The sequence below is a fragment of the Luteibacter sp. Sphag1AF genome, assembly GCF_014192715.1.
Classification (GTDB): Bacteria; Pseudomonadota; Gammaproteobacteria; order Xanthomonadales; family Rhodanobacteraceae; genus Luteibacter.
In genome coordinates this window covers 115,344-171,990 of the sequence record NZ_JACHYH010000007.1, presented here as the reverse complement: position 1 = coordinate 171,990, position 56,647 = coordinate 115,344, and the positions used below count along the sequence as shown (strand labels likewise).

51 protein-coding genes and 1 pseudogene (2 of these 52 only partly in view) are annotated in these 56,647 nt (G+C 63.8%); 22 read left to right on the top strand and 30 right to left on the bottom strand.

Annotation, left to right across the window (positions count from 1 at the left end; all coding sequences use genetic code 11):
• The 5 genes from pgm to pgaA all read right to left on the bottom strand — a co-directional run.
• Positions 1–1,014 carry the 5' portion of a phosphoglucomutase (alpha-D-glucose-1,6-bisphosphate-dependent) gene (gene pgm / locus FHW69_RS16140; protein WP_183424123.1) on the bottom strand. Its footprint begins 639 nt before the window's first position, so the window shows 1,014 of its 1,653 coding nt (coding positions 1–1,014); its start codon is at positions 1,012–1,014; the stop codon falls past the left edge of the window.
• Between the two features lie 92 nt (positions 1,015–1,106).
• A complete protein-coding gene (gene pgaD, locus FHW69_RS16135) occupies positions 1,107–1,556 on the bottom strand; it encodes a poly-beta-1,6-N-acetyl-D-glucosamine biosynthesis protein PgaD (RefSeq protein ID WP_183424122.1) in 450 nt (149 codons plus the stop codon).
• Entirely contained in the window at positions 1,553–2,803 is a 1,251-nt protein-coding gene (pgaC, locus tag FHW69_RS16130) for a poly-beta-1,6-N-acetyl-D-glucosamine synthase (protein ID WP_183424121.1), read from the bottom strand. The genes pgaD and pgaC overlap by 4 nt, the downstream gene beginning before the upstream one ends.
• A 2-nt stretch (positions 2,804–2,805) precedes the next feature.
• Positions 2,806–4,695 (bottom strand): poly-beta-1,6-N-acetyl-D-glucosamine N-deacetylase PgaB, encoded by a 1,890-nt coding sequence (gene pgaB / locus FHW69_RS16125; protein ID WP_255494852.1) that lies wholly within the window; start codon positions 4,693–4,695, stop codon positions 2,806–2,808.
• 5 nt (positions 4,696–4,700) lie between these two features.
• Positions 4,701–6,764, bottom strand: a complete 2,064-nt coding sequence (gene pgaA, locus FHW69_RS16120) for a poly-beta-1,6 N-acetyl-D-glucosamine export porin PgaA (RefSeq protein ID WP_183424120.1) — start codon at positions 6,762–6,764, stop codon at positions 4,701–4,703.
• Between the two features lie 292 nt (positions 6,765–7,056).
• Here pgaA and FHW69_RS16115 point away from each other — a divergent pair, with 292 nt between their 5' ends.
• Positions 7,057–7,884 carry an NAD-dependent protein deacetylase gene (locus tag FHW69_RS16115; RefSeq protein ID WP_255494861.1) on the top strand — a complete coding sequence of 276 codons (828 nt, stop codon included), beginning with the start codon at positions 7,057–7,059 and terminating at the stop codon, positions 7,882–7,884.
• On the opposite strand, the gene tadA is transcribed toward FHW69_RS16115, so the two are convergent.
• Complete coding sequence (gene tadA, locus FHW69_RS16110) at positions 7,885–8,382, bottom strand: tRNA adenosine(34) deaminase TadA (protein WP_183424119.1); 498 nt, start codon at positions 8,380–8,382, stop codon at positions 7,885–7,887. It abuts the gene before it with no gap.
• A 113-nt stretch (positions 8,383–8,495) separates the two neighbouring features.
• On the opposite strand from tadA, the gene FHW69_RS16105 reads away from it, so the two are divergent.
• The 4 genes from FHW69_RS16105 (at position 8,496) to FHW69_RS16090 (ending at position 12,610) form a co-directional block, all read left to right on the top strand.
• Positions 8,496–9,542 carry a L,D-transpeptidase gene (locus FHW69_RS16105; protein ID WP_183424118.1) on the top strand — a complete coding sequence of 349 codons (1,047 nt, stop codon included), beginning with the start codon at positions 8,496–8,498 and terminating at the stop codon, positions 9,540–9,542.
• A gap of 164 nt (positions 9,543–9,706) precedes the next feature.
• Complete coding sequence (locus tag FHW69_RS16100; protein WP_183424117.1) at positions 9,707–10,456, top strand: hypothetical protein; 750 nt, start codon at positions 9,707–9,709, stop codon at positions 10,454–10,456.
• A 72-nt stretch (positions 10,457–10,528) separates the two neighbouring features.
• The gene (locus tag FHW69_RS16095) at positions 10,529–11,239 is read left to right on the top strand and encodes a hypothetical protein (protein ID WP_183424116.1); all 711 of its coding nucleotides are present in this window, start codon (positions 10,529–10,531) and stop codon (positions 11,237–11,239) included.
• A 90-nt stretch (positions 11,240–11,329) separates the two neighbouring features.
• A complete protein-coding gene (locus FHW69_RS16090; RefSeq protein WP_183424115.1) occupies positions 11,330–12,610 on the top strand; it encodes a twin-arginine translocation signal domain-containing protein in 1,281 nt (426 codons plus the stop codon).
• On the opposite strand, the gene FHW69_RS16085 is transcribed toward FHW69_RS16090, so the two are convergent.
• Both FHW69_RS16085 and FHW69_RS16080 read right to left on the bottom strand, forming a co-directional pair.
• Positions 12,607–13,566 carry an arsenic resistance protein gene (locus FHW69_RS16085; protein WP_183424114.1) on the bottom strand — a complete coding sequence of 320 codons (960 nt, stop codon included), beginning with the start codon at positions 13,564–13,566 and terminating at the stop codon, positions 12,607–12,609. The two genes, FHW69_RS16090 and FHW69_RS16085, sit on opposite strands and share 4 nt — an antisense overlap.
• Before the next feature lie 101 nt (positions 13,567–13,667).
• The gene (locus tag FHW69_RS16080) at positions 13,668–15,086 is read right to left on the bottom strand and encodes an aldehyde dehydrogenase family protein (RefSeq protein ID WP_183424113.1); all 1,419 of its coding nucleotides are present in this window, start codon (positions 15,084–15,086) and stop codon (positions 13,668–13,670) included.
• Between the two features lie 105 nt (positions 15,087–15,191).
• Between FHW69_RS16080 and FHW69_RS16075 the strand changes: the two genes are divergently transcribed.
• A complete protein-coding gene (locus FHW69_RS16075) occupies positions 15,192–16,094 on the top strand; it encodes a LysR family transcriptional regulator (RefSeq protein WP_183424112.1) in 903 nt (300 codons plus the stop codon).
• Positions 16,095–16,247: 153 nt separating this feature from the next.
• Here FHW69_RS16075 and FHW69_RS16070 read toward each other — a convergent pair whose 3' ends face one another.
• The 4 genes from FHW69_RS16070 to folD all read right to left on the bottom strand — a co-directional run bounded on the left by FHW69_RS16070 (position 16,248) and on the right by folD (position 21,207).
• Positions 16,248–16,784, bottom strand: coding sequence for a GNAT family N-acetyltransferase (locus FHW69_RS16070; protein WP_183424111.1), 537 nt, complete (start codon positions 16,782–16,784; stop codon positions 16,248–16,250).
• Positions 16,785–17,068: 284 nt separating this feature from the next.
• On the bottom strand, positions 17,069–18,625 hold the full coding sequence (gene guaA / locus FHW69_RS16065; RefSeq protein ID WP_183424110.1) for a glutamine-hydrolyzing GMP synthase: 1,557 nt from the start codon (positions 18,623–18,625) through the stop codon (positions 17,069–17,071).
• A gap of 120 nt (positions 18,626–18,745) precedes the next feature.
• A complete protein-coding gene (gene guaB, locus FHW69_RS16060; protein ID WP_183424109.1) occupies positions 18,746–20,200 on the bottom strand; it encodes an IMP dehydrogenase in 1,455 nt (484 codons plus the stop codon).
• Positions 20,201–20,349: 149 nt separating this feature from the next.
• Positions 20,350–21,207, bottom strand: a complete 858-nt coding sequence (gene folD / locus FHW69_RS16055) for a bifunctional methylenetetrahydrofolate dehydrogenase/methenyltetrahydrofolate cyclohydrolase FolD (protein WP_183424108.1) — start codon at positions 21,205–21,207, stop codon at positions 20,350–20,352.
• A gap of 67 nt (positions 21,208–21,274) precedes the next feature.
• On the opposite strand from folD, the gene FHW69_RS16050 reads away from it, so the two are divergent.
• Positions 21,275–21,874 (top strand): GNAT family N-acetyltransferase, encoded by a 600-nt coding sequence (locus tag FHW69_RS16050; RefSeq protein ID WP_183424107.1) that lies wholly within the window; start codon positions 21,275–21,277, stop codon positions 21,872–21,874.
• Here the strand turns inward: FHW69_RS16050 and moeB are convergent.
• The 8 genes from moeB to ndk form a co-directional block, all read right to left on the bottom strand.
• Positions 21,871–23,040: a molybdopterin-synthase adenylyltransferase MoeB gene (gene moeB, locus FHW69_RS16045; RefSeq protein ID WP_183424106.1), complete on the bottom strand. Its 1,170-nt coding sequence runs from the start codon at positions 23,038–23,040 to the stop codon at positions 21,871–21,873. The genes FHW69_RS16050 and moeB overlap by 4 nt on opposite strands.
• Positions 23,041–23,067: 27 nt before the next feature.
• Complete coding sequence (gene der, locus FHW69_RS16040; protein ID WP_183424105.1) at positions 23,068–24,465, bottom strand: ribosome biogenesis GTPase Der; 1,398 nt, start codon at positions 24,463–24,465, stop codon at positions 23,068–23,070.
• 22 nt (positions 24,466–24,487) lie between these two features.
• Positions 24,488–25,693 carry an outer membrane protein assembly factor BamB gene (bamB, locus tag FHW69_RS16035; RefSeq protein WP_183424104.1) on the bottom strand — a complete coding sequence of 402 codons (1,206 nt, stop codon included), beginning with the start codon at positions 25,691–25,693 and terminating at the stop codon, positions 24,488–24,490.
• Positions 25,690–26,340, bottom strand: a complete 651-nt coding sequence (locus tag FHW69_RS16030) for a tetratricopeptide repeat protein (protein ID WP_183424103.1) — start codon at positions 26,338–26,340, stop codon at positions 25,690–25,692. Before FHW69_RS16030 ends, bamB begins: the two co-directional genes overlap by 4 nt.
• A 159-nt stretch (positions 26,341–26,499) precedes the next feature.
• A complete protein-coding gene (locus FHW69_RS16025) occupies positions 26,500–27,540 on the bottom strand; it encodes a helix-turn-helix domain-containing protein (RefSeq protein WP_255494850.1) in 1,041 nt (346 codons plus the stop codon).
• Positions 27,541–28,308, bottom strand: a complete 768-nt coding sequence (gene pilW, locus FHW69_RS16020; protein ID WP_183424102.1) for a type IV pilus biogenesis/stability protein PilW — start codon at positions 28,306–28,308, stop codon at positions 27,541–27,543.
• Positions 28,298–29,422, bottom strand: a complete 1,125-nt coding sequence (gene rlmN / locus FHW69_RS16015; RefSeq protein ID WP_343204039.1) for a 23S rRNA (adenine(2503)-C(2))-methyltransferase RlmN — start codon at positions 29,420–29,422, stop codon at positions 28,298–28,300. The genes pilW and rlmN overlap by 11 nt, the downstream gene beginning before the upstream one ends.
• 8 nt (positions 29,423–29,430) lie before the next feature.
• A complete protein-coding gene (gene ndk, locus FHW69_RS16010; RefSeq protein WP_183424101.1) occupies positions 29,431–29,856 on the bottom strand; it encodes a nucleoside-diphosphate kinase in 426 nt (141 codons plus the stop codon).
• Between the two features lie 231 nt (positions 29,857–30,087).
• Here ndk and FHW69_RS16005 point away from each other — a divergent pair, with 231 nt between their 5' ends.
• The 3 genes from FHW69_RS16005 to FHW69_RS15995 are packed head-to-tail and all read left to right on the top strand — an operon-like array spanning position 30,088 to position 34,425.
• Entirely contained in the window at positions 30,088–30,750 is a 663-nt protein-coding gene (locus FHW69_RS16005; protein ID WP_183424100.1) for a TetR/AcrR family transcriptional regulator, read from the top strand.
• A gap of 43 nt (positions 30,751–30,793) precedes the next feature.
• Positions 30,794–33,163: a 3-hydroxyacyl-CoA dehydrogenase/enoyl-CoA hydratase family protein gene (locus FHW69_RS16000; protein WP_183424099.1), complete on the top strand. Its 2,370-nt coding sequence runs from the start codon at positions 30,794–30,796 to the stop codon at positions 33,161–33,163.
• 53 nt (positions 33,164–33,216) lie between these two features.
• The gene (locus FHW69_RS15995; RefSeq protein ID WP_183424098.1) at positions 33,217–34,425 is read left to right on the top strand and encodes an acetyl-CoA C-acyltransferase; all 1,209 of its coding nucleotides are present in this window, start codon (positions 33,217–33,219) and stop codon (positions 34,423–34,425) included.
• Between the two features lie 75 nt (positions 34,426–34,500).
• Here FHW69_RS15995 and FHW69_RS15990 read toward each other — a convergent pair whose 3' ends face one another.
• Together FHW69_RS15990 and FHW69_RS15985 are read right to left on the bottom strand one after the other, a co-directional pair.
• Positions 34,501–34,836 (bottom strand): tRNA-binding protein, encoded by a 336-nt coding sequence (locus FHW69_RS15990; protein WP_183424097.1) that lies wholly within the window; start codon positions 34,834–34,836, stop codon positions 34,501–34,503.
• 2 nt (positions 34,837–34,838) lie between these two features.
• Positions 34,839–36,236, bottom strand: coding sequence for an FAD-binding oxidoreductase (locus FHW69_RS15985; protein WP_183424096.1), 1,398 nt, complete (start codon positions 36,234–36,236; stop codon positions 34,839–34,841).
• Between FHW69_RS15985 and FHW69_RS15980 the strand changes: the two genes are divergently transcribed.
• The gene (locus tag FHW69_RS15980) at positions 36,235–36,756 is read left to right on the top strand and encodes a 3-hydroxyanthranilate 3,4-dioxygenase (protein ID WP_183424095.1); all 522 of its coding nucleotides are present in this window, start codon (positions 36,235–36,237) and stop codon (positions 36,754–36,756) included. The genes FHW69_RS15985 and FHW69_RS15980 overlap by 2 nt on opposite strands.
• Here FHW69_RS15980 and FHW69_RS15975 read toward each other — a convergent pair.
• Positions 36,728–37,297, bottom strand: coding sequence for an NUDIX hydrolase (locus FHW69_RS15975; protein ID WP_255494849.1), 570 nt, complete (start codon positions 37,295–37,297; stop codon positions 36,728–36,730). The genes FHW69_RS15980 and FHW69_RS15975 overlap by 29 nt on opposite strands.
• 155 nt (positions 37,298–37,452) lie before the next feature.
• Between FHW69_RS15975 and FHW69_RS15970 the strand changes: the two genes are divergently transcribed.
• The 3 genes from FHW69_RS15970 (at position 37,453) to FHW69_RS15960 (ending at position 41,678) form a co-directional block, all read left to right on the top strand.
• A complete protein-coding gene (locus FHW69_RS15970; protein ID WP_183424094.1) occupies positions 37,453–38,421 on the top strand; it encodes a transporter in 969 nt (322 codons plus the stop codon).
• A gap of 217 nt (positions 38,422–38,638) precedes the next feature.
• Complete coding sequence (locus FHW69_RS15965) at positions 38,639–40,129, top strand: amino acid permease (protein WP_183424093.1); 1,491 nt, start codon at positions 38,639–38,641, stop codon at positions 40,127–40,129.
• A 100-nt stretch (positions 40,130–40,229) separates the two neighbouring features.
• Positions 40,230–41,678: an amino acid permease gene (locus tag FHW69_RS15960; RefSeq protein ID WP_183424092.1), complete on the top strand. Its 1,449-nt coding sequence runs from the start codon at positions 40,230–40,232 to the stop codon at positions 41,676–41,678.
• A 281-nt stretch (positions 41,679–41,959) separates the two neighbouring features.
• Here FHW69_RS15960 and FHW69_RS15955 read toward each other — a convergent pair whose 3' ends face one another.
• Positions 41,960–42,289, bottom strand: coding sequence for a high-potential iron-sulfur protein (locus FHW69_RS15955; RefSeq protein ID WP_183424091.1), 330 nt, complete (start codon positions 42,287–42,289; stop codon positions 41,960–41,962).
• A gap of 174 nt (positions 42,290–42,463) precedes the next feature.
• Between FHW69_RS15955 and FHW69_RS15950 the strand changes: the two genes are divergently transcribed.
• From FHW69_RS15950 to FHW69_RS15935, 4 genes are read left to right on the top strand one after another with little or no spacing between them, the layout of a single operon-like run.
• On the top strand, positions 42,464–43,108 hold the full coding sequence (locus FHW69_RS15950; protein WP_183424090.1) for a methylthioribulose 1-phosphate dehydratase: 645 nt from the start codon (positions 42,464–42,466) through the stop codon (positions 43,106–43,108).
• The gene (locus FHW69_RS15945) at positions 43,105–43,674 is read left to right on the top strand and encodes an acireductone dioxygenase (protein ID WP_183424089.1); all 570 of its coding nucleotides are present in this window, start codon (positions 43,105–43,107) and stop codon (positions 43,672–43,674) included. Before FHW69_RS15950 ends, FHW69_RS15945 begins: the two co-directional genes overlap by 4 nt.
• A gap of 51 nt (positions 43,675–43,725) precedes the next feature.
• Positions 43,726–44,412 carry an acireductone synthase gene (gene mtnC, locus FHW69_RS15940; protein ID WP_183424088.1) on the top strand — a complete coding sequence of 229 codons (687 nt, stop codon included), beginning with the start codon at positions 43,726–43,728 and terminating at the stop codon, positions 44,410–44,412.
• Positions 44,396–45,439, top strand: coding sequence for a C13 family peptidase (locus tag FHW69_RS15935; protein WP_183424087.1), 1,044 nt, complete (start codon positions 44,396–44,398; stop codon positions 45,437–45,439). The genes mtnC and FHW69_RS15935 overlap by 17 nt, the downstream gene beginning before the upstream one ends.
• Positions 45,440–45,512: 73 nt before the next feature.
• Here FHW69_RS15935 and FHW69_RS15930 read toward each other — a convergent pair whose 3' ends face one another.
• The 3 genes from FHW69_RS15930 to FHW69_RS15920 form a co-directional block, all read right to left on the bottom strand.
• Complete coding sequence (locus tag FHW69_RS15930; RefSeq protein ID WP_183424086.1) at positions 45,513–46,310, bottom strand: amidohydrolase; 798 nt, start codon at positions 46,308–46,310, stop codon at positions 45,513–45,515.
• Complete coding sequence (locus FHW69_RS15925) at positions 46,298–47,443, bottom strand: pyridoxal phosphate-dependent aminotransferase (RefSeq protein ID WP_183424085.1); 1,146 nt, start codon at positions 47,441–47,443, stop codon at positions 46,298–46,300. The genes FHW69_RS15930 and FHW69_RS15925 overlap by 13 nt, the downstream gene beginning before the upstream one ends.
• A gap of 72 nt (positions 47,444–47,515) precedes the next feature.
• Positions 47,516–48,469, bottom strand: coding sequence for a LysR substrate-binding domain-containing protein (locus tag FHW69_RS15920; RefSeq protein ID WP_183424084.1), 954 nt, complete (start codon positions 48,467–48,469; stop codon positions 47,516–47,518).
• Positions 48,470–48,591: 122 nt separating this feature from the next.
• Between FHW69_RS15920 and FHW69_RS15915 the strand changes: the two genes are divergently transcribed.
• Positions 48,592–49,176, top strand: a complete 585-nt coding sequence (locus FHW69_RS15915) for an FMN-dependent NADH-azoreductase (RefSeq protein WP_183424083.1) — start codon at positions 48,592–48,594, stop codon at positions 49,174–49,176.
• A gap of 32 nt (positions 49,177–49,208) precedes the next feature.
• Here the strand turns inward: FHW69_RS15915 and FHW69_RS15910 are convergent, their stop codons facing one another.
• The 3 genes and pseudogenes from FHW69_RS15910 to FHW69_RS15900 all read right to left on the bottom strand — a co-directional run.
• The gene (locus FHW69_RS15910) at positions 49,209–49,358 is read right to left on the bottom strand and encodes a hypothetical protein (protein ID WP_183424082.1); all 150 of its coding nucleotides are present in this window, start codon (positions 49,356–49,358) and stop codon (positions 49,209–49,211) included.
• 237 nt (positions 49,359–49,595) lie between these two features.
• Complete coding sequence (locus tag FHW69_RS15905; protein WP_343204038.1) at positions 49,596–50,438, bottom strand: ribonuclease H-like domain-containing protein; 843 nt, start codon at positions 50,436–50,438, stop codon at positions 49,596–49,598.
• An 11-nt stretch (positions 50,439–50,449) separates the two neighbouring features.
• Positions 50,450–52,852, bottom strand: a pseudogene (locus FHW69_RS15900) (DEAD/DEAH box helicase); the annotation flags it as partial.
• A 161-nt stretch (positions 52,853–53,013) separates the two neighbouring features.
• On the opposite strand from FHW69_RS15900, the gene FHW69_RS15895 reads away from it, so the two are divergent.
• From FHW69_RS15895 to FHW69_RS15885, 3 genes are all read left to right on the top strand, one after another.
• Complete coding sequence (locus tag FHW69_RS15895; RefSeq protein ID WP_183424080.1) at positions 53,014–54,795, top strand: diguanylate cyclase; 1,782 nt, start codon at positions 53,014–53,016, stop codon at positions 54,793–54,795.
• A 115-nt stretch (positions 54,796–54,910) separates the two neighbouring features.
• Complete coding sequence (gene tviB / locus FHW69_RS15890; RefSeq protein ID WP_183424079.1) at positions 54,911–56,188, top strand: Vi polysaccharide biosynthesis UDP-N-acetylglucosamine C-6 dehydrogenase TviB; 1,278 nt, start codon at positions 54,911–54,913, stop codon at positions 56,186–56,188.
• A gap of 11 nt (positions 56,189–56,199) precedes the next feature.
• On the top strand, positions 56,200–56,647 hold the beginning of the coding sequence (locus FHW69_RS15885) for an NAD-dependent epimerase (RefSeq protein WP_183424078.1). The gene runs 563 nt beyond the window's last position; only the first 448 of its 1,011 coding nucleotides appear in the window; the start codon lies at positions 56,200–56,202; the stop codon falls past the right edge of the window.

Here is a 56,647-nt window from a genome sequence, read left to right as displayed (position 1 = left end):
GCTGAACAGATAATCCGCCGCGGTCGCCAGGTAATGGTTGGCCTGCATCAGGCCGGCACTGGCGGTGACCACGCCGTGGCGGTCGTGATCGGTGTCACAGGCGAAGGCGACGTCGAAACGATCCTTCAGGCCGATCAGGCGCTGCATGGCGTAGGAAGACGAAGGGTCCATGCGGACCTTGCCGTCCCAGTCCAGCGACATGAACGAGAACGTCGGGTCTACCTGATCGCTGACGACCGAAAGATCCAGACGATAACGGTCGGCAATGGCCGCCCAGTAATGCACCCCTGCTCCGCCCAGCGGATCGACGCCCATGCGCACGCCGGCTCCACGGATCGCGTCCAGGTCGAGCGCGTGTGCCAGGTCGCTGACGTATTCGTCGAGGAAGTCGTGTTCCACCGTGCCCGAAGCCGCGCGGGCGGCCGCGAAGGTCACCCGCTTTACCCCGGCAAGCTTGCCCTCGATGAGGCTGTTGGCACGCTGGGCGATCCACGACGTGGCGTCGGTGTCGGCGGGGCCACCGTGAGGCGGGTTGTACTTGATGCCGCCACTGTCCGGCGGATTGTGCGACGGCGTGATGACGATGCCGTCTGCCAGGCCTTTGTCGCGACCGCGGTTGTATTTGAGGATGGCATGCGACACGGCGGGCGTCGGCGTGAACTCACCGCCCTTGGACACACGCGTGGGCACGCCGTTGGCTATCAGCACTTCCAGCGTGCTCTCGAACGCCGGCTCGGACAGCGCATGGGTGTCGATGCCGACGAACAACGGCCCATCCACGCCCGCGCTCGCGCGGTATTCGCACACGGCCTGCACGATGGCCCACACATGCGTTTCGTTGAACGAGCGTTCCAGCGAGGAACCGCGATGGCCGGAGGTGCCAAACACCACCCGCTGTTCTGGCACCGACGGATCGGGCGTCAGATCCCGATAGGCCGCAAGAAGTCGCGGAATGTCCACGAGCGGAGCCGAGGTGGCCGGTTTACCCGCGAGCGCACTGATACTGGAACTCAAGCTGATCTCCTGCTGGCCGCCGCTGCGGCGCGTTGAGGCATTGTAGGTTGCCGTCAACGCGCAGGTTGTCAAGCTGGCGTGGAAATGCCCGTTCAGCGCTCACGCGTACCGGCGACGTACAGCTTGCCGGAGTCTTCAAAACCAATGGTGCTGATGCGTGCGTCGCGCAGCGACAGCACGGCTTCTTCCGTGGTGCCCATGGCGTATGCCGATTCAGCGGGCGTGATGATGCGCGCGTTGCGACGGCGTACCTTGCTGCCGAAGCGGAAGCGGTTGTACACCGACCAGGCGATGAACACGATGGCGCAGCACGCCGCCAGCGTCACCAGCGTCATGAGGTCGGTTTCACCATTGCCGGTGGACTTGCGGAATATCTCCACGTAGGTGGTGTGGACTCCAAAGGCCCAGGCGAACAGCGTGATGAGCGGTAGCCACAGGAAGAACCAGAACGCCCAGGCGGCGAGCGTCACCAGACCGAAGAAGACGCGTTGCGCCGGCTTCTGGTGGTCCGGGCGCTGGATGATGATGGCTTCGGCTTTCAACGGATTCCCCTGTCCGGGCTGACCCAGATGGCGCGCGTGCCCTTGCGCTTGAACAGCGCCTTGGGGAACGCGACGATCGACGTGCCGGTGTTGAGCACCCAGTAAATCAACGGATACCAGATCATCCAGTAGTAGTTGCGGCCCACCCGGGTTTCATAACGGCGGTCCACAATCAGGCTGACGAAGAACTGGATGAGGCACGTGGCGCCCAGCACCACGCCGTGCCAGTGCGGCAGCAGCGTGTCGACGTGCAGCACCGGCGGGAGGGTGATGAACTTGCCCAGAATCCACAGCGTGACGATGGCGGCCATGTCATAGGCCCACAGCAGGCTCAACAGGTATTCCAGAGCCACCGGCCACATGCGGCGCTGCCGCCAGCGCATCAGCGCACGATCATAACGCAACAGCACTTCGGAGCCGCCCTGCGCCCAGCGCAGGCGCTGCTTCCACAGGCCACGCACGGTTTCGGGCATCAGAATCCAGCACAGCGCGTTCGGTTCGTAGCGGATGTCCCAGTGACGCATCTGGAGGCGCCAGCTGATGTCGATGTCTTCGGTGACCATGTCGGTGTTCCAGTAACCGACATCGTGCAGTGCGCTCTTGCGGAAGGCCGCAATCACGCCCGACACCGTGAAGATGCGCCCATACACGCGCTGAGCACGCTTGATGAGGCCGATGATCGAGGAGAACTCACCCACCTGGAGTTTGCCCAGCAACGTGGAGCGGTTGCGGATGCGCGGATTGCCCGTGACAGCCGCCACGCGAGAGCCATCGTTCATGTGGTACATGAGCCAGTGCGTGGCGTACTCATCCAGCAGCGCGTCACCATCCACGCAGACGAAATAATCGCCCTTGGCGGCCAGCGCCGCCATGCGCAGCCCCATCGCCTTGCCCTGATTGCTGGCCAGATGGATCACGCGCAGGTTGGACACTTCGCGGGTCAACTGATCGAGCTGCGCACCGGTGTCGTCGCTCGAACCATCGTTGACCGCGATGATCTCGAACGCCGGATAACGCTGACCGGCCAGGTGCGCGATGGTTTCACGTACCTGCTCGCCCTCGTTGTGGCAAGGCACGATCAGGGTAACGAACGGGTATTCCTCAAGCTCCGGCGGGGTAACGCGCAGCGGTTCGTTGCGCTCCCAGCGGAAGAAATAGATGAGGCCGCCACTCATCCAGATCAGCGACATCGCCAGCGGGTAGAAGAACGCAAACTCAAGCAGGCCGTGAATGATGTTCGTGTCCATGACTACCGCGCCGGAAGGGGATAGGGGTAATCAGACGCCGAGATCGCGGGCCGGATCACTTCGAGCTTCGGATGGTCACCGATGAAATCATCGGGGTAGTAGCCGATATGCCGCGCCCCTCCGGCCTGCAACAGGCGCAGCCGGTGTGCGATGTCTTCCGTGGGGATGGGTTTCTTGTGCACCCAGTCCTGCGTGGCCACTTCAAACAGCGTGCGGTCCAGCGAACCGGGCGTGGCGGTCACCGCCTTCAGCAGGCGGCGGAACCACGCATCCGTGGGCGACTCCTTGTCCAGCTGCGGCATCGCCATGATGGCGGTGATGTTGTATGCGGCATTGAAAGCCGGCAGGCTCTGCGCGAACCAGCTTTCCGCTGCCGGATCGACTACCGGGCGGGCGTAGATGTTGCGCGCGGTCAGCACCTGCGGACGCCAGCGCTTCACCCGCTCGGTCAGCTCGTTGGTGAAGTCGATCAGGCGCTGCGTGCGCTGGGCGGCCGTGTCCTGGGCCCAGGGCCCGAGGTTGTCGGTATCGCGCAGATAGGCATCGTCGGAGAACAGGATGCCCGCCGCGTCGGCATGACGTGCCAGATCTTCGTAGACGTCGCCAATCTTCGCGCGCACCGCCGGGTCCCACGGCGCCAGCCGATAGTGATCGGTGTCTTTCGGGCCGCCCGGCCCCAGCGCGGGCAGCTTGCTGCCATCGGGGAACCGGAACGCCATGACCGGAAGCCATGCGAAGACGCGCACGCCGGCACGGGTGCGCAACTGCCACTCCACGCGAGAGTACAGATCGGCGCGCATCGGCAGATGCCGGTTCGGGAAGTACACCGCGTCCGCCACGCCATCACCATCCGGGTCGGCATAGGCCTGCAACCAGACCTGCGACGGATGCAGGCGCTTGATGCGGTCAAGCAGTCTGGAAAGGTTTTTTTCCTGCTGCGCCGGGTCCGGATCGTAGACATAGTCCAGATCCACCTGCACCGCGCGGGTGGGATCAATGCGCGACTGGTGACGCATCAGCCAGGCCAGACGCACGGCACCCACGTTGCCGCTGACCAGCAGGCGCGGAATCGTGCGCGTGGGGTCCAGCGACGGGAGCGCATCGCCCAGGCTCATCGACACGGGCATGCCGACGTCGGCCGCAATCTTCGTGGCAACGCGGTTGTACGAACCGTACGGCCACACGATGGCGCGCGGGCGATGGCCCGTGTTGGCTTCGATCTCGTCGGCACTCTTCTTCAGGTCCGCACGGATGCGCGCGGTATAGGCCGCTTCGTCTTCGTAGGTTTTGCCATCGGGCGTGACCATCGCCGAGGTGGCGGCAGGCAGCTGGTTGCCCTGCGGGTTGGCGTTCACACCATGATGCAGGTCGTAGCTGTGCGAGGCGAACTCCACCAGACCGCTGCGCTGAATTTCCTTCACCTGGTCCCAGGTGAGGAAGCAATGGCGGTCACAGGTGGCGCCGTTGTACGGCATGCTCTTGCCCGCCGGCATGTCGATCCACGAGCCCACCAGCGCGGCCACGGCCGGATAGTTGTATGCGCGAAGCAGCGGGTAGACGCGGCTGTAGAAGCTTTCCAGGCCGTCGTCGAAGGTGAGCAGCACCGGACGATCCGGCAGCGCGGCACCGCCGTTGCTGGCATCCACCACCTGCTGGAGCGTGACCACGTTGTAGTGGTGCGCGCGCAGCCAGTCGAAGTGAGCGACCAGCTTGTCGGAGCTGGTGGCATCCGGGTCGTGGTCGCCGCCGTTGCCGCGCACGTCGTCGCGAACATCATGGTACGCCAGCACCACCAGCGTGTTTTTGGCGGCGCCTGCGGGAATGGCAGGCGCCTGGGCCATCGCCGGAACGGCGAAGAAGGCCAGAAGCAGAAAAGTGATCAGGTTGCGCATCGTGTTCACTCGCCCCAGTGCATCGTCAGGTCCAGCACGACGCGGGACTCGCGTTTGCCGTCATAAGGCTGGTTATGCCAGCCGATACCCCAGCCGAAGCTGAGGCCCGCGCGTGGCTCGAAGGTTTGTCCGTAGCGCGCGCTTGCCTGCCAGTCGGTGGCAAAGCCCCGTTCGGCGTACTGGCCCACGGCCACGTCGATGCGCTGGCGCCACTGGGTGTCGTAGAACTGGTGCAGCAGGTTTTCCAGGCGCGCCGTGGCGGCCCAGGAGTTGTCGCGTTTCGGATTGAAGTACGGACGATCCGGCAGCGTGTTGTGCGAGCCGCCCAGTTCCACGCCGCCATCCAGCGTGAGGTTGGGCGCGGTGTAGACGCGCTGCACGATGGAAGCCAGCCACGCGGTGCGCTTGTTGTCGTCGCTGAAGCGACCCTGTGAGGCGGTGACCTTCACCTGGGTCAGTTCGCTGGCTCGCCAGATGACGGAGGTATCCAGCGTCTTCGCCGTGATGCCGTAGTACTGCGCGCGCAGCGGCACATCCGCACCGGCACTGCTCCAGTCGGCAGCCACTGCCCAGTGGTCGGTGATGGCATAGGTAGCGCCAGCTTCGAACGCCGTGCGGCTGACGAAGCGATCCGTCGAGGGCAACGCCTGCACGTAGGCTTCGAGGCCGCGCGCATAACCGCGCACGCCGAGGCCGAAGCGTTCGCGCTCGACGTGGCCTTCGGGGAGGTCTGCCGACGCGTAGCGACCAATACCCAGGATGCGCCAGTGATCGGCAAGCAGCGGGCTCATGATCGTGGCCTGGGTTTCCGAATCGCGGTCACCGTAGTCCGGGCTGCTGCCCTTGCCGTTGGCCTGGGTGATGTCGAACTGCCAGCCGCGCTCGCGTTCCCAGGATTGCCGCTCCTGCTTCACGCGCGGACTGCGTGGCGCCAGCGATTCGGCATCCTGAAGCGCGGGCTCGACACCTGCGTAATCGTTGAGTGCGCGGTTGGCATCGACCACGCCCAGGTCGGCGCCGATGTCGTTGGTGTCCAGTGTGCCGGCGATGGTCAGCGTGTCGGACGCGCGACGCGGCCAGCCACGGGAAAGTTCCGACATGCCCAGCTCGCGACGGATGGCCGCGTTGGCCGGAGCCTCGTCGCTCATGGCCGTGAGGCGGCCGTGCGCTTCGGCCAGCAGACCCACGTATTCGCGCATCAACGCTGCATTCAGATCAGCGTCGACCTTGCGGGAGTTCTGCAAGGGCGTCGGGGTGGCAGGGCTGCGAATCCAGCGCGGCTCGCTGTCGGCCAGCTTGTCGATGGTCTGGAACGCATCGGTGGTGCGCTGCGACTCCAGATAGGCGTAAGACAGCTCGATGCGCGGATCGGCTTCTTCACTGTCGTACGGACCCGGGTCCTGGCGGATGCTCTCTTCAAAGAGTTTTGCCGCTTCTGCGGGCCGATGCTGTTGCAGCAGCGCGTCGGCGACCGAGCGCTGGGCATAGGCAGGAATAGTGACGTTCTGCGCGCGAAGCCGGTCATATTCGGCTACCGCTTCGGGCGCCCTGCCCGCCTTGTCCAGTGCCACCAGGCGATCAATGCGGGCACGATCAGCGATGTCTTTCATCTCCGGACGCGGATCGTTGATGAGCTGGTCGAGGCTGGCTACCGCCGCATCGGGCTCGGCATAAGGCACGCGAGGGTCAACTGGCTCGGCATCGCCCCAGCGGATTTCATGCGCCACGACATCGGCGCGCAAGCGCTGCAACGGCACAGGGGGAAGCATGGGGCGCTCAGCCCGGGCCAGTTCCTCCGCACGCACGGAACCACCCAGCTCACTCACCAGCGTAGCGCGCATCACCTGCGCCTCATGGTCTTCGGGCCAGCGGGCCAGCAGGTCTTCCACGTGGCGCAGGGCCTCGTAGCGATGGCCCGTGTCGCGCTCATCGGACACCCGTCGCATCAGCGAATCGCGGGATACCGGTTCGGCTGTGGTGGCGGCCGCGGCTGCGCCGGGCAACGCAAAAAGAGCGACAGAAATGGCGAGCGCCAATCCTGTGGCCTGTACCCCTGAACGTACGCTCACCCAAACCTCCTGCCGATTACGTCACTAAGTGACGCAGTCGTCACGTTCGGTAACCTAGCCAAACGATTGTGAAGTCCTGTCGAAGGCCACCGACCGTGGGCTTCGACGTCATCGCTTCCGTTGACGCGCGTCAATGTTGTGACGCGTCATCGGAACTTAGCTGTGGCGGGAGCAAGTTCCAAGCCATTCCGTCGGCAAGACCCCCATTTTGCCAGAGATGCATAGCCATGGCTTCCCCTCCGTGCGATATAGTCGTTACACCACGCATCCGGTGCGCACGTTGAGCGATCCCCTGCCCCCTGTTGACGACGCGTTGCATGAGGCATTGCCTCGCTTTGTGCAGGCCCATCAGCGCCTGTTCGTTATTACCGGCGCGGGCATCAGCACGGACTCAGGCATCCCGGATTACCGCGATAACGCCGGTGCCTGGAAACGCAGCCCTCCCATGACACTCCAGGCCTTCATGGGCAGCGCCCGTGCCCGCGCCCGTTATTGGGCACGAAGCATGATCGGCTGGCGCTCGTTCGGCAGGGCCGAGCCCAACATCGCCCATCACGCGCTTGCCGCCATGGAGCGCACGGGCCATATCGAGCTGCTGCTGACCCAGAATGTGGACGGTCTTCACGAAGCCGCAGGCAGTCACAACGTGGTGGATCTTCACGGACGCCTCGACCGCGTACGCTGCATGACCTGCGGCGACATCACCCCCCGCTCCCTCTTCCAGAAGAAGCTCGCCGAAGCCAACCCGCTCTGGCTGGACATGCAGGCGACCATCGCGCCCGATGGCGATGCGGACCTTGATAATGCCGATTTTGCATCATTCCTCGTGCCACCCTGTCCGATTTGCGGGGGCGTACTGAAGCCCGACGTCGTGTTCTTCGGAGAAAACGTGCCCCGCGCACGGGTGGACACGGCATGGGCGCACCTGGCCCGGGCCGATGCCATGCTGGTGATCGGCTCCTCCTTGATGGTCTATTCGGGCTACCGCTTCGTGCGGGAAGCTTCGCGGCGCGGGCTGCCCATCGCCTCGGTCAACCTTGGGGTCACCCGGGCGGACGATCTGCTGGATCTGCGCATTCCCCTGCCCATCGCCGACGCGCTGGCGCCTTTCCTGCCCTGATCAGCGCCGCGCGCGGAAGAACTCGCGCAGCATCGTGGATGCGCGCTCCGCGTCCAGACCACCCTCTGCGATGACGCGATGATTGTGCCGGTCGGAAATCAACGTGTCGAAGACGCTGCCGGCTGCGCCGGTCTTCGGATCGGTAGCGCCATACACGACCCGGCCGATGCGCGCGTGAACCATGGCCATCGAACACATCGCGCACGGCTCCAGCGTCACGTACAACGTGGCGCCGGGGAAACGATAGTTGGACAGCGCCTGGCCACCCGCGCGCAACGCCTGAATCTCGGCATGGGCCGTGGGATCGTTGAGGGTGATGTTGCGATTCCATCCCTCCCCCACGACGCGACCATCCACGACGAGCACGGCGCCCACGGGCACTTCGCCCTCCGCATCGCGCGCATGCGCGGCCAGTTCCAGCGCGCGCGCCATGAAGGCGTGGTCGGCATCGGAAAACGACGATTCGGCGGGTATGGGGGGCGGCAGTACGTCGGACATGCGTGCAAGTGTAATTCAGCGGCGCACGCACGAATGCCTTGATGTGACTCACGGCCTTGACCCGTCGCGACCCTTCGGAGAGGCTTGGACGATTGCCCCCCGGAGACGCCCCCATGCCACGAGTGCTGCTTTGTCTCGCACTTTCCCTCATAAGCACAGGGGTGATCGCTGCCGTACCGGTATGGGGCGCGCGACAATCCAGCCCCGCCGACACGTCGCCTGCAACACTGAAGCCCGGCGAATGGATCTGGGGCGCGGACGGCAAAGTGAAGGGTCCGATGGCCGTGATCGTCAGCCTCACGGAGCAGCGCGCATACGCCTATCAGAACGGCATTCTGGTGGGTGTGGCAACGGTCAGTACCGGACGGGAGGGCTACCGTACGCCAACGGGCGTGTTCACGATCCTGCAAAAAGACAAAGACCACCGCTCGAACAAATACAACAACGCGCCGATGCCGTACCAGCAACGCCTCACGTGGGACGGCGTGGCACTGCATGCGGGCGGCGTGCCGGGCTATCCCGAGTCGCACGGTTGCGTGCATCTGCCCACGGGATTTGCCCGGGCCCTGTTCGATGCCACGCCACGCGGCATGACGGTGGTGGTTTCCGAAGAAGGCGCGTCGCCGGCCAGCGTGGTGCATCCACGAGCCATCCTGCCCATTGATCCAACCTCCGGCGCGGTGACGGTGAACACGGAGTTGCCCGAAGGCCAGACCTTCACATGGCATCCGGAGACCTCTCCGGAGGGCCCGCTGTCCATGGTGCTGAGTGCCGCTGATGATCTTCTGGTGGTTTACCGCAACGGCGTTGAAATCGGCCGCACCCGCATTGTCGTTACCGACAAGGAAGCCAGCGGCACGCACGCGTACATCGTGGCGGAAGGCTTCCTGCCTGGCGACAACCCCCTGCTGCACGGCACCCGCATGCCGAACTGGATCACCATCGGCATACCGGGCCACGGCGAAGAGGCAGGCAAGGTGCTGGACGCACAGGCCATCGACCGCGTGGTGATTCCGCCCGATTTCCTTGCCGGCCTGCTGCCGCTACTGACGCCGGGCGTGGTGCTGGTGACGACCGATCAGAACATCCTTCCCGGCACCACCTCCGGCGGCCAATTGCAATTGCTGGACGCGAAACCGCCCACTGCACTGAGCCCGTAACCGACAGGCACCTACAACCAACGGCTGACTGGCGCGAGTGCTGTGTATGCGTAGCATCACGAAGGCACTTCAGCGCATCTGCGCAATCACCTGCATGCACGCGATCGCTTCGCGCGCGGGCGCCTGCCCGCTCATCTGCCCGTTGCCCTGTCCGGAGATATCTCATGAGCCACTCCAGGAATTCCTCCCGCCCGTTTACCATCGTTCAGGGGCACCGGCCCTCAGCCAGGACGCTTTCGCTTCTCGACATCGGCGAATCGCGCCTGGAGCACGATGACAATCTCTACGTGACACTCAAGAGCGGCCGCTTTACCGAAGCGCATCTGGACGACGGAACATGGAATGGCGCATTCACTGTCGAAACCGAGTGCACGCCCGGTCGCAAGGTTATCGCCGTCGCGCGGGATCTCATCGCGAAACACCCGGATTACACTGAAAACAACGGCCACTCCATCATTTTTGGATATGAAAAATTTGGTGTCGCGTTCCAGGGAGATGTGCTCAACGAAATCCTGTCCGACAATGCCTTGTTCACTTATTACTTCAACGGCGTATGGATGGAATATGTTGTTTCATTGAGCGACTTCTTCGAATACCGCACCCTGGGGCCCATCGCCCAGCTTGATGCGGCGAGCGTAGATCTGCGCTTCTGGCTTCTTCAGACCCAGTTTGGCCCCTCGCACGAAGAGTTCGTCAAGGCCGTTCGCAAGGTGGGATACATCCCGCTGAACGTGTTCGTGGGCATCATGGCGCCAGGCAAGGAAACGGTGATTCGCACTCCCGGCAGCGAGGCGTACGTCGACACGCCGCTTGGCCGCGTGCCCGGAGGCCTGCAATACATCGACTTCTCGCAATGGTCCGAAGGCAGCGTGACCTATTCGGAGGGTGACCTGAAGACGTTTCCGTCGGCATGACGGGAACGGCTGATGCGGCGGCGATCCGCTGCATCAGCCGTGTTGGTGTACCCGCCCCTCCGGAGATGCTTCATGGCCGCCGCCACTCACACTTCCCGCCCTACATCCGTCCCCTTCGCCGAAGGCAATGCACGGCTCGTGCACGATCCGCGCCTCGTGGCAAACCTCACGTCCGCCCGCCTTTTCGAGGCCGAAGCATTCGGATTGTGGTCCCTGAGTGTGACCCTCAAAATCGAATGCACCGCGGCCGACACCATGCTGACCATCGCGCGGGAGCTGTTGCAGGATCACCCCGAGTACACGGCCGGCGGCGCGCATTCGATCATCATCGGGTACGAGAGATCTGGCCTCACATTCTCCGGTGAGACACTGCTTGATCTGCTCCAGGGAGGCACGCGCTATCCCTACTGGGTCAATGACGCATGGCGCAACGGCCGCGAAGATCTGTCCGGGTACGTTTATCTCCAGACCGTGGGACCGGTGGTTGATACAGCACAAACGTTCATCGCGCCGGCCTTTCTGATTCAGCAGGCATTCGATGGCATCGAGCACGACGATTTCGTGGCGGCGGTGCACGCCCGGGGCTACATGGCGATCAACGTATTCGTGGGGTTGAGCGCGCCCGGCAAGGAGACACTCCTGCACACGCCCGGCAGCGAAAACTACGTGGAGTCCGACTTCGGCCAGGTGCCTGGCGGCATGGCGTACCTGGACCTGCGCCGCTGGACCGGCGGCACGCAGGACTTCACGGGTGCCGACGTGGACGTTTTTCCGGATCAATAAACATCTGCACCAGATCGTGAGCCGCCCCGCTCCCACAGAGCGAATGGCACACGGCTATCATGCGTCCAGCCCTTTCATGGACACATGCATATGCAGACACGCCGCCAGTTCCTCGCCCTGTGTGCCGCCGCCGGCGTGATGTTGACAGTGAACGCCCGGGCCCTTGGCAAGCGCGGTCCTCTGAAAGCGGTGCGCGCCACCGCCATCACACAGGTGTCTGGCGATGGCGTCAGGCTGAGTGCCGTGGCCATCGAGTACGGCGCGCCCATTCAATCTGCCCTTCTGTCGCGTGACGATTTTCGGGTGGAGGGGCGCACCGTCACGGGGGTCTACACGGCAACGTCGACAAATCCGGGCAGTCGCGCGGATGTCGGGCGCTACGTGATCGTGACGCTGTCGCCTGACGATCCCGATGCGCTGCTGGCGCAACACAAGCCTGGGAGCAGTAAAAGTGTGCCGGGCAAGGCCGGCCACATTCCTTCGTACAACACAACGTACGCGGCGGCAAAGGCCACCATTGCCGAGGCGAATGAAGGTATTTCCATAACGACCAGCCAGGTCAGAAACCTCATCGTGGAGGACTTTCTCCAGCGCGAGTTTCGCGACCCGAAGACCGGCAGGTCGCTTCGCTACAACCTGTTTGTGCCCAAGGGCTATGACGCGAAGAAGTCATGGCCGCTGGTGTTGTTCATGCACGATGCCGGCGCGACCAGCAACGTGACGCGCACGACCCTGTTTCAGGGACTGGGCGCTATTGCATGGGCCAGCCCGGAAGATCAGGCAAAACGCCCCTGCTTCGTGCTGGCTCCGCAGTTTGACGAGATCATTGCAGACGACGACTCCGATACATCCAGCGCACTGGACAGCACCATCGACCTGATCACTGCGCTGACTCACGAATACAGCATCGACAGCAAACGGCTGTACGTTACCGGACAGTCCGGCGGCTGCATGATGTCGATCGCGATGGACATCAAATACCCGGGATTCTTTGCCGCCTCCTTCCTTGTGGCTGGCCAGTGGGACCCTGCACAGGTGAAGCCGCTGGCAACGCAGAAGCTGTGGATTGTGGTGTCCGAGGACGACGACAAGGCCTTCCCCGGTCAGAACGCCATCGTGGATGTGCTGACCGCAGAAGGCGCAAGGGTAAGCCGCGCCACGTGGGACGGCACCTGGACGGCGCCGCAGTTTCGCGCGGCGTTCGACCAGATCGACGCTGCGCACAGCCCCATCAACTATGTGACGTTCGCCAAGGGCACGGTCACTGCGCGGGGTCAATCAGGCATCGGAACCAGCGGCCATCGCAACACATGGCGCATTGCCTACACCATTGAGCCGATCCGCGAGTGGCTGTTCCGCCAGCACGGCTAGCGTGAACGCCCCAGCCGGCTGATCACGCGCACGTAAACCAGTTCGCTTACCAGTTCCACCAGCGTCTGCGTAACGATGACGGCAGGCAGCACGGGCATGGCGCCCGGCACAGCCAGCGCCAGTGGCAGAACGACCAGCGAATTGCGCGTGCCCGCACTGAAAGCCACCGCCCGGGCAGCGGCGGGCTCCAGTCGAACGAGCCGGGCCACTGTCCAGCCCAGCGACGGCGCAAGCACGGCAAAGGCGGCGTATACAGGCACCACGCGCCATGCCGCCCCGCCCGCCAGCCCGAGCTGCGGCACCACCGACGCGACCACCACGAACAGCACCAGCGCGGTCGCTGGCACGGGAATCAGACCAAGCAGGGATGCCACGCGTTCACCCGCCCGCCTGCGCGCCGCCCAGAACCGGGTGGCCGCCGCGAACAGCAAGGGAACAACAATCAGCCAGAGGAACGCGTGCAGAAAAGGGCCGGCTTTCACCATCTGCGCGGCATCCGAGCCCAGAAAAGCAGCGAGATAACCCGGCAGCACCACCATTTGCACGAAAAGCAGCACCGGCGTTGCGGCCAGCAGCAATCGGGCGTCCGCCTGCCCCAGATGCGCGAAGGTCACGACGTAATCAATGCACGGCGCCAGCAATACCAGCAGCACGCCCAGCCGGATCATCGGCTCCGCTGGCACCAGCCAGATCAGGCCCGCGACCAGCAGCGGCACGACGGTGAAGTTGGCAGCCAGCAAGGCCGCCAGAAAGCGGAAATGCACGAAGGCACGACGCAGTTCGGCCATGGGCACCTGAAGGAAGGTGACGTAAAGCATCAGCGCCAGCGCGGGATTGATCAGCGATTCCAGCGCAGAGGTTGCCGGCACCAGCAACGCAACAACGGCCGCCAGGGCGACCGCGCAGAAGTAAATGACGATCTGGCGACCTTCGAGGGCGTCGCGAAGTTGCTGCATGCGGGAAGAGCCTGCTCGGTACATCAGATACCGATTATGGCTTCGCGGCATGCAGCGCGACACACTCCGCCGGGCGAGGTCGGAGTGTGTCGTGGTCAGAATCAGGCCATCAGCAGAGTCTTCGGCTCCAGATACGCGCCCAGTCCCCACTTGCCCATCTCACGCCCCATGCCGGAGTGCTTGAATCCTCCGAACGGTGCGCGGGGTTCATGCGACAGCGTGTTGATGAGCACGCGCCCTGCGTCGATCTGGCGCGCCACCCGCTCGCAACGCGTCAGGTCCTGGCCAAATACGACGGCGCTCAGGCCATAGCGCGTGTCGTTGGCAATCACGATGGCATCGGCTTCCCCGTCATAAGGAATGAGGGTGAGCACGGGACCGAAGATTTCTTCGCGAGCGATGCGCATCTGGTTATTCGCGTCGGTGAAGATCGTTGGCTTCACGAACCAGCCCCGGTCGAGGTCGTCCGGCCGGCCTTCGCCGCCTGCCAGAATCCGCGCGCCCTCTTCGGCACCAAGCCGGATGTAGCCCTGCACACGCTCCCACTGCTTCGCGCTGACCATCGGGCCAATAGCGGTGTCCGGATTGCGTGGATCACCCGACTTCACCTGCGCCACAGCGGCCGTGGCGACCGCCTCGAATTCCGCAAGGCGCTCACGCGGCACCAGAATGCGGGTGCCTGCGATGCAGGCCTGCCCGCTGTTGAGGAAGCCGGCCGTCAATACCAGCGGCATGATCGCGGTGAAGTCCGCATCGTCGAGCACGACGGTCGGGGACTTGCCGCCCAGCTCCAGCGTCACACGCTTCATGGTGTCGGCACCTGCGGTAATCAGATGCTGGCCCACCGCAGACGAGCCGGTAAAGGATATCTTCGCCACATCAGTATGACGGGCAATTGTCTCGCCCACCACGTCGCCACGGCCATTGACCACATTGAACACGCCCGGCGGCAGGCCCGCTTCATGCAGCGCTTCAATGACGACCTGTGTTTGCAGCGCACTCATCTCGCTGGGCTTGATGACGGCCGTGCAGCCAGCCGAGAGCGCCGTGGCGAGCTTGTTGCAGATGAAACCCGCATTGCTGTTCCACGGCGTAATCAGCCCGGCGACGCCGACCGGCGTGAGGATGACCCGCGCAGTGCCCGCCTCTTCTTCAAAGGCAAATGCTTCCAGTGCGTCGATGGCCTGGGCAATCACGTCTGCCGGATACGTGGCCATCCAGCGGCCGCGCGACAACGGCGCGCCGTACTCAAGGACGATGGCCTCCATCAGTTCATCTTCGCGGGCAGCGATGGCTTTATGCATACGCCTCAACACCGCAACGCGCTCTTCGCGCGAGGTCCGCGACCAGGCAGGAAACGCTGCCTTGGCGGCGGCGATGGCGCGCTCGGCGTCCACCTCGTCGCCGAGGCGCACCTTGCCAATCACTTCCTCGGTGCTGGGGTTGAACAGGTCGAACCATTCCTCGCCGTGCGGCGTGACGAATTGTCCGTTGATATAGATGTGTTCGATGCGCTGCATGACGGGTCCTTCGGGTGGGATGCCTTGCAGTCTAGAGAGCGTATATTGTCCTGATAAGCCACTTCATAACTGATGTGTCATCCCGAAAATCAGGACACTTTCCCCATGCACCGCACCGGACTGACCGAACTGGAAGTGATCCTGGCCGTGGCACGGCGCCAGAGTTTTCGAGCCGCCGCCCAGGAACTGGGCATGTCGACAACGGCGGTTAGCAGCGCCGTAGCCGGACTGGAAGCGCGCCTGAAAGTGCGCCTGTTCAACCGCTCCACCCGCAGCGTGGCGCTGACCGATGTAGGGCAACGCTACGTGGAACGCATCACGCCGGCGCTGGCCGAAATCCGTAGCGCAGGTGATGAGGCGGGCGTGGGGCCGGATATTCCCAGCGGCACGCTGCGCATCAACGCACCGCAGGCCGCGGCCTTCCTGTTGATGGACACCCTGCTCGGCCCGTACGCCGAGCGCTATCCCCAGGTGCGCGTGGACATCGTGAGCGAGTCGCGGATGATCGACATCGTGGCCGATGGCTTCGACGCGGGCATCCGCCTGGAAGAATCCGTGCCGCAGGACATGATCGCCGTGCCGCTGTCGCGCGACGTACGCATGCTGGTGGTGGCGACGCCGGAGTATCTGAAACAGCACGGCACGCCCACTCATCCGCGCGACCTTCTCCATCACCAGAGCATCGGCATGCGCATGTCGCACGGCGGCATTTACGAGTGGGAGCTCGCCTGCAACGGACAGAAACTGCAAATGGATCTGCCCGTGCGCATGGCGTTGACCGAAATGACCGCCATCAAGCAGGCCATCCTGCGCGGACTGGGTATCGGCTTCATCTCCGACTGGTTCATCGAAGAGGAGCTTGCCTCGGGCAAGCTCATTCCCGTGCTGGAATCGTGGTGCCAACCCTTTGGCGGCCTGCGCCTGTACTACTCAGGCCACCGCTTCGTGCCCGCCCGCCTGCGGGCACTGATCGACCTGATACACGAACTCCAGCTGGCCAAAGCCTGAGGTCAGGCGGGCCACTTCGACATCCTGGCCTGGTGCGGGCGCACGCAATCAGGTCGCCGCGCGATGCGGCTTCGCCAATCCCGGCACGCTCCGGCGCAGCTTCGTGACGCACGTGGGCGTTTCGCCTGCGATGTACCGGTTGCAGGCGGGTCGCTAAAGATCGGGCCGATTTCGCGCGAGGCGAAACACGCGATGAGGACGCAGCGCAGCCTCGAGGCTGGCATCCGGATGCAGATAGTCGGCCTCCGGGGCATGCACGAAACCCAGCCGTTCGGCGAGCCTGGCCGAGCGCAGATTGGGATCGGCAATGGCCGCGATCAGCGCGTCCGGCGCCTGCGGAGGAAGTGCGTCCAGCACAGCCGTCACTGCCTCGAAGGCAAATCCGTTCCACCAATACGCCGAGCCAAAGCGCCAGACGGCTTCGGTGGCAGGATACGTGGGCAGACCTTCTCCCACGGGTTGCAGCCCGGCCAGGCCAAGAAACCGCCCCGCGTGATCGGCTACGTGGAAGACACCATAGCCATTCGCAGCGAACTGCACCTGATAGCGGGCAAGCGCGGCGACCGAACCGTCGATGAGACCCGGACCACCCAGCCAGCAAAACACCTGCGGGTCGCTGTTGAGCGCCACCAGGTCATCCAGATCACCGGGACGCCAGGGGCGTAGTTGGAGTCGGGGGCTTGTGATCATCGTGGGGTCGCGGGAAGGCTTGCCATGCTTATAAGTAACATTAGGTATAGATTCTAAAACATTAGTCTTAAAGCAAAATACCCGAGACGAACCAAGCCGGAAACGCTGAGCAACCCGGTCTACGCCCCTCCGTCGGGACTGGATATGACCCTCGTTACCCGAAATATCTGCATAGTCAATAAAAGCGTTTTATTCGCTACGCGGGTATTTTTCCGCAACCGACAGCGCCAGAAAGAGAAACGCCCGCTTTACGCGGGCGTTGTATTACTCGCGGACTGGGAGGATCACTCCCACTCAATCGTCGCCGGCGGCTTGCCGCTGATGTCATAAACTACGCGAGAAATGCCGCGCAACTCATTGATAATGCGAGTTGATACGGTATCAAGGAAGTCGTACGGCAGGTGGGCCCAGTGGGCTGTCATGAAGTCGATGGTTTCTACTGCGCGCAGAGCGATCACCCACTCGTAGGCACGGCCGTCGCCGACTACGCCTACCGAGCGTACCGGCAGGAAGACGGCGAAGGCCTGGCTGACGCGGTCGTAGAGGTTGGCTTTGCGGAGTTCCTCGATGAAGATCGCATCCGCGCGTTGCAGGAGGTCCACGTATTCGGGCTTCACTTCGCCGAGAACGCGCACGCCGAGGCCGGGGCCCGGGAACGGGTGGCGGTAGACCATGTCGCGCGGGAGGCCCAGCTCTACACCGATGCGGCGGACTTCGTCCTTGAACAGCTCGCGCAGCGGTTCCACGAGCTTGAGCTTCATGGTTTCCGGCAGGCCGCCGACGTTGTGGTGGCTCTTGATGACGTGAGCCTTGCCCGTCTTGCCGGCAGCGGATTCGATGACGTCGGGGTAGATCGTGCCCTGCGCCAGCCACTTCACGCCTTCGAGCTTGTGCGACTCTTCGTCGAACACCTCGATGAACAGGCGACCGATCACCTTGCGCTTGGCTTCGGGATCTTCCACGCCTGCCAGCGCGTCGAAGAAGCGCTTCTTTGCATCCACGCGGATGACGTGCACGCCCATGTGCTCGGCCATGGTGGCCATGACCTGGTCACCTTCCTGGAAACGCAGGAGGCCGGTGTCCACGAAAACACAGGTGAGCTGGTCGCCGATGGCCTTTTCCAGCAGCGCTGCCACCACGGACGAATCGACGCCGCCGGACAGGCCGAGCAGCACCTTGTCGGTGCCGACCTGCTCGCGCACGCGGGCGACGGCGTCTTCGATGATGTGGCTGGCGTCCCACAGCGTGGCGGCGCCGCACAGGTCCACGACGAAGCGGCGAAGCAGCTCCAGGCCGCGCGTGGAATGGGTCACTTCCGGGTGGTATTGCAGACCGTAGAAGCGACGCGATTCATCGGCCATTCCCGCCAGCGGCAGGCTCGGCGTGGACGCGATGGCCTGGAAGCCTGCCGGCATCGCAGTAACGCGGTCGCCGTGGGACATCCACACGCCCAGCGTTTCGCCCTCGGCGACCACGCCCTCAAACAGCGCACTGGTGCCAAAGCGAAGATCGGCAGGACCAAACTCGCGGTGGTGGCCCGCTTCGACCTTGCCACCCAACTGCTCGGCCATGGTCTGCATGCCGTAGCAGATGCCCAGCACGGGCACGCCCAGCTCGAACACCGCCTGCGGCGCGCGCGGGGAGTCAGCCTCGGTCACCGATTCCGGGCTGCCGGACAGAATGACGCCGCGCGGTGCGAAACCGGCGATTTCTTCCGGAGCGTGATCCCACGCCCAGACTTCGCAGTAGACGCCGATCTCGCGAATGCGACGGGCGATCAGCTGCGTGTATTGCGAGCCGAAATCGAGGATGAGGATCTTGTCGCTATGGATGTCGGTCATCGTGGGGTCCAGCGATTGAGAATGAGTGCAGGCGTCGCGCCCGGGGCGGCAGCACCTGAAAAGCAAGACGCCCGGCATGTGTCGGGCGTCTGCATGGCCTGGATGGACGCAACGGGTGCGTCAGTCCAGGCGGTAGTTGGGAGCTTCTTTCGTGATCTGGATATCGTGCGGATGCGCTTCATGCACGCCCGCGCCGGTCACCCGCACAAAGGTGCCCTTCTCGTGGATTTCGGCCACGGAGGCAGCACCCATGTAGCCCATGGAGGCACGCAGGCCGCCAATCAGCTGATGGATGATGTTGCGCAGCGGACCACGGTACGGCACACGACCTTCGATACCCTCGGGCACGAGCTTGTCGGCGTCGGCTTCGTCCTGGAAGTAACGGTCCTTCGAGCCGAGCTGCATGGCACCGATGGAGCCCATGCCACGGTAGCTCTTGTACTGGCGACCCTGGAACAGCTCGACCTCACCCGGCGCCTCTTCGGTGCCTGCGAACATCGAACCCAGCATCACGGACGACGCGCCGGCGGCGAGCGCCTTCGGGATGTCGCCGGAATAACGGATGCCGCCGTCAGCGATGAGCGGAATTTCGCCCTTCAGCGCCGTGGCAACCAGGTCAATGGAAGTGATCTGCGGCACACCGACACCGGTGACGATGCGGGTGGTGCAAATGGAGCCGGGGCCCACCCCGACCTTCACGGCATCCACGCCAGCGTGCAGCAAGGCCCGGGCAGCTTCGCCAGTGACGATGTTGCCTGCGATGACCTGGACCTGCGGGTAGCGCTTCTTGACCCAGCCGGCACGGTCGATCACCGCCTGCGAGTGGCCGTGAGCCGTATCGACAACGATCACGTCCACGCCCGCTTCCACCAGGGCTTCCACGCGCTGCTCGGTGTCGCCGGCCACGCCGACGGCCGCGCCAACCACCAGGCGCTCATGGGCATCCTTTGCAGCGTTGGGGTTGTCCCGCGCCTTCTGGATGTCCTTGACGGTGATGAGGCCGCGTAGCTGGAAAGCGTCGTTGACGACCAGCACTTTCTCAATGCGGTTGCGGTGCAGGAGTTCGAGCACGGCGTCGTGATCGGCGCCTTCCTTGACCGTGATGAGGCGGTCTTCCCGCGTCATGATGTTGCGAACCGGATCATCGAGCTTGCGCTCGAAACGCAGGTCGCGACTGGTGACGATGCCAACCAGTTTTTCGCCATCCACCACCGGCACGCCGGAGATGTTGTGAGCGCGGGTGAGGCGCAGCACTTCGCTGATGGAGGTGTCGGGGCGAACGGTGATCGGGCTGCGGATGACGCCAGCCTCGAACTTCTTCACCAGACGGACTTCAGCCGCCTGCTGCTCGAAGGTCATGTTCTTGTGGATGATGCCCATGCCGCCGTTCTGCGCCATGGTGATGGCGAGGCGGGCTTCGGTGACGGTATCCATGGCCGCCGACACGATGGGGATATTCAGTCGCAGGCCACGGGTGAAGCGCGTGGAGGTGTCCACATCACGCGGCATAACCGTGGAGTGGCCGGGAACCAGAAACACATCGTCGTAAGTCAGTGCCTCGGCAAGGATGCGCATAAGCATTAGTCCCGCGAGTAAATCGCGGCATTATACCTCCCCTGCGTCGTTTCGTGTAGGAGCAATGTAGCGGTCATACCTGCGTCAAGCCGACGCAGCGTTCACCAAATGACGCCCACCCGCGGCAGGCGCCCTGCACGAGCTGCCATTCAGCCGCGGTCGATGGCCTCGGCCGCTTCCAGCGTGTTTTCCATCAGCGTAGCGACCGTCATCGGGCCCACGCCGCCCGGCACGGGGGTGATCCATGCGGCGCGCTCGGCTGCGGGCGCGAACTCCACGTCACCCACCAGACGACCGTCTTCCAGGCGATTGATACCTACGTCGATGACGACGGCGCCTGGCTTGACCCATTCACCCTTGACCAGGCCCGGCTTGCCGGCGGCTACGACAAGGATGTCGGCCTGAGCGACGAAGCCTTCCAGATTCTCCGTGAACTTATGGCAGCAAGTCGTTGTACAACCTGCAATAAGTAACTCAAGCGCAAGGGGTCTACCGACGTGATTCGACACGCCCACGATCACCGCGTGACGTCCGCGCACCGGACGATCCGTATGGCCAAGCAGCGTCATCACGCCCTTGGGCGTGCACGGACGAAGGCCGAAACGGCGCAGCGCGAGGCGACCGACGTTCACAGCCTGGAAGCCGTCCACGTCCTTGCCCGGGTCGATGCGGTCAACCAGCGCATCCTCATCAATGTGATGAGGCAGCGGCGACTGCACGAGAATGCCGTGCACGTTCGGGTCGGCATTGAGGTTGTCGATCAGCGCGAAAAGCTCTTCCTGACTCGTGGATGCGGGAAGGTCGTAGCCGAACGACGTGAAGCCAATCTGCTCGCACGCCCGGCGCTTGTTTTTCACGTACACCGCAGAGGCCGGATCTTCTCCCACCAGCACCACGGCAAGTCCGGGCGGGCGCTTGCCTTCGGCCACGCGCTTGGCCACACGAGCGCCAATGCGCTCAAGTAATTCCTGCGCAATGCGCTTGCCGTCAAGGATGCGTGCGGTCATGGTGTTTGTTTCGTAGGCGGATCGCGCATTATCGCCTCTTACGCCCCGAACCGACAGAGACTGTGTCATGGAAACCGCACCACCCACGCCTGCCGTATTGCCGTACCCGCGTGACCTGCAACGCGGTCGCGTTGCGCTGCGCCCGTATCGGCACACGGATGCAGCCGCCATGGCCGAGGCTGTGGGCGAATCCATCGACACCGTGGGTCGCTGGCAGGACTGGTGCAACCCAGGCTACAACCTCAAGAGTGCGCAGGACTGGATCGAGTATTGCCTGCGCTCGTGGTTCACGGGTGACGAGTACGAACTGGCCATCGTTGATGCTGCATCCGATGCATACCTTGGAGGCATCGGCATCAATCAGCGCAACCGCGAGCATCGCTTCGCGAACCTGGGCTACTGGGTACGCCAATCCTCACAGGGCCAAGGCATCGCCCGCGCAGCCGGACGACTTGCCGCGGAATACGCGTTTGCCACGGTGGGCGTCACGCGCCTGGAAATCGTGGTCGCCACGACGAATGTGCCCAGCCGGAAAACGGCCCAGGCCATTGGCGGACAGCTGGAAGGCATTGCGCGCAACCGGCTCGTGCTTCGCGGCGAAGCCGTGGACGCGGCGATGTATTCCATGATTCCCGCAGACGTCCTCGGGAAGCCTGGCGCACGTTAGCCAGCGGCCGAGCACATCCGTTCGAGATCGACGTAACCGGCGAAGTGGGCATGGGCGCCGCAGCCGGGGCACTCCGGGTCGCGCGGGAGGCGCAATTCTCGAAAACGCATTAATAATGCGTCATAAGTCAATAATCTTCCGATTAATTTCTCACCCATATCAAGCAACATCTTAAGTGCCTCCGTGGCCTGCAAGAGCCCCACCACGCCCGGCAAAACACCCAGCACACCCGCCTCGCTGCAATTGGGCGCATCGGCGGCCGAGGGCGGCTCCGGGAACAGGCAGCGATAGCAGGGTGAGGTGTCGTTGCGCGGATCAAACACGCTCACCTGTCCGGTGAAGCGCTCGATGGCCGCGTAAACCATGGGCAGCGACAAGCGCCGGGTGGCTGCGGCCAGAAGATAACGGGTGGCGAAATTGTCGGCTCCGTCCACCACGAGGTGATGTCCGCGCAGCAGGTCTTCGACGTTATCGGCCTGCAATCGCTCCAGGCGAACGTCCACTGTGATGCGCGGGTTCAGTGCCAGCAACGTCATGCGCGCCGACTCGGCCTTCGGCATCCCTACCCGGCTGTCGGTATGGACCACTTGCCGATGCAGGTTGGAGCGTTCGACGCGGTCGTCGTCAATCAGGGTGAGATGACCCACGCCGGCTGCGGCCAGATACAGCATGGCGGGCGAGCCCAGCCCCCCGACACCGATGATGACGACACGCGATTGAGCCAGTGTCGCCTGCCCGGCTTCACCGACCTGCGGAAGCAGCATCTGACGGCTGTAGCGCTCGGCGGCATCCACGTCCATCGCGCCGACCACGGTCGGCAGCGCGGCCGCCTTCCATGCATGGAAGCCACCGGCCACGGAGCTGACACGGGTGTAGCCCAGACGCTGCAAAGCTTCCGCAGCCAGCAGGGAACGCTGGCCGCTGCCGCACAGAAGAAGGATGTCGCGCGAGCGCACAGGCTCCAGCGCCTCGATGCGCAGTTCAAGGAAACTGCGGGACAGCCCGTGCGCGCCCACGGGCGTGCCCGAGGTGCGCTCCGCATCCTCGCGCACGTCGATGAGTAATGCGCCTGCTGCTTGCCTGCCAAAAGCCTCGGCCGGCGAAACCTCGTTGATCCGCTCGCGCAATGCCGCGAGCCATTGGTCACGGTTGGGCGTATCGGTCACGAGGTTACTCCCGGGCGGAGACCGCGATTACTTCTCGCGGCGCTTGGCGTTGCGGATGATGCGCTGGCGGCGACGCGCCTGGGCATCGGAAAGCGGATTCTTGCGGCCTGCAAACGGGTTTTCGCCATCGCGGAAATCAATGCGGATGGGCGTGCCTTCCAGCTTGAAGCGCTTGCGGAAAAACCCTTCCAGATACCGGCGATACGCAGGCGCGATGTGCTTGGTGCGGCTGCCGTGAATCACGATGGTCGGCGGATTGGTACCGCCCGGATGGGCGTAGCGCAGTTTCGGCGCATGACCACGAACCAGCGGCGGCTGATAAGCCTCGTAAGCCTTTTCCAGCGTACGGGTGAGTTCGGAGGATGTAAGCACGCGGGTAGCGGCGGAATGCGCGCGCACCACGGCCTTCATCAGCTCCTTCAGGCCCGAGCCATGCAGTGCCGAAATGAACACCTGCTTGGACCAGTCCACGAACTGAAGGCGGCGTTCCAGTGCGCGCTGGCACTGCTCACGCGCGTAGGAATCCATGCCGTCCCACTTGTTGACGGCGATGACCAGCGCGCGGCCTTCCTCGATGGCGTGACCGATCAGCGTGAGATCCTGGTCAGCCAGGTTCTCGCGTGCATCGACCAGCACAATGGTGACCTGCGAAGCCGCAATGGACTGCAGCGTCTTGATGACGCTGAACTTCTCCACGGCCTCTTCAACGCGGGCGCGGCGACGTACGCCGGCCGTGTCGATCAGGGTGTACTTCTTGCCATCGCGCTCCAGCGAAACGCGGATGGGATCGCGGGTGGTGCCTGCCATGTCGGACACGATAAGGCGGTCTTCACCCAGCAGGCGATTGATGAGCGTGGACTTGCCGGCGTTCGGACGACCCACGATGGCCACGCGGATGCCGGAGTCTTCCAGGCCCGGATCATCGTCACGGTCATCCGGCAGGTGCGGCAGCGCCGTTGCCACCAGCACGTCCACACCACGGTTGTGGGCAGCAGACATGGGCAACGTGGAGGCAACACCAAAGGATGCGAACTCGCCAAGCGAGGTCTGCTCGTCGGTGCCGTCCACCTTGTTGACGACCACGACCAGCGGCTTGCCGCTGCGGCGCAGTTCACCAAGGATGGCGGCATCCAGAGGCAGTACGCCGTCACGGGCGTCCACCACGAAAACAAGCAGGTTCGCCTCTTCGATAGCGAGACGGACCTGCTGGGCGGTCAGGCCTTCGATGCCTTCGTCGCTACCGGACAGACCACCGGTATCGACAACCACGAAGGGCCGTTCGGCCAGGCGGCAAACGCCGTAATGGCGATCACGGGTGACGCCTGGCATATCCGCGACAAGAGCGTCCCGGCTACGCGTCAGCGCATTGAAGATGGTCGATTTACCGACATTGGGACGACCGACCAGAGCGACGACGGGCAACATGGGAACGCATTAATCCTAAAAATCAGGGTGTCGCGATGCGATAGGCGCCAATATGACCCTCGACATCTTCGACATACACGGTATCGCCAACCACGAGGGGCTGGGCGCGGATGGGCTTCTTCGACAGGCGCTCGCGACCGGCCAGGCTGCCATCGGTCGTGTTGACCCAATGCACATAGCCTTCCATGTCGCCGACGACGGCGTAGCTGCCCTGAACAGCGGGACCGGTGAGCCAACGGTACTTCAGACCGTCCTGCTTCCAGATGCTGGCGCCGCCGGACTTGTCGAACGCGTACAGGCTCGACTGGTCGTCAGCGCCGAGAACGGCATTTTCATGCACGTCCAGCGAGGTGAACGTGGAGAACGCGTGATTCCACAACGGGCGACCGCTGGGACCATCAATGGCCACCAGCTCACCGTGGTAAGCCGCGGCATAGAGCGTGGTGCCATCCAGAACCACGGCGCCGTCGGAATCGCTGAGGCGATCAATCTCGGTGCGGCCTTCGCCACTGGCAAGCGACTGCTCCCAGAGCTTCTCGCCGTTATCAAGACGCAGCGCCACCAGCTTGCCGGCGTCGGTGCCCATGAAGATCACGCCGTTGGCGACCAGGAGGCGGCCGTTGCCGCGCAGGCTGAGCAGCGGCACGATGGACTGGTCATACGCCCAGCGACGCTCACCGGTGGTGGCATCGAGGCCATAGATGCGGCCATCGTTGGTGCGGGCCACCACCAGGTCACCGACGATAGCCGGAGCGGTGATGACTTCGGAGGAAACCTCGGCTTCCCAGCGGCGCGAACCGTCCTTGGCATTGATGCCGTAGACGTGGCCGTCCAGCGTGCCAACGGCGACGAGGTCACCCGAGACAGCAGGACCGCCGGAGAACAGCGCATCCGGACGAATGGTTTTCTTGTCGCCCCAGCCGAACCAGCCGTGGGTACGGGTGCTCTTTTCCCAAAGCTGCTTGCCGCTGGCGGCATCAAAGGCGGCAATTTTGCCGTCGGTGCTGGCGGCGTAGAGCACGCCATCAGAAACGACCGGACGCATACGCACGCCGGTGGCGGCGGCGCCGTCACCCAGGCTGGATTTCCACACACGCGTCACGGTGACCGTTGGCTTGAAATCTTTTGCCAGCGGAGTCGGCGGCTCGACGTTTTCCTTCTTGAACGAATGGCAGCCGGCCAGAACGACCAGCGACGAGGTCAACGCGATAGCCCAAAAACGTTTCATGCACCCTGCTTCCCGGCCACAGCCAGATCATCGAGTTTCGATTGAACGACGCCGCGTTGCGGCGCACTTTCGCTCATCGCCGATATCGCGGCCTGGTAGGCCTTGCGCGCATCGTCGGAGCGTCCAAGCTTGACCAGCGCATCGCCGCGGAGTTCCTGCTTCAGCGACGTAAACGTGTTACCCGCGATGCCATCCACCGTGGCAATGGCATCGTTCGGCTTGTTCTGGGCGATCTGCACCTGCGCACTGCGCAGCGTGACGAGCGTCTTGAGGGTTTCATCCTTCGCATGAGCCTTTGCCCATTCGAGGTCGGCAAGCGCGGCATCCAGCTTGCCTGCGATGACGTTGCGCTGCGCGCGCTCACCCACCGCAAACACGGCGTAGGAGCTGTCGCTGAAGTCTTTCATCAGCGTGTCGGTGCGCACGTCGATCTCGGTGGTCTTGCTGGCGGCCACGGCGACCTGCAACGCCTGGTACTCGGCGCCAGCGGCTTCGTTGTGGTTGGCCTTGTGGCTCTTCCACTGCTGCCAGCCGAAGATCAGCACGAGGCCAAGAACGATACCCACGATGATGGATACACCGTTCTTGCGCAGCCATTGCTGGACGCGTTCGCCCTGTTCGTAGTCGTCGTAAACGTCGAATGCCATGCAATCACCCACTGCGCTCCGCGCAGTAAAAACCATTGAGAGCCATGAAGCCCGCCGCGGGAAGCAGCAGGCCGGAATAATAGGGAAGCATAACCGAAAGCGCGCGCGAACGGCGCCGGAACGAGCGCCGGGCCGTCATATTGACGACCCGGAACGCGTTCAGAAGGAGATCGGCGTTGCCTTGCCGTCACGAACGTCCACGCGGAAGCGTGCGACGTTGGCGCGGCGGAAGCCGTCAAGCTGAACAGGCTGGCCGTCCAGCGTGGCCTCGGCCCCCGTGGCGTTGCCGATGCGCACGTCCATGGTGGACTCGCTGCTGTAGGACTTCTGGGTGCCGGCTGGCAGCAGACCGTATTCCAGACGCGAGCCATCGGCGGCGGTGACTTCCACCCAGCTGGCGGACGGCAGACTCAGCGTGAGGCTATGACCCGAACCCGACGCTTCCGCCACGGCAGGCACCGGCGCGACGGCTGGACGCTGCGACGCGTGGTCCATCGAGGGCGGTACCATCGATGCCCACAGGGTCTGCTCTTCCTGGCGGGGCTCCGCAGCCGGGGCGGCAGGCCTGGCATCCACCGATGCCACCGTGCTGACCGAAGATGCGGCGGCCGGCGCATCCTGCTGGGCTACCGGGGCAGCATCCAGCGGCGAAAGCCGGGCCATGTCCCGGTCCAGCGTGCCACGCACGCCCAGCCACACCATGGGAACCACGATCACAGCGGTCAGCACCACATACGTGGCGGCGGTAAGGTAACGCTCAAGCAGATACCGGGAGTGCGACACGCCGCCCGTGACCACCAGATCGGGCTGGCGCGGTGTGAGGCGCGCAAGCTCCGTCTCGATGGCAGCCTCGTCCAGGCCCACGTGACGACCGTACTTGGTGAGGTAACCGGCAAGGTAAACCTGGTAATCAATGCCGCCGTATTCGCCAGCTTCCAGCTGGCGCAGCAGCCGGCTGGGCAGGCGCAGGGCCTGGCCACAGCTTTCGACCGTCAATTCACGCGCCTCGCGCGCAGCGCGCAGTCGCGATCCGAAGATCATGGCTTCGGGAAGGTCGATAATTACCCGACCCTCGCCTGCCGGTGGATGTTCGCTCTGGTGCTCCACGGCGTCCTCCATGGGTGCATTTACATTCTGACCGGCGAAAAGATCCTGCTCGCGGTCGTCATGCCCCGGTGTATTTGACTGTACGGATGTCATTTAAGGTGCATTGGCATCGAGGGCGCGTGCGGGCTCCGAATCCGGGAACCTCTCTCGCAGGCGCTTGGCGTAGTCCCGGGCAACCTCCCCGTTGCCCAGACGGAGCTCGATATCGTGACCGAGCTTCAGGGAATCCGGGCTCACCAACCCCAGCGCTTCATAACGCTGAAGGAAGGCGCGAGCACGGAATGCATCGTTCTTAAGGTACAGCACGCGGGCGACCTGATACAGAGCGTCCCCGTTGGCCGGATTGCGATCCAGCGCCTTGCGGAACCAGACTTCGGCGCCCGGAAGGTCGTTGTTGTTCAGCAGGCACGTACCGGCATTGGCCATGGCCAGGTCCGGCGTGTCATAGAAAGGATCGGCCAGCGCGCGGGTGAAAAAGCCCTGCGCCTCGGGAACCTTGCCTTCCTTGCACAGGAATACGGCCAGATTGTTGTTGGCCGCGCCCTTCTTCGGCTCCAGCTCAGCCGCCTTGCGATAGTGCAGCTCGGCGTTGGGATAGTCGCCAATGCGCTCGAACAGCACCGCGATCACGGTATGTGCGGGCGCGTAGTTCGGATCGAACTGCAGTGCCTTATTCAGTTTCTCAAGCGCGCCCTGCAGATCGCCGTTCTGCATGTAGCGCTGCCCGAGTTCGGTGTGTACCTGAGCCCCCTCAGCTTTCTTGTCGGCTGCACTCGGCTCACGAAGCCCGGTGGAGTTGCCTGAGCACCCCACGCTGGCCAGCGCCAGCAGCAACACCATCCCCCACCGCTCAAGCCGCATTCACCGATCCCTCTTCGAGCTTCTTGCGGAATTCCGCCTGCCGGCGGGTACGATCGAGCACCTGCCCCTTCAACTGACCGCATGCCGCGTCGATATCGTCGCCGCGCGTGCGCCGCAGCATCGTCAGAACGCCAGCGCTGAGCAGCTGGGTCTGGAAGTCGCGGATCACCGTAGCGTCGGAGCGCTCGAAGCGAGTACCGGGGAACGGATTGAAGGGAATCAGGTTGACCTTGTTGCGCCCATGCACGCGACGCATGAACTTGATGAGCTGCCGCGCGTGCTCGGGCTGATCGTTGACGCCCTTCATCAGGGTGTATTCGAACGTGATGTGCGTGCGCGGGCGACGCTCGTTGTAGCGGTTGCAGGCAGCCAGCAGCTCAGCCAGCGGGTAACGCTTGTTGAGCGGCACCAGTTCCGTGCGCAGTTCGTCGTTGGCCGCATGCAGCGAGACGGCGAGCGACACGTCGCTTTCCGTGGACAGCCGGTCGATCATCGGAACGAGGCCGGCAGTGGACAGCGTGACGCGCTTGCTGGCCAGCCCGAAGCCCAGATCGTCGCGCATGAGGCTCATGGCCGCGACAACGTTGTCGAAATTCAGAAGCGGCTCACCCATGCCCATCATCACCACGTTGGTGATGCGGCGCTGCTGGTGAGTCACATTGCCAAGATGACGCGCCGCGACCCACACCTGACCGATGATTTCGGCGGTGGACAGGTTGCGGTTGAAGCCCTGGGTAGCTGTGGAGCAGAACTGGCAGTTCAGCGCACAACCTACCTGCGAAGACACGCAAAGCGTGCCGCGCGTGGGTTCGGGGATGTAGACCGTTTCGACGGCATTGCCACCGTCCATGCCAAGCAACCACTTGTGGGTGCCATCAATGGCGGCCTTGTCGAACATCGTTTTCGGCGGCCCGACATAGCAGACCGCCGAAAGCTTTTCGCGAAGGGCCTTGCCGACATCGGTCATGTTCTCGAAGTCGCTTTCGAGGCGGTGATACATCCACTTCATCACCTGCTCGGCACGATAGGGCTTCTCGCCGAGCTGCGCGAAATAGTCGCGCAACCCCTGGCGATCGAAGTCGAGAAGATTGACCTTGTCTGCAGCCTGATTCACGTCATTACTCAGCGCGACACGACGTCCGCGTCGTCGAAGAAATAAGCGATTTCAATCTTCGCATTCTCGAGCGAGTCCGAACCGTGAACGGCGTTGGCATCAATCGACTCGGCGAAATCAGCGCGGATGGTACCCGGCGCCGCGTCCTTCGGATTGGTGGCGCCCATCAGGTCGCGGTGAGCGAGGACGGCGTTCTCGCCTTCCAGAGCCTGGATCATCACCGGGCCGGAGATCATGAACTCGACCAGCGCGTTGAAGAACGGGCGCTCTTTGTGAACAGCGTAGAAGCCTTCGGCATCGGCGCGCGACAGCTGCTTCATGCGGGCAGCCACGATCTTGAGGCCGGCCTTTTCAAAGCGCGAGTAGATTTCACCGATGACGTTCTTGGCAACGGCGTCGGGCTTGATGATCGAAAGGGTGCGCTCCAGCGCCATACGGGTCTGCTCCGGGAAAATAGGTAGGGTGCCCCCCAGGGGGCGATTGCCAGTAGTTTGCGACCAAACGCGTCGAGAATGACGTACTTAGCTCACGAAATCTTGACAGATTCTAGCTCAATCGCAAGGCGTTTGCAGGCCGGATAACGGCCAGGTTTGACCGGGCGCCAGCGCCGGGCGTATTCTCAAACGATCGTTTGATTCGCCCCAGGCCCGCCGGAGGATTTCCTGATGACTGCCTCGCCCTTCGCCTCCCGGGAGCGCACGACCAAAGAGCGCATCCTCGGCGCCGCCGAAACCCTCTTTGCAACCCACGGATTTGCCGGCGCCTCGCTGCGCCAGGTCACCGCGGCTGCCAAGGTGAACCTCGCGGCCGTGAATTACCACTTCGGGTCCAAGGACAAGCTGATCGAGGAAGTGTTCCGCCGTCGCCTCGACGAGCTGAACTCCCGGCGCCTGTCTGCCCTCGCCCGCATCGCCGGCCAGCCGGACACGAAGCTGGAAGACGTGCTGGACGCCTACATCCGCCCCGCCCTTGACCTTTCCCGCACCGATGGCGGCGCGGCCGCCTTCGTGCGCGTACTGGCCCGGGCCTATGCCGAGCACAACGAAACCCTGCGCCGCTTCCTGTCAGACAACTACGGTCACGTACTGCGCCAGTTCGCTACCGAATTTGCCCGCCAGCTCCCCGGGCTGGCCAAGGAAGACATTTACTGGCGCCTGGACATCGTGACCGGCGCCCTGACCTACGCCATGGCTGATTTCGGAATCATCCAGCGCAAGAACGACGTCGCCGAGCGCGACCACCGTGAGCAGGCGGCCGAGCATCTGATCCGCTTTGCCGCCGCCGGCATGCGCCACCCCTCCATTTCATCTTCCACGGCCACTCGCTGACCGCGGACTTCCTCGCCAAGTGTCTGCATCACCGGAGATCACCATGACCGCAACACCGTTACGCATTCGCAAGGCCGCAGTACTCGGCGCCGGCGTCATGGGCGCGCAGATTGCCGCGCACCTGACCAATGCCAACGTGGAAACCGTGCTTTTCGACCTCCCTGCAAAGGAAGGCCCGAAGAGCGGCATCGCGCTGAAGGCCATCGACAACCTCAAGAAGCTGTCGCCGGCTCCGCTGGCCGAGAAAGGCCTGGCCGCCGCGATCATTCCGGCGAACTACGAAGATGACCTCGACCAGCTGAAGGACGTGGACCTCATCATCGAGGCCATTGCCGAACGCATGGACTGGAAGCTGGACCTGTACCGCAAGATCGCCGGCCACGTGTCGCCGACCGCCGTGCTGGCCAGCAATACCTCGGGCCTGTCGATCAACGCGCTGGCCGAAGCGCTGCCGGAAGAAATGCGCCATCGCTTTACCGGCGTGCATTTCTTCAACCCGCCGCGCTACATGCACCTGGTGGAACTGATCCCCACCCGCCTGACCGAGCGCCCGGTGCTCGATGGCCTGGAAGCGTTCCTCACCACCACGCTTGGCAAGGGCGTGGTGTATGCGAAGGACACGCCGAACTTCATCGGCAACCGCATCGGTGTGTTCTCGATCCTGTCGACCATGTACCACACCGAACAATTCGGCCTGGGCTTCGACACCGTAGACGCGCTGACCGGCCCGGCCCTCGGCCGCCCGAAGAGCGCCACGTACCGCACGGCGGACGTCGTGGGCCTGGACACCATGGCGCACGTCATCAAGACGATGGGCGACACGCTGCCCGATGATCCGTGGCACCAGTATTTCAAGGCGCCGGTGTGGCTTTCGGGCCTCATCGAGAAGGGTGCGCTGGGCCAGAAAACCGGCGCAGGCTTCTATCGCAAGGCGGGCAAGGACATCGTCGTTCTTGATCTGGCCACGCAGGACTATCGTCCGTCCGAGCAGAAGGCGTCCGACGAAGTGGCTGCCATCCTGGCCATCCGGGACCCGGCAGAAAAGTTTGCGAAGCTGCGCGCGTCGTCCGATCCGCAGGCTCAGTTCCTCTGGGCCGTCTTCCGCGACCTCTTCCACTACAGCGCCTTCCATCTGGCCGACATCGCTGAAACCGCGCGCGATGTCGACTTCGCCATCCGCTGGGGTTACGGCTGGAAGCTCGGCCCCTTTGAAACCTGGCAGGCCGCTGGCTGGCAGCAGATTGCTGGCTGGATCGCCGAAGACATCGCCGCCGGCAAGACCATGAGCAATGCGCCCCTGCCCGCCTGGGTCACGGACGGTCGCAAGGGTGTGCACGCCGCCGACGGCTCCTGGTCGGCCAGCGCCGCTTCCAACAAGCCGCGCTCCAGCCACCCGGTCTACAAGCGCCAGCTGTTCCCGGACCCGGTCCTGGGTGAAACCTTCAATCAGGGCACCACGGCGTGGGAAAACGAAGGCGTGCGCCTGTGGACGCACGGCGACGACATCGGCGTGATCTCGTTCAAGACCAAGATGAACACGGTCAACGACTTCGTGCTGGACGGCGTGCAGCGCGCCATCGACGAAGCCGAAAAGCAGTTCAAGGGCGTGGTGCTGTGGCAGACGGCCGAGCCGTTCTCTGCCGGTGCCGACCTTAAGGGTGCGCTGGGTCTTCTGCAAAGCGGCAAGCTCGCTCAGTTTGAAGCGATGGTCGCCAACTTCCAGGCCACCAGCATGCGCATCAAGTACTCGCTGGTGCCCGTGGTTGCGGCCATCCGCGGCCTGGCGCTGGGCGGCGGCTGTGAATTCCAGATGCACTCGGCACGCACGGTGGCCGCACTGGAAAGCTACATCGGCCTCGTGGAAGCCGGCGTGGGCCTGCTGCCTGCTGGCGGCGGCCTGAAGGAGTTCGCGGTGCGTGCCGCGAAGGCCAATCCGGAAGACCCGTTCGAATACCTGAAGAAGATCTTTGAAACCATCGCCATGGCCAAGGTCTCGGCCAGTGCGCTGGAAGCAAAGCAGATGGGCCTGCTGCGCGAGGACGACGTGGTCGTGTTCAACGCGTACGAGCTGCTTTACGTCGCCAAACAGCAGGCCGGCGCGCTCGCCGAATCCGGCTACCGTCCGCCGCTGCCCGCGCGTGCCATCCCGGTGGCGGGCGACGTCAGCACGGCCACGTTCAAGGCATCGCTGGCCAACCTGGCGGAAGGCTATTTCGCTTCGCCGCACGACATCGAGATCGCCAGCCGCATCGCCGACACGCTGTCGGGTGGCCGCATTGAGCGTGGTTCGCAGGTGGACGAGGCATGGTTCCTCGCACTTGAGCGCCGCCATTTCGTGGATCTGGCCCAGACCGAAAAGACCCAGGCCCGCATCGCGCACACCATGACGACAGGAAAGCCGCTCCGGAACTGATGCGCATCGCGCATGCCTCCTCCGAACGACTTCCCTTCTGACAGGACATACCCATGAGCAAGCAAGTGCAAGACGCCTACATCGTCGCCGCCACCCGCACCCCGGTTGGCAAGGCGCCCCGCGGCGTATTCCGCAACACCCGTCCGGACGATCTTCTGGCCCACGTCATTCGTGCGGTCATCGAACAGGCACCGGGCATCGACCCGTCGATCATCGCCGACGCCATCATCGGCTGCGCGATGCCCGAGGCCGAGCAAGGCATGAACGTGGCGCGCATCGGCGTGCTGCTGGCCGGCCTGCCGCAGAGCGTGCCCGGCGTCACCGTCAACCGCTTCTGCTCCTCCGGCGTGCAGGCCATCGGCATGGCCGCTGACCGCATCCGCCTGGGCGAAGCAGACCTGATGCTCGCTGGCGGCACCGAAAGCATGAGCATGGTGCCGATGATGGGCCACAAGGTGGCCATGAACCCGGCCATCTTCGAGAACGACGAAAACCGCGCCATCGCCTTCGGCATGGGCATCACGGCCGAGAACGTCGCCAAGCAGTGGAAGATCAGCCGCGAGGATCAGGACCAGTTCGCCCTGCAAAGCCATCAGCGCGCGCTGGCGGCCATCGCCAACGGCGACTTCAAGGACGAAATCACGCCGTTCCAGCTGGATGATCGCTATCCGGACATCCGCAATCACAGCGTTCGCGAAGATCGCCGCATCATCGAGATCGACGAAGGTCCGCGCAAGGACACCAGCATTGACGTGCTGTCCAAGCTACGCCCGGTGTTCCGCAACGGCCAGTTCGGTGGCTCGGTCACGGCAGGCAACTCCTCGCAGATGTCCGACGGCGCAGGTGCCCTGCTGCTGGCCAGCGAGAAGGCCATCAAGGATTACGGCCTGACCCCGCTGGCACGCTTCGTTGGCTTCTCGGTGGCTGGCGTCGCCCCGGAAATCATGGGTATCGGCCCGAAGGAAGCCATTCCCAAGGCACTCAGGCAGACCGGCATCACGCAGGACCAGCTCGACTGGATCGAACTGAATGAAGCCTTCGCCGCCCAGGCCCTGGCAGTGATCCGCGACCTTGGCCTGGACCCGGCCAAGGTCAACCCGCTGGGCGGCGCCATCGCCCTCGGCCACCCGCTGGGCGCCACGGGTGCCATCCGCGCCGCCACGCTGATCCACGGCATGCGCCGTCGCAAGCAGAAGTACGGCATGGTCACCATGTGCATCGGTACCGGCATGGGTGCGGCAGGCGTGTTTGAAGCACTCTGAGTTGCAGTGCTGTTGAAAGCAGAAAGGGAGGCGGTGCAAACCGCCTCCCTTTTTTGTGCCCGCCTTTTCGCAGGCTCAGGCCAGACGGGTGCCGTTGGGTACCGGGCGCTCCGTCGTGGTCACGACCACGCCTTCGTCCGTATGAAACCCCGTCAGCAGAAACTGCGAAAGGAACGGGCCGATCTGCTTCTCCGGGAAATTGATGACGCCCACGATCTGCCGGCCAACGAGATCGTCAGGCTGATAGATGCCCGCAATCTGCGCACTGGTCTTGCGCTCGCCATGCGGGCCGAAATCGACCCACACTTTGTACGCAGGCTTGCGCGCCTCAGGAAACGTCTCGACGCGAACCACCGTTCCGGCCACCAGCGCCACCTTTTCAAAATCCGCCCAGCTGATTTCCTGCGTCATGCCTAACCTTCCAGTCGTCGTTTGAACCAGTCACCCAGCTGCGCACTATAATAGCTGGCTTGCGCCGCGAGATAACCCACCGGCCGATGTGCGGAAACCAGACCAAAGTCCGCATATGCGACGCATCGTTCATCCCCGCCCACTATGGCGTCCGCCAACGCTTCGCCTGCCGCACACGTGGGCGCCACCCCGTGACCGCCGAAGGCCTGTGCATACCAGAGCCCCGGCGCGCGACGCCCAACCTGCGGCATCTCGTGGCGCGCGTAACTCATCAATCCCGACCATGCGTGATCGACGCGCGCATCGGCAAATGCGGGAAATACTTTCGCCATGTCGCGCTTGAGCAAGCGCTGCACTGAGCGGGGCGAGCGATCGCGAATGGAAATTCGTCCGCCCCATAGCAGGCGCGTGTCAGGCAACGGGCGGTAGTAATCAAACGCGAAGCGCGTGTCGTAGATCGCCGCCTGCGTGCGCAGATGCTCTTTCAGGCGATCACCCAGTGGTTCGGTCACCATCACGTAAGTGGCCACAGGCAGCACGGCACGATCCACGCGACGATCCAGCCCGGCCAGATACCCACCCGCCGCCAGGACCACGTTGCGCGCCCGCACTTCGCCGTGTGCCGTGAACACGATCCAGCCCTCGCCATCGCGCGCCAGCCGAACAGCGGGTGAGTGCTCGTGAATCGTGGCGCCCGCGCGCGCCGCAGCCTGAGCAAGGCCGCGCGCATACATCAGCGGATCGATGTGGAACGCGTTCCGTTCATACAGGCCATCGTGGTAGCGCGGACTGTGCACGAACTCGTGCATGGCGCCCGCCGGAATCCATTGCCAGTGCGTGTCGTAGGTTTCGGCAAGCAACTGCTGCCTGCGCCGCAGCACCGCCGGGTCGCGGAACCAGTTGGCCCAGATCACGCCGCCATCCACCACGTCGCATGCAATGTCCAGGCGGGCAATGCGCTCGCGAATCAGGTTGACGGCGGCGACCGTGCGGCCGTAGAGGTCCCGCGCCCTGTCCACACCAACCTTGTCGAGCAACGCCTGCTCGCCCAGCGAGTAACCCGCGAACACGAACCCACCGTTACGACCCGACGCACCGAAGCCGATCTGCTCGGCCTCCAGCAATATGATGTCGCGTTCGCCGCGTGCGAGCAGGCCAAGCGCCGTGTTCAGCCCGGCAAAACCGCCGCCAACGATCACCGTGGAGGCATCCGCGCGCCCGGTCAGCGGCGCGTGACGCGCCGGCTCGGGTGACTTGGCGGCATACCAGGAGTGGTTCAACGGTGCATATCCGGGGCGACGGGCGGACTCATGCTTGTACGTCACCCGCCCGCGCCCGGCAACTGCCGCGCGACATCCTCCGGTGCGCCGCGACACGCCGTTGAGGTATCGTTTACCCATGAGCCTGATGCCCCCCATCGACCTGAAGCGCTGGATCGACGATCACCGCGCCCTGCTGAAGCCCCCTGTCGGCAACAAGTGCATTGTGGACGGCGACTTCATCGTGATGATCGTGGCCGGCCCGAATGCACGCACCGACTATCACTACGATGAAGGTCCGGAGTTCTTCTATCAGATAGAAGGCGAGATGGTCCTCAAGGTGCAGGACGACGGGCAGCCGAAGGACATTCCGATCCGCGCGGGCGAACTGTTCTACCTGCCCGCGCGCGTTCCGCATTCGCCACAACGGATGCCCGACTCCATCGGCCTGGTGATCGAACGCCGCCGCATGGCAGGCGAACGCGACGGCCTGCTGTGGTTCTGCCACGAGTGCAACCATCTTCTGTTCGAAGAATATTTCACGCTCGGCAGCATCGAGACCGACTTTCCGCCTGTGTTCGACCGCTTCTACCGATCAGCCGATGCCCGCACCTGCAAGGAGTGCGGCGCGGTCAGCCCGGTGCCGCCGCGCTACGCATAGCGGTCTGGCGCTGGCGCCACTTGTGCGCCATGCGCTTCAGCGACGCGTCGGTGGATGCGTCGGCAATCAGCTCGTCGATGTTGCGCCACGCCAGATCCAGCGACTCGTGCCCGACCACAAAGGCCTCGTCGTCAGCGTGCACTACATAGCGGACGTCGTAGTGCCAGTGCTCAGGCTCCTGGCCGCGCGCCGGAATGCCGTGGCGATCCACATCGAAGATCGCCTGCTCGACACGGAGCGCGTCAATGCCTGATTCCTCCTGACCCTCGCGCAACGCCACGCGAGGCAGATCCACATCACCGTCAGCGTGGCCACCCAGCTGAAGCCAGCGACCGAGCTTCCGGTGATGCGTCAGCAACACCCGGTTGCCATCGGCACTGACCAGCCACGCAGACGCCGTGAAATGGCCCGCAAGATGTTCTCTGCGAAAAACCTCAACGCCGCTGTCCAGCATCCCGAGAAACAGCGAAACGTCCGGTTCTGCGGGCCAACGGGCAGCATAGTCGGCAAGCGCACAGCGAATATCAGACAACGGTTGCATGATTCCAGGGCACCTCGAGTGGGAAGCATCGCAATTTTCGCATGGAAATTCAGACTAGTCTGATATCCCGACACGACCTCCGCTAACTAGCATCGACTCATGTGCACGAAGCACACCCACTTTCGCAGCGCTGCTGCATACGTAGGGAAACGTCGATGTATCCAACGAAGTATCTGTCTGCCCTTCTTCTGGCCGCTTTGCCCCTGACGGCCACCGCAACGGAACATTCGCTTGCGGATGTGAACTTCACCGGCCCGCTCATCACGCCCAACCCCAATGCCCTGCCGGTGGGCACGCTGAACGTTGAGCCATATCTCATACATACCAAAACCAGCGGTCTGTACGATAACGACGGCAACCGTTTCCATACCGACTCATCCACACGTCAGTGGCAGGTTGCAGTCCCCGTCAGCTATGGCATCACCGAGCGTCTGACGGGCCAGCTCACTCTCAGCGGAGTGCATGCGTATGCCAACCAGAAGCACACCGCCGGCATTCGCATGGGCGATACCAACCTGCGCTTCAGCTATCTGTTGCAGGCGCCCAACGAAGATGGCACGCGCCCTGCGTTTGCCGTTGCCGTGGCGCAACGCCTGCCCACCGGCTCCTATCACCGCCTCGACACCAACCCGCTCAACGGCTCGGGCAGCGGCGCGCATCGCACCACGCTCTCGCTGCTCGGCCAGCAGATCGTGTGGATGCCGAACGGCCGCCCGCTGCGCTGGCGTGCGCAGGTCACCTGGAGTCCGGTGCCTGCACGGGTCAATCTCGTGGGCACCAGCGTGTACGGCACGCACCAGGATTTCCGCGGATCGGTGCGCCCCGGGCACACGTTCGGCGCCACAGTGGCCGCCGAATACAGCGTCGATTCCCGATGGGTACTTGTGATGGAGGCGGCATGGAACCGCGTGGGTCGCTCCACCCTCCACGGCAACGCGCTGGCAGACGGCACGCCCGCCTTCAGCAGCCGTTCGCCGTTCCAGTCGGACTTCAGTCTCGCCCCGGCCGTGGAATACAACATCAGTTCCACCGTCGGCGTCATTGCCGGCGTGCAGTTCAACATAGCCGGCCGCAACACGGCCAGCTACGTCAGTCCGCAGGCCGCCATCAACATGGTTTTCTGATGAGTGAACTCCTGACATTTCGCAACCGCCGCAAGTCATGGTCGGCGGTCTCATCTGCATGCCTGCAGCCCTTGTCCTTGCTCGCATTGCAGCTTGTACCGTCGCGCCCCGCTGGGCTATGGTGCCCTGTCAACGCCTCCGGGCAAGGGCAACCCGGCCGTGGCGTGCGTTACGGTCTGAATAAGAAAAGGCAACACCACCGCTACGGGGGAGTAACATGCTGAAAAACCTATTCGCGACGCATCCCATTGAGGCTGCGCCGCACGTCGATGCTGGCGAACACATCGAGACGGGCGCACATGGTGGCGGCGAACTCAAACGGGTTCTTACCGCGCGGCACCTGATCATGCTGGGTATTGGTGCCGTCATCGGTGCCGGTATTTTCGTCATCACCGGTCAGGCTGCTGCCCTGCATGCTGGCCCGGCGCTTGTCATCAGCTTCATCATCGCGGGCTTCGCCTGCGCACTGGCCGGCCTTTGTTACGCCGAGTTCGCGGCCATGCTCCCGGTCTCGGGCAGCGCCTACTCCTACTCCTACGCCACCCTGGGTGAATTCGTCGCCTGGTTCGTCGGCTGGAACCTCGTGCTGGAGTACCTGTTCGCAGCCGCCACCGTGGCGGCAGGCTGGTCCGGATACTTCAACGAAATGCTCGGCATGGTCGGTCATATGGCAGGCACCAACCTGTCGCTGCCAATGGAACTGGCATCTGCACCGTTCAAGTTCGTGGAAGGCCACATCCAGGCCACCGGCACCATCATCAACCTGCCGGCCGTCGTGATCATCGCGGCGCTCAGCGGCCTTTGCTACGTGGGCATCACCCAGTCGGCCTTCGTCAACTCGATCATCGTGGCCATCAAGGTCACCGTGATCCTGCTGTTCCTGGCGTTCGCCATCCAGATGATCAACCCGGCCAACTGGCACCCGTTCATTCCGCCCAATGAGGGTGAAGGCACGTTCGGCTGGAGCGGCATCTTCCGCGCTGCCACCATCGTCTTCTTCTCTTACGTCGGTTTCGATGCGGTCTCCACGGCCGCCGGCGAAGCGAAGAACCCGCAGCGCGACATGCCGATCGGCATTCTGGGCTCGCTGGCAGTGTGCACGGTGCTCTATATCGCCGTGGCGCTGGTGCTTACCGGCATCGCTCCGTTCCGCATGCTGAATACACCGGAGCCGGTTGCCACCGCGCTGGGTCTGTATCCGCAGCTCTCGTGGCTGAAGGCCATCGTGGTTCTGGGCGCCATCACGGGCCTGAGCTCGGTGATTCTCGTCATGCTGATGGGTCTTCCGCGCATCTTTTTCTCGATGGCAAAAGACGGCCTGCTGCCCGGCGCCATGGGCAAGGTGCATCCGAAGTTCCGCACGCCGCACATCGGCACGGTCCTTGTGGGCGTGGCTGCCGCGGCCATGGCTGGTCTCTTCCCCGTCAGCGTGCTGGGCGAGCTGGTCTCCATGGGTACGCTGCTGGCCTTTGCCACCGTGTGCATCGGCGTGCTGATCCTGCGTTACACCCGCCCGGACCTGAAGCGCAGCTTCCGCGTGCCGTTCGTGTGGCCGATCTGCATCGCTGGCGCCCTGGCCTGCATTTACCTGTTCTGGCAGGCCTTTGAAGAACACTGGCGCCTGATGATGGGCTGGATCGTCATCGGCCAGGCCATCTACTTCGGCTACGGCTACTCGCACAGCAAGCTACGCAAGCGCAGCGCTTAATCCGCAACACGGGAAAGGCCGGCATACGTGCCGGCCTTTTTCGTTCCGCTCCCGCGCTTTGCCGCTATCCTCGTCACGTCCATCACCATCCGGGCTATCCATGCTCCAGCAGTTACTCGCCAAGAAAGCACCCCAGGCTGAACCCGACGACGCGCATGGCCCCGCCCTGCGCCGCACTCTCGGCCCCTGGGGCCTGACCGCGCTTGGCATCGGTGCCGTCATCGGCGGTGGCATCTTCGTCATCACCGGTGTCGCCGCAGCCGACCACGCCGGTCCCGCCATCATCCTGTCGTTCATCCTCGCGGCCATCTGCAGCACGTTCACCGCGCTGTGCTACGCCGAGTTTGCCTCGATGATCCCGGTATCCGGCAGCGCGTATTCCTACGCCTATGCCACCCTCGGCGAGGGAGCGGCCTGGTTCATCGGCTGGAACCTCGTGCTTGAGTACGGCGTGTCGGCGTCGGCCGTGGCTGTGAGCTGGACGGGTTATTTCGTCAGCCTGCTCGATCACGTGGGCATTCACATTCCGCCCGCGCTGACCAATGCGCCGCTGGACTACGTCGATGGCCACCTCGTCACCACGGGCGCCCTGTTCAACCTGCCCGCCGTGGGCATCGTGCTGGCCCTGACCTGGCTGTGCTACGTGGGCATCAAGGAGTCCACCGGCATCAACATGGCCATGGTGCTCCTGAAGGTGGCCCTCATCGTGGTGGTGATCGTCGTTGGTGCGAAGCATATCGACACCTCCAACTGGCACCCGTTCATTCCCGAAAACCAGGGCGGCGACAAGTACGGCTGGCACGGCGTGCTGCGCGGCGCGGCCATGGTCTTCTTCGCCTACATCGGCTTCGAGGCCACCTCCACGGCGGCCCAGGAATCGAAGAACCCGCAGCGCGACATGCCCATCGGTACGCTCGCCTCGCTGGGCATCTGCACCGTGCTCTACATCGCCATGGCGGCGGTCCTCACGGGCCTTACGCCATATGGCGAACTGGGTACGGCAGAGCCGGTCGTCACCGCGATCCGCAGCCATGCGGAGCTTGGCTGGCTGCGCGGCGTGGTGGAAGTAGGTGCGCTGATCGGCCTGTCGTCGGTTGTGCTGGTCATGATCATCGCGCAGCCGCGCATCTTCATGATCATGGGCCGCGACGGTCTGCTGCCCAAGGTGTTCACCACCATCCACCCGAAGTACCGCACCCCGCACATCAACACAGTCATCACCGGCCTCGGCATTGCCCTGCTGGCCGCCGTGTTCCCACTGAACGTGCTGGGCGACCTCACCTCGATGGGCACCCTCATCGCATTCTGCGCGGTGTGTGCCGGCGTGCTGATCCTGCGCAAGACAGCGCCGGACCTCCCGCGCACCTTCCGCGTGCCATGGGCGCCGGTCATCTGCATCGCCGGCATCCTGAGCTGCATCGCCCTGCTGTTCACGATGAGCTGGTACAACTGGACGCTGATGGGCGCATGGACCGTTCTGGGCGTGATCCTGTACATGGGCTACGGCTGGAAGCACAGCCGTTTGCGCAAGGCGTCTTCACAGCCATAAATGGCAGCAGGTATACGATGTAAGTCATTGAACATGAATGACTTACATCGTCTTAACACTGTTCATTTAGCTGCCATTGGCCGGTCACCTTCCGGGAGGAGTATGATCCCGGTTCCGCGGGTTTTACTTGGCAGTGGGCCCCCGGATTGCCGCCCGGCACGTCAGGCGGGTCAGCTCCTCGGCCTGGCGTGCTTGGGCAGCATTTTCTGCTGAAGCGAAGTTGTGACACGAAAAAAAGCCGGCCCTCAAAGCCGGCTTTTCTGTTTTTCCGGTAACGCGGTTCAGCCCTTGGCGGAGTGCGACACGCACCACCCGGCTGCCGCCACCGACTTGCCCGGGAACAGGTCGCACGGACCCCGGCCTGCCGCACCACCGTGATAGAAAGTGCAGTTCGAGCATGCGTCCGTGGGCGCCTTGCGACCCTTGGCCGTCGCAGCGTTGTCGGTGTATTGAAGCGCGGCGGCCGTTGGATCAGCGGGCGTCACCGGAGGCAGATCCGCGGCGAGTGCCGAACGGGGCACCAGGCCCACCACGGCTGCGGCAGCCATTGAGCCGGCGGCCACTTTAAGGAAGCGGCGGCGCCCCTCATTATTCGTATGGTCTTGCGACATCAGACATCCTCCGTCGAATCATGCCCCGCTCCCTGAACAAGCCTGGGCTCCGGGCGCAATCGTACGCCGGTCTTGTACCGCGTCGCGAGAATGGCTCGCATTACGCCCGGACGCTCCCGGGCGTTGCAGGGCAGCATGGTATAGTCACGCAAAGTTTTGGACGTCCAAACCGTTATGTCGAACCCACACCCCCCTGTTGATGCCGCCCTGCTGGCCGAGCGCGCCGACGCCATTGCTGATGCCGCGCGCGAACTGGCCGCTTTCGGCTGGACGCCGGCCACCAGCAGCAACTTCTCCATGCGACTGGACGACGAGCTTGCGGCCATCACCATCTCCGGTCGCGACAAGGGCCGGCTGGGTCGTGACGACATCATGGTCATCGACATGGATGGGCAGCCTGTTGGCACCACGGCCCGCCCGTCGGCGGAAACCGCGCTGCACACCCAGGTCTATCGTCGCTTCCCTGAAGCGCAGGCGGTTTTGCACACGCACTCGCGCACGCAGAGCGTGGCCTCGCGCCTGTTCGCCAGCGAAGGGGTGATCCGCCTGGAAGGCTGGGAATTGCAGAAGGCCATCGCCGGCTACACCACGCACGAAAGCGTGCTGGAAATTCCCGTATTTCCCAACACCCAGCACATGCCCGACCTCGTCGCCCAGGTGGATGCCTGGATCGACAGCGGCAAGCCGCTGTACGCGTACCTCATCAACGGGCACGGCATCTACACCTGGGGTCGCGACATGCCCGAAACCCGCCGTCACCTTGAAGCCCTGGAATTCCTGCTGGGCTGCGAACTCGACCTCCGGAGGCTATCGCCATGAGCCGTCTGCGCATTTACGACGACACCCGTCACGAAGCTCCCATTGCGGTGCATGAAAACCATGCCGATATTTCGGCGGCACTCGCAGGCGTCGGCGTGCGATTTGAGCAGTGGGCGGCGAAGCAGCCCATTCAACCCGGCGCCAGTCAGGACGAAGTGATCGACGCGTATCGCGGCGACATCGAGCGCCTGATGAGCAGCGAAGGCTATCAGTCGGTGGATGTCATCAGCCTGAAGCCGGATCACCCGGATCGCGCCACGCTGCGCCAGAAGTTCCTCAGTGAACACACCCACAGCGAAGACGAAGTGCGCTTCTTCGTTGCCGGTGCCGGCCAGTTCACCCTGCACATCGACGGCCGCGTCTACGAAGTGCTGTGCGAACAGGGCGACCTCATCGGCGTGCCCGATGGCACGCCGCACTGGTTCGACATGAGCGAGTCGCCCTACTTCGTCGCCATCCGCCTTTTCACCAACAAGGATGGCTGGATCGCGCAGTTCACGGGGCAGGACATCGCCGAGCGCTTTCCGCGCATGACCCCGCACACTTCGGCCGTCACCGTATCCTAGGATTGCCGGGTCGTTTATCCTGCGGGTCAGCTCACCCGCAGGCCTTCCCCCATGGCAGAAATCCGCGTCATCCTCACCGATATCGAAGGCACTACCAGTTCCATCGACTTCGTGCACTCCACCCTGTTCCCGTACGCGCGCAAGCGTCTGCCGGCCTTTGTGGAGACCCACGCGGACACGCCCGAGGTCCAGCACTGGCTGCATGAGGCTGCCAAAGAGGCGGGTATCATCGAGGCGTCGCGCCAGGAAATCATCGACCTGCTGGTCAGCTGGATCGACCAGGATCGCAAGTCCACGGCGCTGAAGGCGCTACAGGGCATGATCTGGCAGGAAGGCTACGAGAACAAGGAATACCTCTCGCACGTTTACCCGGAAGTGGCCGCGCGCATGCGCGCATGGCGCGCGGCGGGCCTGCGCATCTACATCTATTCATCCGGGTCCGTGCACGCCCAGAAGCTGCTCTTCGGCTACAGCGAAAGCGGCGACCTGACGCCCCTGCTGGCCGGCTACTTCGACACGCAGACCGGCCCGAAGCGCGAGGTCGAGTCGTACCAGCGCATCGCCGAAGCCATTGGCGAGAGCCCCGAGCACATCCTGTTCCTTTCCGACATCACAGCGGAACTGGATGCGGCCCGTGCGGCCGGCATGCGTACGACCTGGCTCGTCCGCCCGCCGCAGGCCCTGCCTGCCAGCGCCGAACACCCGCCCGTGGCCGACTTCGATGCCATTTCCGTCTGAACGGCGCGGCCCGCGCGTCGCGGGACTGATCCTGGCCTTCGCTGCTGGCGCCCTGGCGGTGCTGGCAGTGGTGCACTGGAACGGTCGTCCCGCTGATACGCAGGCGGCACCCGCTGCGGCAACCGTGGTGAGTACGGCTCCCCAGGCACCTGCCGCCGCCGCATCGTCCGGCACGGACGATACCCAGGACGAAGACACCATCACCGACAACTGGCCAGCCGATGCGCCAACGCCGGAACAGGTGATGACGGCGCAACCGGCGCAGATGCGCAAGGCCATCGCTGCGCTGGCTCCCCGTCAGCCGGGACATCCCAACGTGTATGCCATCGCCTTTGCGGGCGATGGTTCAGAGGATGTGTTCCGCAACGAGGCCGAATACCTCGACCAGATGATGAGCCGGCGTTTCGCCAGCCCGCATCACACGCTGGTGCTGGAGAACAACCCGGCCAGCCTGAGCACCCGGCCGCTTGCCAGCTGGTCGAATCTGGAAGCCGCCGTCGACGGCCTGGCTGGCGTCATGCATCCGGACGAAGACATACTGATGGTTTACGTGGCCACTCACGGCGGCGACGACCACAGCCTGCTGGTCGACATGGACCCGCTGCCCCTCGATCAGCTTGATCCGGATGGCCTCGCCTCGATTCTTGACCGACACGCCTTTCGCTGGAAGGTCGTGGTGGTCAATGCGTGCTATTCGGGTGGGTTCGTGCCGAAGCTGCGTGGTGCGGGCACGCTGGTCATGACCTCGGCGCGAACCGATCGCACGTCCTTCGGCTGCGGCGCCGATTCGGATATCACCTATTTCGGCCACGCGTGGCTGGCCAACGCACTGAATACGACGCCGGATTTTGTGGACGCCTTCGGCAAGGCCCGCACCGAGATCGCGCAGTGGGAAACGCGCGATGCGGTCACGCCGTCTGAGCCCCAGATGGATGAAGGGGCCGGGATCGCCGCGCAGCTGAGCGCGTGGCGCAAGGCCGTTCCTGCCGGAGCCGCCGTGCCGTTTGCGCCGGCGAAGGCGCCGTAACCGCCCAGGGCTCGCTCCCACAACGCAGCGGTTTGTGGGAGCGCGCTTGCTGGCGTGAGGGCGCTGGGGCCCATCAATCAGAAATGCTGAACCGATCCGCATCCATCCACGCGGGAAAGCGCTCGCGGTGCGCCTTCAGCGGCGCCGGGTCCAGCGTCAGCGTAACCACCTGCTCCTGCGGGCCTAGCTCGATCAACGGCTCGCCCACCGGATCAACCACCACGCTGTCGCCCGCATACGGCAGATCGTTGCCATCCGTGCCCACGCGATTGACGCCAATCACATACGACAGGTTTTCAATCGCACGCGCACGCAGCAATGTGCGCCACGGCTGGCGACGCGGGGACGGCCAGTTGGCGACAAAGATGGACAGGTCGTAATCCATGCCGCCAGCCGCCTCTTCCAGACGCCCGTTGCGCAACCACACCGGGAAACGCAGGTCGTAACAAACCTGCGGAAGAATCCGCCAGCCCTTCAGCTCAACGATAAGGCGCTGGTTGCCGCCGCCATAACGCGTATGCTCGCCCGCCATGCGGAACAGGTGACGCTTGTCGTACCACGACAACACGCCATCCGGGCTGGCCCAGATCAGGCGGTTATAGACGGTCTCGCCTTCGCGGATGACCAGGCTGCCGGTGATCGTGGCGCCCACTTCTGCCGCCAGCGCACGCATCCACGCAACGCTTTCGCCATCCATCGTTTCCGCATTGGCACGGGTGTCGTTGGTGAAGCCGGAGAGGAATGTCTCCGGCAGCACGATCAGGTCACTTTTTGCCGCCGAACGCACCAGCGCACCGTAATACTCCCGGTTGCCCGCGGCGTCGTGCCAGCGCGTGGCGCCCTGTACCAGCGATACGGTCAGAGCTTGCATAGCCGCTCCGCTGCCGCTTCCATCGTGGCATCGTTCTTGGCAAAGCACAGGCGAACCAGGCGTGTTTCCGGCGCCGTCTCGTAGAACGGCGTCAGCGGAATGACTGCCACGCCGCCTTCGCGTACGAGGTATTCGCTGAAGTTGATATCGTCGATATCGCGAATGGCCGAATAGTCCACCAGTTGGAAGTAACCGCCCGGCACATCCAGCAGCTTCAGGCGCGAGGGCGCCAGCAACTGGCGGAAGCGATCGCGCTTGGCCTGATAGAAGGCCGGAAGCTCCAGATAGTGTTCCGGGTGCGCTTCGAGGAATTCAGCAAATGCCCACTGCGCCGGATTGAACGTGCAGAAGGTCAGGTACTGGTGCACCTTGCGGAACTCGGCCGTCAGCGCCTTGGGAGCGATGGCGTAACCGACCTTCCAGCCCGTGCAGTGATACGTCTTGCCGAACGAAGACACCACGACACTGCGCGTGGCCAGTTCCGGATGGCGCAGCACGCTCTGGTGCTGTGCGCCGTCAAATACGATGTGCTCGTACACCTCGTCAGACAGCACCACGATAGCGGTGTCGCGGACAATAGCCGCCAGTTCATCCAGGTCAGCGCGCGACAGCACGGCACCGGACGGATTGTGCGGCGAATTGATGAGGATCATCTTCGTCTTCGGCGTGATGGCATCGCGCACGCGCTGCCAGTCGATGCCGAAGTCTGGCAAGGTCAGCGGGATATGCACCGCTTTGGCACCCTGCAGGTCGATGGCCGGCTCGTAGCTGTCGTAGCACGGATCGAAAACGATCACTTCCTCGCCTGCGCGAACCACAGCGGCAATGGCGGCGAACAGCGCTTCGGTGGCACCGGAGGTCACGGTCACTTCAGTGTCCGGGCTGACCTTGTGGCCGTACAGGCGTTCGGTTTTCAGGGCGATCTGCTCGCGCAGCTTCGGAATGCCGATGCCCGGAGCGTACTGATTCTTGCCTTCGGCCATGGCGCGCGTGATCGAATCGCGCAGGGCCTGGGGCGGCTCGAAGTCAGGGAAGCCCTGACCCAGATTCACTGCCTTGTGCTCAAGAGCCAGCTGGCTCATGACGCTGAAAATGGTGGTGCCGACCTTCGGCAGTTTGGTGTCGATCTGCATGTTGCCTTCGCTTATAGACGGCTAAATGGTGCCCCTTGTACGCATGCTAGCACGAGGCATGCGCGGGGGCGCTCAACGCTTGCGACGTGCGGATTCGCAGTCTTTGTGCTGGTCCTGCTGCGCCTGCGGCAGCCTGTCCGCGAGAAAGTCCACAAAGCTGCGAATGGCCGGCAGCAGGCCGCGGCGACTCGGATAAACGAAGTGCAATGTGCCCTGCGCGGTGCCGTAATCGGGCAGCACCCATTCCAGTTCACCCGCGCTGATCAGTGGCGCGCAATAGTCTTCGGGAATCAGGGCCACGCCGCAGCATTGCAGCGCCGCATTCATCAGCACGGCAAAATCGCCACTGACCAGGCGGGGCCGCACTTCCACGGCAGCCTTCTTGCCCTGCGTGTCCACCAGTTCCCACACGTGCGCGCCCTCGTGCTCGTACATCGACAGCGCAGGCAATGACGTCAGGTCTTCCAGCGTCTTCGGACGGCCATGGGTATCGAGGAATTTCGGGCTGGCTACCAGCAGATTGCGCGCGTAGCCAAAACTGCGAAGCACCAGGGTGGCGTCGGTGTCCAGCTTCTCGCGGACGCGGATAGCCACATCAAAGCCTTCGCCGATGAGGTCCACCCGCCGATTGGTGGCCGTGACACGGACCTGCACCTTCGGGTGCTCCAGCAGGAAGGCGGGCAGCATGGGGCCCAGGACGTTCTGGGCCAGCGATACCGGGCAACTGACCCGGACCACGCCACGCGGCTCGGTGCGCAGTTCATCCACCGCGTCCTGCGCTGCACGAGCCTCTTCCAGCACGGCACGGCAGTGGGCATAGAAGCGTTCACCGATCTCGGTGACCACAAATCGGCGGGTGGTGCGCTGAAGCAGGCGCACCCCCAGGCGGTCTTCCAACTGGGCAATCCGCTTGCTCAGGCGTGACTTGGGAATGCCAAGTGCCCGTCCCGCCGCAGAAAACCCGCCGTGTTCAACCACGGAGGCAAAGAAGTACAGATCATTCAGGTCCTGCAACGCGCCTTCCATCCCTGCCCCATCGTTTCCCGTTTGGAACGATCAGTCTACTCCAAGCGGACTAATCGTTGCATTGTCCGACGAGTATCGTTCTCCCATCCCGCCACAGCGGCCGAGCCTCACCGGAGAACCTCATGAAACTTCTGCATATTGATTCCAGCGCACTGGGCGCCCATTCCGTGTCGCGCGGCCTGACGGCTGCGGTCGTTGCGGAGTTCAAGGCGGCCCACCCCCAGATCGACGTGACCTACCGCGACCTCGCTGCCGCACCGCTGACCCACTGGGCCCCGGTCGCCGACGCAGAACATCCGGCCGCGCGTGAATCCACGGCGGTGCTTGAAGAATTCCTCGCCGCCGACGTGATCGTCGTGGGCGCCCCGATGTACAACTTCGGCATCCCCAGCAACCTGAAAGCCTGGATCGACCGCGTCGCCGTCGCTGGCAAGACGTTCCGGTACACCGCCAATGGTGCGGAAGGCCTGGCGGGCGGCAAGCGCGTGATCATCGTTTCCTCGCGTGGCGGCATCTACAGCGCCGGTTCGCAGGGTGCCAGCGTGGACTTCCAGGAGCCGTACCTGCGTGCCGTGCTCGGCTTCCTCGGCATCACGGACATCGAGTTCGTGCGCGCTGAAGGTGTGAACCTGGGCGCCGAACTCAAGGAATCCGCCGTCCAGGGCGCGCTGTCCGGCGTCAATGCCCTGCTGCGCCAGGCCGCATAAACCCACGTGTCCCCAGCACGAAGACACAAGGATCAAGCCGAGGATTGTTTCCCCGGCTTTTTCTTTGGCATGTTCTGCGATTCCTGCGCACCGCCTTCCCCGGGAAGTTTCGGCTTCCCCTTGGAGGGCTTCAGTTGGTCTTCGGCATAGCCGGGCGTGGGTTGCTTGCCTTCGTCTTTCATCGTGTACCTCGTGTGCTCAGGAGCGAACGCGCTGCTGACAGGCGGCATGACCGCACTCGCACTGTCCGCTCATCGTCTGGCTTTCCACCGCCATCCGGCAGGCTTCGCTACAGAATTCCTGCTCGGCCGGTACGCGACAGTTACATGCATCGTGATCGCAGGGCTTGGTTTTCTCGTCCATCGCTTGTCGCCTCGTGACTTGCGCGCGGTGACTTCCGAGGTTGCGCGGCGATGCGTCTATTTTTCGTCATCAGCCCACGCATGCGCCTTCACCAGAAGCCCGCCCAGGCTGCGCACGTCCTGCAGGTTGTGCGCGGCCACGCGCTTGAGGTTGGTGGATGAGCCGCCCCGCAGGTATGTCAGCCACGCACGCGGCGCTTCGGAGCCGGGCAAATCGTCTTCGCGCACCACGCCCAGCAGCTGCCGCTCGGCCGTGGCCATTTTGCAGTTGGGCCAGATGTGCCGGTACCGGCGACGCATGGGGTGAAGCAGGTCAACATGCGCCAGTCCTGACAGCGGGTTGGGTATCCGCGCCAACCGGTAGCGTGTGGCCAGCAGGGGCGCATCGTAGGATTTTCCGTTGTAGCTCACCAGCACGGTGTCCGGTGCAATCCACGTGGAAAACTCTCGAAGCATGGCGCACTCGCCACTCATCGCCGTGATGTAGAGCTGGCGCACGCGCAGCACGCCGTCCAGCCAGTCCGCTGCACCGATCATGAAGGCTCGCGTGCCCGTGCCGCCTGCAAGGCCGGTGGTTTCCGTGTCGAAATGCAGGAAACGGTGACGCTGCGCGTTATCCAGTTTCGCGAACGAGAGATCCAGTACGGCCGGTGCATCCGGCCACGCATAACGCTGTTCGAGGTAACGCAGGCCTGGCGCCAGTTCGTCGCCAGGCACATCGCGCGATTCCCCCGAACGCGCGGGCAACGACAGCCCCAGACGCGCACGCACACCCGCCATGCGACGCAACGCGTCCAGATCGGGACGTGACACCGCGGGCTTGGGCGCCATAGCAGGCACCGGAGCCACACCCCCCGCCTGACGACGCAGGCTGGCAAGCCGCCGGGCAAGATCACTCACGCCATCGCTCCCAAAAGGCGCAGCACGCGCGATGCGAGCATGCGCGGCGTCTCGTCGCGGTGTTCATCGGCGGCAAGCACCGGGCCCACGCATGCGGGGCAGCCCGCCTTGCACTCACACCCCTCCACCGTGGCAAGTGCCAGACGCGTGAGTTCATCGGCACGCTGGAACAGCGGCTCGCTGAGCCCAACACCCCCGGGGAAGTTGTCGTACAGATAGACGGTTGGCAGGAAACGCTCAAGCGCATCAACAACACCCAGACCGCCATCCGGCGCGCGGACCTGACCGCGTCCACTGCTGTCCACATGCGCAGACCACTCACCCTCGCCGCTGCCCACGGCCTTTTGCAGATCGCGCGCTTCAGCCATTACCGCCACCACGGCCGCCGTGTGCAGCGCATACGCGGCACCGAGGAAGCCATCCAGCGCGGCCTGCCGCGATCCGAAGGCTTCATCCAGCGTGGTCTGCGGAAGCTGCCACCAGACCGCCGTGGTGTGCAGCTCCTGATCCGGCAGATTGACCGGCCCGTAACCGATATTTTCATGCGTGTAGTAACGAATTTTCTTGTAGCCGGACACGCGCCGCACCACGTGCACTTCGCCATGTCGCGCGCTGCCCTGCCCGGCGTTGGCACCATCGAAGCATTCCAGCTCCTTGAGTCTGGTGAAGTCAATGGCGTCGGTGTAATAGTCCACCCGGGTGCGTGTGCAATACGCCTTGCGCCCTTCCCAGTCGAGTTTTTCCACCTGATAAGGCACCGACTGGATCATGTGAATCGCACCCTCGTACAGCGTGAGCGCCGCCGCCGAATAATCCACCTCGGCGATGATCGTCTGCCGGCCCTCGGTGCGGTCCACGACCACGAAGTTGCCATCAGCCACCGAGCGCAGGCTCACTGCGTTGGCCGGATAACTGTCTGCGATCCATTCCCAGCGATTGCCCTCCTGATGCAGCACTTCGCTTTCGGCCAGCACTTGCAGATACGGCTCGGCGTCGATGGGGCCAAAGGCGTCGCCGGAAACGAACGGCAACTCAAATGCCGCGCAACGCACGTGATCCAGCAGAATCAGCGGCTGGTCCGGCTGGATGCGGGCATGCTCCGGGCTCGCCTCGGTGAGGAAGGCCGGATGCCGCATCAGGTATTGATCCAGTGGTGCACTGGTGGCCACCAGCACGCCCAGCGACGGCTGCTGGCGCCGCCCGGCGCGACCAAACCTCTGCCAGGTGGCAGCAATGGAGCCGGGATAGCCATTGAGCACCACGGCGTCCAGGCTGCCGATATCCACGCCCAGCTCCAGCGCGGAAGTGGACACGATGCCATCCACGTTGCCGGCACGCATTTCCCGCTCCACCTCACGGCGCTCCGTGGGCAGGTAACCGCCGCGATAGGCACGGATGCGCGCAGGAAGCCGCGTATCGTGATCGAACACGTCCTTGAGGTATTTGGTCAGTACCTCCACCATCAGTCGTGACTGCGCGAAGACCAGCGTTTTCAGCTTCGCCTTGATCGCCACGCGGGCAATGAGGTTGGTCTGCGAGCGTGCCGAGGCGCGCAATCCCAGATCCGGATTGATGACCGGCGGATTCCACAGCAACACATGCTTGTCGCCGCTGGGTGCGCCGCTGTCGGTGATGGTGACGACTTCGTCTTCGATCAGCGCCTGTGCATGCTCGGTGGCATTACCGATAGTGGCCGAGCACAGGATGAACTGCGGACGCACGCCGTAGAACGCGCAGATGCGCTTCAGCCGGCGCAGCACATTGGCCAGATGTGAGCCGAACACGCCGCGATAGGTGTGGATTTCATCAATCACGATGTAGCGCAGGTTTTCGAAAAACTGCGCCCACTTGGTGTGATGCGGAAGAATGGCCTGATGCAGCATGTCCGGATTGCTGACCACCACATCGCCATGCAGGCGAATGGCCTGTCGGGCGTCGCCGGGCGTGTCGCCGTCGAACGTGAATGCCCTGACACCCAGATCACCCGCCCGGTTGATGTCCAGCAACTCGGCCACCTGGTCCTGTGCCAGCGCCTTGGTGGGAAAGAGGTACAGCGCCTTGCCGCCTTTCTCCAGCACCGAGGCCACGACCGGCAGCGTGTAGCACAGCGTCTTGCCCGACGCAGTGGGCGTGGACACCAGCACGTTGCGCCCGGCGCGCGCCGCGTCCCAGGCAAGGCGCTGGTGGCTGTACAGCTGACCGATGCCGCGCGCTTCCAGCGCCCTGGCCAGCCCCTGCGGCACATCGGTCGGGATGGGCTCGAACCGGCCTTCCTTGCCGAAAACGGTAAACGCCGAGCACACCCGGTCTCCGTATTTGTCGGTCAACCGGCTGGCCAGCGTGTGACCATCCACCCGTGTGGCAAGCAGCGAGTCGCCCTCATCGGACTTCAGGGCGGAAAGGTAAGCGGCCATGGGCAAATCATCGGGTGCGGCGGGGATCTTCTTGTAGAAGGGCCTCGTCTCATATCGTGCGACCGGATGCGCCATCCCGGAGAATTTCACCAAGCCGTGAGCCCGTTCATCCCACTTGTGGTGTGAAGGAGATAGTCTGCGCCATTCCCGCAGGAGCCCCCATGGTCACGGCACCGGTATCCCCCCATGAATCCGCACGCCTGTCCCGGCTACGGGAGCTGAAGGTACTGGATACAGCGCCAGAGCCCATTTTTGACGCGCTGGTGCGGGCCGCTTCCCTGGTTGTGGGCACACCCATCGCGCTGGTCAGCCTGATCGACGCTGATCGCCAGTGGTTCAAAGCCAACCATGGCCTGAAGGGCGCCGTGGAAACGCCGCTCGAAGCAGCATTCTGTACCTATGCCATCCTGGGCGACGCCGTCTTTGAAGTGCCCGATGCCACGGCCGATCCGCGCTTTGCCAACAACCCGCTGGTCACCGGCGCACCGGACATCCGCTTCTATGCAGGCGCCCCCATCACGCTGAGCAATGGGATGACGATGGGCACGCTGTGCGTCATTGACCAGGTGCCGCGCCACCTCACCGATACGCAGCGACTCATCCTGAAGGAACTGGCCCATGCTGCCGCCCTGGCGCTGGAGCAACGCGCCGCCGCGCTGGAACGCGACGACACACTGAGCCGCGAAGTGGTGCTGGAGCGGCAGTTGCGCCACACCGCACAGGAATGGGAAGTGCGCCTGCGCGCCAGCGAAGGGTTTCTCCATCGCACGGGTGCCATGGCCGGTGTGGGTGGCTGGGAAATCGAGCTGGCCACCGGCAGCATCCTGTGGTCCGCACAAACCTGCCGCATTCACGACCTTCAGCCCGGCTACCAGCCCACGCTGGACGAGATGCTTGCGTTTTATCCGCAGCCCGGTCGCGAAACCCTGGGCGAGGCGTTCTCACGCGCCGTGGCCGAGAGCACCGGCTGGGACCTCGAATTGCCGCTGGTCACTGCGGCGGGACGGCCACTGTGGGTACGTATCGTTGGCCATGTGGAACCAGCGGGTGGTCCGGCGCAGCGGCTGGTCGGTGCCGTGCAGGACACCACGGACAGGCGTCGTGCCATCGCCGCGGTGGAGTCCAGCGAGCGTCGTTTCCGCAAGCTGTTTCATTACAGCCTGGGGCTGATCTGCACGCACGATCTGGACGGTGTATTGCTTTCGGTCAATCCGGCGGCGGCAAGCTCCCTGGGCTACACCGTGGCCGATGTGATGGGACGTCCGATGACCGACTTCCTGCGCCCGGCTGCGCACCGCCATTTCGAGGCCTATCTGCGTCGCGTGGTGCAACATGGCACCGACTCCGGGCATCTGGAACTGGTGGGCCGTGACGGCGCCTCGCGCATCTGGGCATACCACAACGTACTGGATCAGGACGGCGACGAGACCTATGTGCTGGGCCATGCCCAGGACGTCACCGAGCAGCAGAAGAACGAGCGGCAACTGCGCGAATGGTCGCTGAGAGATCCCCTCACGCATTGCTACAACCGTCGTTTCCTTTCGCAACTGGCTGGCGAGACCACCGACGAAACCCTCGGCCTCATCACCATCGACCTCGACCGTTTCAAAGCCATCAACGACACCTACGGTCACCAGCGTGGCGACGACGTGCTGGTGGAAATGGCCCGTTATCTGAGTGCGCACACCCGCACCCATGACGCCGTGGTCCGCCTGGGTGGCGATGAATTCCTGATCGTTCTGCGTGCCGCCAGCAACGTGTTGCTGCAATCGGTCTCCACACGCCTGGCTGCCGACGCCGCCGATGCGCCTATCGCCTTCACCCTCGGCCTGTCGCTGAAGGCGCCGGGCATCGCCCTTGAAACGGCCATCGAGCAGGCCGACCGACGCCTGTATGAAGCGCGCGCCGGTCGCCCCGGACAGACTTCGTTTTCACCACCCTGACCACCTGCCCCAATCTGTCCATCAGGCATACGGCATCCCCCTTCTGGCCAGAAGGCAGACCGGTCGCGCCCTGATAGGCTGGTTTCACCGGGGAATCGACCACAGGACGATCCACATGCACGATCGGGAAAGCACGCGGCTTGCGATCATCGGCCTCGGCTATGTAGGTCTGCCGCTGGCCGTGGAATTCGGCAAGCAGTACGACACCATCGGCTTCGACATCAACGCTGCCCGCATTGCCGAGCTGCGTCTCGGGCGCGACAGCACCCTGGAAGTGGATGCGGACGAACTGAACGCTGCCAGCCAGCTTCGCTTCTCCGACTCGCTGGATGATCTGGCCGGGCGCAACGTCTTCATCGTGACCGTGCCCACACCCATCGACAGCGCCAAACGTCCCGACCTGACCCCCCTGGTCAGGGCAAGCGAACTCATTGGCAGCGTGCTGAAAGCGGGCGATGTCGTCATCTACGAATCCACCGTGTATCCCGGTTGTACCGAAGAAGTATGCGTCCCCATCCTTGAGAAGGCCTCGGGCCTGACCTTCAACAAAGACTTCTTCGCAGGCTACAGCCCCGAACGCATCAATCCCGGCGACAAATCGCACCGGGTCACCAGCATCCTGAAGGTGACCTCCGGCTCCACGCCGGAAACCGCCGATTTCGTGGATGGCCTGTACAGCTCCGTCATCACCGCAGGCACGCACAAAGCCAGCAGCCTGAAAGTGGCCGAGGCAGCCAAGGTCATCGAGAACACCCAGCGCGATCTCAACATCGCACTGGTCAATGACTTGGCCATCCTCTTCAACAAACTGGGCATCGACACCCTGGAAGTCCTTCAGGCCGCCGGCACCAAGTGGAACTTCCTGCCCTTCCGTCCCGGCCTGGTGGGCGGCCACTGCATCGGCGTGGACCCCTACTACCTCACCCATAAAGCCGCCGAAGTGGGCCATCACCCTGATGTGATCCTCGCAGGCCGGCGCACCAATGACGGCATGGGTCCGTATATCGCCAGCGAAGTGATCCGCCTGATGGTTCGCAAGGGCATCAACCCCGTGCAGGCACGCGTTCTGGTGCTGGGCCTGGCGTTCAAGGAAAACTGCCCGGACCTGCGCAACACCCGCGTCGTGGACATCCTGCACGCGCTGCGAAGCTACAACGCCACAGTCGACATCCACGACCCCTGGGTCAACGGTGCCGATGCAAAGCATGAATACGGCATCACGCCCGTGTCCACGCCTGCGCAAGGCGACTACGACGCGGTGATCGTGGCCGTGGGTCACCGCGAATTCGTGGCGATGGGTGTTGATGGCATCCGTGCCTTCGGCAAACCGGCCTGCGTGGTATACGACGTCAAATACGTGCTGCCGCGTCACGCGGTGGACGGCAGGCTCTGACGCGCCGTGCCATGAAAATCCTCGTCACCGGCACCGCCGGATTCATCGGTTCACACGTCGCCCAGCGACTGCTGGACCGTGGTGACGAGGTCATCGGGCTGGACAACCTCAACGACTACTACGACGTGACGTTGAAGCAGGCGCGCCTTGAGCGCGTGGCTGCACACCGCGCATACACGCACGTGCATGCTGATCTGGCTGATCGCGATGCCATCGAATCGCTGTTTGCCACGCATCAGCCCGAGCGCGTCGTGCATCTGGCCGCGCAGGCCGGCGTGCGTTACGCGGCAGAAAACCCGCATATCTATGTGTCCAGCAACGTCACCGGCTTCCTGCATATCCTCGAAGGATGCCGCCGGCACCAAGTCAGGCATCTGGTGTTCGCCTCCACCAGTTCGGTGTATGGCGCCAACCGTTCCCTGCCCTTTGCAGAAACGCAGTCCACCGAGCACCCGCTGA

Excerpts from the sequence above, each read along its gene's own strand:
- pgaC (WP_183424121.1), bottom strand. The coding sequence starts at position 2,803 with ATGGACACGAACATCATTCACGGCCTGCTTGAGTTTGCGTTCTTCTAC.
- pgaB (WP_255494852.1), bottom strand. The coding sequence starts at position 4,695 with ATGCGCAACCTGATCACTTTTCTGCTTCTGGCCTTCTTCGCCGTTCCG.
- tadA (WP_183424119.1), bottom strand. The coding sequence starts at position 8,382 with ATGTCCGACGTACTGCCGCCCCCCATACCCGCCGAATCGTCGTTTTCC.
- FHW69_RS16105 (WP_183424118.1), top strand. The coding sequence starts at position 8,496 with ATGCCACGAGTGCTGCTTTGTCTCGCACTTTCCCTCATAAGCACAGGG.
- FHW69_RS16100 (WP_183424117.1), top strand. The coding sequence starts at position 9,707 with ATGAGCCACTCCAGGAATTCCTCCCGCCCGTTTACCATCGTTCAGGGG.
- FHW69_RS16095 (WP_183424116.1), top strand. The coding sequence starts at position 10,529 with ATGGCCGCCGCCACTCACACTTCCCGCCCTACATCCGTCCCCTTCGCC.
- FHW69_RS16090 (WP_183424115.1), top strand. The coding sequence starts at position 11,330 with ATGCAGACACGCCGCCAGTTCCTCGCCCTGTGTGCCGCCGCCGGCGTG.
- FHW69_RS16085 (WP_183424114.1), bottom strand. The coding sequence starts at position 13,566 with ATGCAGCAACTTCGCGACGCCCTCGAAGGTCGCCAGATCGTCATTTAC.
- FHW69_RS16080 (WP_183424113.1), bottom strand. The coding sequence starts at position 15,086 with ATGCAGCGCATCGAACACATCTATATCAACGGACAATTCGTCACGCCG.
- FHW69_RS16075 (WP_183424112.1), top strand. The coding sequence starts at position 15,192 with ATGCACCGCACCGGACTGACCGAACTGGAAGTGATCCTGGCCGTGGCA.
- FHW69_RS16070 (WP_183424111.1), bottom strand. The coding sequence starts at position 16,784 with ATGATCACAAGCCCCCGACTCCAACTACGCCCCTGGCGTCCCGGTGAT.
- guaA (WP_183424110.1), bottom strand. The coding sequence starts at position 18,625 with ATGACCGACATCCATAGCGACAAGATCCTCATCCTCGATTTCGGCTCG.
- guaB (WP_183424109.1), bottom strand. The coding sequence starts at position 20,200 with ATGCGCATCCTTGCCGAGGCACTGACTTACGACGATGTGTTTCTGGTT.
- folD (WP_183424108.1), bottom strand. The coding sequence starts at position 21,207 with ATGACCGCACGCATCCTTGACGGCAAGCGCATTGCGCAGGAATTACTT.
- FHW69_RS16050 (WP_183424107.1), top strand. The coding sequence starts at position 21,275 with ATGGAAACCGCACCACCCACGCCTGCCGTATTGCCGTACCCGCGTGAC.
- der (WP_183424105.1), bottom strand. The coding sequence starts at position 24,465 with ATGTTGCCCGTCGTCGCTCTGGTCGGTCGTCCCAATGTCGGTAAATCG.
- bamB (WP_183424104.1), bottom strand. The coding sequence starts at position 25,693 with ATGAAACGTTTTTGGGCTATCGCGTTGACCTCGTCGCTGGTCGTTCTG.
- FHW69_RS16030 (WP_183424103.1), bottom strand. The coding sequence starts at position 26,340 with ATGGCATTCGACGTTTACGACGACTACGAACAGGGCGAACGCGTCCAG.
- FHW69_RS16025 (WP_255494850.1), bottom strand. The coding sequence starts at position 27,540 with ATGACATCCGTACAGTCAAATACACCGGGGCATGACGACCGCGAGCAG.
- pilW (WP_183424102.1), bottom strand. The coding sequence starts at position 28,308 with ATGCGGCTTGAGCGGTGGGGGATGGTGTTGCTGCTGGCGCTGGCCAGC.
- ndk (WP_183424101.1), bottom strand. The coding sequence starts at position 29,856 with ATGGCGCTGGAGCGCACCCTTTCGATCATCAAGCCCGACGCCGTTGCC.
- FHW69_RS16005 (WP_183424100.1), top strand. The coding sequence starts at position 30,088 with ATGACTGCCTCGCCCTTCGCCTCCCGGGAGCGCACGACCAAAGAGCGC.
- FHW69_RS16000 (WP_183424099.1), top strand. The coding sequence starts at position 30,794 with ATGACCGCAACACCGTTACGCATTCGCAAGGCCGCAGTACTCGGCGCC.
- FHW69_RS15995 (WP_183424098.1), top strand. The coding sequence starts at position 33,217 with ATGAGCAAGCAAGTGCAAGACGCCTACATCGTCGCCGCCACCCGCACC.
- FHW69_RS15990 (WP_183424097.1), bottom strand. The coding sequence starts at position 34,836 with ATGACGCAGGAAATCAGCTGGGCGGATTTTGAAAAGGTGGCGCTGGTG.
- FHW69_RS15980 (WP_183424095.1), top strand. The coding sequence starts at position 36,235 with ATGAGCCTGATGCCCCCCATCGACCTGAAGCGCTGGATCGACGATCAC.
- FHW69_RS15985 (WP_183424096.1), bottom strand. The coding sequence starts at position 36,236 with ATGGGTAAACGATACCTCAACGGCGTGTCGCGGCGCACCGGAGGATGT.
- FHW69_RS15975 (WP_255494849.1), bottom strand. The coding sequence starts at position 37,297 with ATGCAACCGTTGTCTGATATTCGCTGTGCGCTTGCCGACTATGCTGCC.
- FHW69_RS15970 (WP_183424094.1), top strand. The coding sequence starts at position 37,453 with ATGTATCCAACGAAGTATCTGTCTGCCCTTCTTCTGGCCGCTTTGCCC.
- FHW69_RS15965 (WP_183424093.1), top strand. The coding sequence starts at position 38,639 with ATGCTGAAAAACCTATTCGCGACGCATCCCATTGAGGCTGCGCCGCAC.
- FHW69_RS15960 (WP_183424092.1), top strand. The coding sequence starts at position 40,230 with ATGCTCCAGCAGTTACTCGCCAAGAAAGCACCCCAGGCTGAACCCGAC.
- FHW69_RS15955 (WP_183424091.1), bottom strand. The coding sequence starts at position 42,289 with ATGTCGCAAGACCATACGAATAATGAGGGGCGCCGCCGCTTCCTTAAA.
- FHW69_RS15950 (WP_183424090.1), top strand. The coding sequence starts at position 42,464 with ATGTCGAACCCACACCCCCCTGTTGATGCCGCCCTGCTGGCCGAGCGC.
- FHW69_RS15945 (WP_183424089.1), top strand. The coding sequence starts at position 43,105 with ATGAGCCGTCTGCGCATTTACGACGACACCCGTCACGAAGCTCCCATT.
- mtnC (WP_183424088.1), top strand. The coding sequence starts at position 43,726 with ATGGCAGAAATCCGCGTCATCCTCACCGATATCGAAGGCACTACCAGT.
- FHW69_RS15935 (WP_183424087.1), top strand. The coding sequence starts at position 44,396 with ATGCCATTTCCGTCTGAACGGCGCGGCCCGCGCGTCGCGGGACTGATC.
- FHW69_RS15930 (WP_183424086.1), bottom strand. The coding sequence starts at position 46,310 with ATGCAAGCTCTGACCGTATCGCTGGTACAGGGCGCCACGCGCTGGCAC.
- FHW69_RS15925 (WP_183424085.1), bottom strand. The coding sequence starts at position 47,443 with ATGCAGATCGACACCAAACTGCCGAAGGTCGGCACCACCATTTTCAGC.
- FHW69_RS15920 (WP_183424084.1), bottom strand. The coding sequence starts at position 48,469 with ATGGAAGGCGCGTTGCAGGACCTGAATGATCTGTACTTCTTTGCCTCC.
- FHW69_RS15915 (WP_183424083.1), top strand. The coding sequence starts at position 48,592 with ATGAAACTTCTGCATATTGATTCCAGCGCACTGGGCGCCCATTCCGTG.
- FHW69_RS15910 (WP_183424082.1), bottom strand. The coding sequence starts at position 49,358 with ATGAAAGACGAAGGCAAGCAACCCACGCCCGGCTATGCCGAAGACCAA.
- FHW69_RS15895 (WP_183424080.1), top strand. The coding sequence starts at position 53,014 with ATGGTCACGGCACCGGTATCCCCCCATGAATCCGCACGCCTGTCCCGG.
- tviB (WP_183424079.1), top strand. The coding sequence starts at position 54,911 with ATGCACGATCGGGAAAGCACGCGGCTTGCGATCATCGGCCTCGGCTAT.